Source organism: Megasphaera geminata F0357 (assembly GCF_000239275.1).
Taxonomy (GTDB): domain Bacteria; phylum Bacillota; class Negativicutes; order Veillonellales; family Megasphaeraceae; genus Megasphaera; species Megasphaera geminata.
Genome location: NZ_JH417569.1, coordinates 1 through 47,015, shown reverse-complemented (window position 1 = coordinate 47,015; position 47,015 = coordinate 1). Strand labels below are relative to the sequence as shown.

Here is a 47,015-nt window from a genome sequence, read left to right as displayed (position 1 = left end):
AAGTGTAACATATGTTTGACAAACCTACAAAAACATGAATCTGTCAAGCACTATTTCTCCGCTCTTTCACGCATGTATTTTTTCTCGCGCTCGCGTACGTCGAGTCTTCTACGCCGAGGTAGTCCACATTTCTCCACTTTTGCAAGCGTGTATTTTTTCTTGCCCCGGCGGATGATGACATATCGGCCGTCCGAGTTCTTGTGAGGCGTAACGACGGCGTTCAGTTCCGTCACCTTTATGCCGTTTACTGAAACCGCTCCGTTCTGCACATCTTCACGGGCCTGCCGTTTCGACCGGTAAATCGTCGCGTCGACGAGCCAGTCGATGATGTTCTTTGCTTCCGCACCGACCGTAACGGTGGGCATCTTGCCGAAAGCCTGTTCCAGCTCGCGTTTGCTCAGGTCGGCGATGTCGCCGTGATAAAGGGCTTCCGTAATATTTTCCGCTTCTTTCAATGCCGTATCGCCGTGTACGAATGCCGTGACCTCTTCGGCAAGACGGCGTTGAGCCAGGCGCTTTTCCGGTTCTTCCCGTACGGCTTCGGCAAGTGCGGCAATTTCGTCCTGATTGAGGAAGGTAAAGTATTTAAGGTACCGGACGACATCGGCATCTTCCTGATTGAGCCAGAATTGATAGAATTCAAAAGGCGATGTCTTTTCCGGATCGAGCCAGATCGCACCGCCGGCGGTCTTGCCGAACTTCGTGCCGTCCGCTTTAAGCATGAGCGGGATGGTCAGTCCGTACGCTTCCTGTTCGGCGCCTTCGATCTTATGAATCATATCGATACCCGACGTGATATTGCCCCACTGGTCGGCACCGCCAACCTGAAGCTGTACATCATAGTTCTTCAAAAGATGATGATAATCGATAGACTGAAGAATCTGATAGGAAAATTCCGTAAAGGAGATGCCCCCTTCCAGACGGCTGGAAACAACATCTTTAGCAAGCATGACATTGACACTGAAAAGTTTGCCGTAATCGCGGAGAAAGTCGAGAAGGTCTATCCGGGACAGCCAGTCATAGTTATTGACAATCGTAATATTCGTATCTTCGCCAAAAAGGCGGATAAACTGTTTCTTCAATTTTTCCGCGTTGGCATGAATCTGTTCCACCGTCTGGAGCTGCCGTTCCGTTTTACGGCCGCTCGGATCCCCGATAACGCCCGTACCGCCGCCGATGATAATATACGGATGATGTCCTGCCAGCTGAAAGCGCTTTAACATCATAAAGGGGATCAAGTGTCCGATATGCATGCTGTCACCGGTCGGATCAACGCCGCAATACAGGGATACGCTCTTTTTCTCCGTCAGCCTGCGTAATCCGGCTTCGTCAGTTATTTGGTTGATCGCGTCGCGCCAAGACAATTCATCAATAATATTCATGGCTCTCTCTCCTTTTTATATATGTAAATTTATTATATAAAGAAGCCTTCTCATCGTCAAATCGGATTTACCTTACCAGGTCCCGCAACACGTTCAGCGCCGTCGCGGCCATTATCTCATAGCCGCGGCGATTCGGATGCACACCGTCCGTATAATAGAGCCGATGATCCTGCATCGCCGCAAAAGACTCATAAAAATCAATGAACGACACAGTATTCACTCCGGCAAAAGCTGCCAGTTCCGTCCGATATGCACATAACGCCGTATCATGCCGTGCCGCTGCAGCGGCACTCTGCCAGCCGCAGGCGATGCTGTCCGGTGTAAGCGGCAGCGGCGATGCCGCAACAAAGAGTTTTCCCGCCGTGCCGACAGCCTCCCGGGCAGCCCGTACATTGCCCGTTATTTCATCCGGGGCAAGATCACGGAGAATATCGTTAGTACCGCCACAGAAAACATATATATCCGCTTTTTCACAGGATAATGCCCGATAGAGACGGGCAAGGATGTCCGCGCTTGTTTGGCCGCATATACCTTCATTAACCGCGGCAATCCCCAATTTTTCTCCGGCCTCTTTCACCCAGCTTGCGGTCGGCCCGTAAGGATAGCCGTACGTAAGACTGTCACCGAAGCAGGCGATAGATAACGCAGTCATGGTACTTAAATGCATCGCTCCTTTTTATATACAAGACAGTATTATAAACCAACGGACAAGACATGCCCCTTACCGGCATTGAAACTGCCGTAAATCTTTAACCGCCGCCTCGGCGGACAACCATGTGTGCGGCGGACGGAACCCGGCTTTTTCAAAATCAAGCTGACATGCGAATACCTGCGGTACTGCGCTCTTGCAAACGTCGTTATCATACATATAACGAAGTGTTGTTTCCAAATCTCCGTCACAAAGAATCCGGCCGCGTTCCAAAAGAACCAGACGGTTGGCATAAGGGATTACCGCCTCCAGGGAATGTTCAATAACGATAATCGTATGCCCGTGTTTAACGTTAAGGTCATGAACGAGTTCATAGAATTCATGGGTTCCTTCCGGGTCAAGCGCCGACGTGGGTTCATCAAAGACAAGAATTTCCGGATCGGTCGCCAGGACGCCCGCAATGACGAGACGCTGGCGCTGACCGCCGGAAAGATCGGAAATCCGGTGCGTCCGGTACGCGGAAAGGCCGACTTTTTTCAGCGACGTTTCGACAGCCGCTTCAATCTCATCGGCTGCCGTCCCCATGTTTTCCAGGCTGAAGGCAATTTCCTCTTCCACCGTCACGGCAACGAGCTGGCTGTCATAATCATCAAGCATCGTACCGACGCGGCTTGCCAAATCGGCAATAGTCGTCTGCGTCGTCGCCACGCCTTTAACAAAGACCATGCCCTTCATGACGCCGCCGAAATAATGGGGCACGGCGCCGGTCACGGACAGGCAGAGAGTGCTCTTGCCGCTGCCGCTCTCGCCGGTGACGACGAGAAAGTCACCCTTATGCACTGTCAGGTTGACATCCTGCAAAACGGGCGTTTTTTGTTTATTGTATATGTAGGAAAGATGTTCTACGGAAATAAGCGCATCCGATGCCGGGTTCAACTCATAATCACGGTGATCCGAAATATATTCTTTTTCTTCAGCGGAATCAAGAAAACCGCGCGAAGCAAAAAGACGGTATGCCGGAAAATACATGACCGGCGTAATGACACCGTTCAGCAGTCCGATAATGCCGACGAGAGGAAGCATCCCGGCAAAGTACACTTCATTCGGCAGATTTAAAACAAACTTCAAAATGGTAACGAAAGCGCCGCCGCTTATACAGGTGGCCAGAAACCCGCTCAATGCCGGCAAAAGAGAATAATCCCTGATTTTCAGGAACGACAGGTTGTTGACGATACAGGCACATGTAAGGGCGCCCAAGGGCTCGCTCACAAGATTACCGTAAGGAAATCCCGACTTCGACGTGAGCACATTGACAAGAGCCGCGACCAGACCGATGCCGAGCGCTTGCCGGTACGACGGCCCGGTCAGGCAAATGGCCACGCAATATGTGGCAATCGTCCAGTTCGGCGTAACGCCGGCAACGCTCGGTGAAACAAGGTGCAAAATAGTCCCGACGGCAAGAAGCAGGGTGGATACGGTAACCCAACGGAACTGCCCTCCCTGGCGATGATGAAATTCCAATTCACCGATATGTTCGACCGTTTTCATGACAATTCCCCTTTCTTAACCGGCAATGGACGAAATGAACGAGTAATCGGTCATCCGCCCGTATACTAAAGCAATGCTGACAGCAATCATCAGCAAAATAAGCGCATAGTCTTTTGCGCGAGGCGCCACATTACTCATAAAACTGTGTTCATTACTGCCGAACGCCCGCAATTCCAGGCTGAGAGCCATCGTTTCAGACCGGCCGAGAGACTTGAGCAGAAGCGGCTGAATAACGGTCATGTAGTTTTTCATCTTTTTGAAAATATTCCCCGACACGGAAAGACCGCGGCATCGGATGCGCTTCCTGCACGGCTTTGCTTTCGGCAATAAAATCAGGCACAAAACGCAGTGCCGCCGTAAACATAAAAGCATATTCATAAGGGATTTTAATCTGTTTGACGAGAGCTGCCGTTAAATCCTGAAGACGTGTCGTCGTTAAAAGAATAATAAAGACCACCGTCATGGCAAGCATACGCAACCCCGTCACATAAGCGGATTCGAGGGAGCCGCCGCCGAGAAGCTGAATAATGCCGAGAAACACGGCAAAAACGCAGAGACTGGCAAGAGCCTTGACGTTGCGGCGGAAGCTGCCGCACGCCGCCAGGATGACGACTTCCGCAACGACCAGGCCGATAAGCGTTCCGGGCGTGTTGAAGACGAGAGCCCAAAACGAGAAAGCTATCGTACCGATTAATTTAGTAACAGGAACGAGATTTTTTAACATATCTTATTACCTCCCGCATGACTTAACAAAGCCTCCCGAAAAGCGGCCATAGTCGGGCAGTACGGCAAGCCGGGTACAGCCATGGACAAGGTAACCGAAACGGGGCGACTGAGTCCGAGTTCATACAAATCGTCACGTTTTGTAAAAAGTTCTTCCGGCCCTCCGTCGAAGGCTTTCGTGCGATTGCCGATAACGATAACGCGACTGCAATATTCGGCAAGAATATCCATATCGTGAGTAATGAGCAGGATTGTGATCCCCTGCTTATTAAGAGCTTTAAGGAGTTCCATAAGCATTTTTTTATCCGCATTGTCCTGACCGCTTGTCGGCTCATCCAAAATAATATATCGCGTTTTCATCGCCAAGGCCGAAGCAATGGCAACGCGCTGTTTTTCACTGCGATTCAAATTGGGCGGGTACGCGTCGGCAAGCCCGGCAAGTCCCGTCGCAGCCATGGCCGTTTCCACCGCGATCTTTACGTCTGCCGCGGCATGACCTGCCTGCTCCGGTCCGTAAGCGATTTCTTTCGCTACAGTCGGCCGAAACATCTGCCGTTCCGGCCGCTGGAACACGTACCCGATCGATTTGCTCCGCCGGGCCGCTTTTTCTTCAGTTACGTCACGGCCGTCTATATAAACAAAACCGCCTGTCGGTTTTTCCAGGCCCATAAAAAGGCGTGTAACCGTCGTCTTACCCGAACCGTTACGGCCGCCGAGGCCGATAAATTCACCTTCCCGCACTTGTATATTCAAGTTTTCCAATACGGGAACGGCGTTATTGTAAGCAAAGCTTACATCTCTTAACTCAAGCATCTTTTCCCTCCACATAAATAAAAACCTTTCATCCCTATTATAACTATAGGGACGAAAGGTCATTACTCTTCCGCGGTACCACCCTTATTGGCTAGAAGCCCGGCTCCACATGTACGGCATCTGCGATACAAGTCTCTTTCATAACGGTGGAGATACACCGTCGCACCCTACTCGTCGCCTTTCAGGACGCATCTCGCGAATCCATTCCGCCTGTCGACTGTACCGACCTCTCACCGCCGTCGGCTCGCTGCAACCGTCTTTACAAACGTACTCGTTTCGTTCATCGACCGTTTCTTCAATTATGTATTTACTGTACAGGCTTTTCCCTTACTTGTCAATACGTAATGTCCTGTATTTCCTAAAAGATTTAAGGATACCATGCAGTATAAGTGACATTTAAAGGCAAGGGGGTCATAACGGCCGAGACTATATAAATAGCGATACTACAGCTTACAATAACGCCGACCGCCGGCCACGGCTTCGTATTGCCTTCAGGAGCTTTCATACACAGTGTGCCCGCCGGTTCAAAGGCAATAATACGGCCAACAACAGCTCTGCTTTCATATTTCTCCGGGGCAGTCCCGCCGCTCTTCTATAACGAGAGCCGCCTCATTCAGATGTAAATTATACATATCCGCCAAAGCGTTCAGATCGGCGGCGGTCACACTTTGACGCTTGCCGCCCATGGCAATAATCTCTCCGCAAATCTGAGCGGATTTTTCAAGGACATCCATGAGTCCGAACGTGTCGTCAAAATCATCACCGCAGACAAAGGTACCGTGATGGGCCCAGACAACAGCCCTGTAGCGCTTCATTTTTTCCAGCGTCGCCGCCGCGGCAGCCTCGCTGCCGGGGATTACCCACGGGACAATACCTATCCCTTCCGGGAAAACAAGCGGGTTTTCTATATCCATTTCCCACAGCTCACGGGTAAACCGGGCGTCATCTATGGGGAGAATAAACGTCAGCGCGATAAGATGCGCCGGATGGGCATGATAAATAACGCGATTTTTTTCGGCATCCTCCGTCTTCTTCAAAGCCGCCACAGCCAGGTGCGTCGGCAATTCACTTGTAGGCCGGCTTTTAATAAGTCCCCAGACGATCCGGTATGCGTCCCCGCGTCCGTTAAGCTCTATAATACCGACAGTATCGGTCGGTGCCGCTGCGATATTACGCATGCATTTACCGCTGCCGGTAAGAAGGATACAGTCGCCTGCCAACAGGGGAACCGCCGTTTTTACGGGAATCCACGGTGCGGCCGTATCAAACTGTGCCGAACACGCATTAATATCGGCGCCTGTCATTCTATAGCTTAAATTACCGCCGTTCCTTTCATGCCAGCCGCGCCGATCTCCGTCGGTCGCCAGCCGTATAAACGCCTTTACGAAAGACAGCTCTTCTATTCTCACGGAATTATTCCTCCTTTATTTTTCCCATAGAATACCACAGGGAGACCGGAACCGTCCATAAAAACCCTTCTCATATCTTGACAGAACCGCTTTCTATTCGCTACAATAGCACCAAGATAATTTCATATGCGTTTATCCAGAGCGGCGGAGGGACTGGCCCTATGAAACCCGGCAACCGTTAACACGGTGCTAATTCCTGCGGATTTTCCGAGAGATAATACACGGTCCCCTTCTCTTTCGGAAGGGGATTTTTTTACGGATATATCGCATAATCTTATTCTGATTTATATTTCTTAAAGGAGGACTTACCCATGCATTCATTCAAGAAACTCACAGGACTCACGGCAGCCGCGCTTCTCTTTGCGGCCGCACTCTTATCCGGCTGCGGCAGTTCCGCACCTGCCGGCGGTACGGAAGCAACGAAAAATACGGTTGTAACAGTTGCCGCCACGCCGGTCCCGCACAGTGAGATCTTAAACGAAATTAAACCGCTTCTCGCAAAAGAAGGAATCGACCTGAAGATTATCGAATTTACGGACTATGTAAAGCCGAATCTCGCCTTGACTGACAAAGAGGTGGACGCCACCTTCCATCAGCACATTCCGTTCCTTGAAAAATTCAATGCCGAACACGGCACAAAACTCATCTCGGCCGGCAAGATTCATGTCGAGCCGATGGGCGTATATTCGCATAAAATCAAAGAATTAAGCGAGTTGCCAAATAATGCCAAAGTTGCTATTCCCAACGATCCGTCCAATGGCGGCAGAGCGCTTCTTATCCTGCAATCCGCCGGACTTATTGAATTGAAAGACGGCGGCAATGTATCAAGTACGGTCCAGGATATCGTCAAAAATCCGAAGAACTTGCAATTCCTCGAACTGGAAGCGGCACAGATTCCCCGTTCCCTCGACGATACGGATATAGCCGTCATCAACACGAACTTCGCCCTGGAAGCGGGACTTAACCCGTTGAAGGACGCCCTCTTCTTAGAAGCGAAAGATTCGCCTTATGCCAATATTCTCGCCATTCGCAAGGGAGACGAAAACCGTCCGGAAATTCAAAAGCTCTTAAAAGCACTTCAATCTCCGGAAGTAAAGCAATTTATTGAAGACCACTATAAAGGGGCAATTCTGCCGTCATTTTAAATAATGTAAAAAACGGTGTACCGCATTTTTCAACGGTCTTTTCTCATACCTGAGAAGGCAGTGGATATCCACTGATATCCACTGCCTTCTCAGGTATATTTCTTTATTTGTTAGCCTCTTCCAAGTCTTTTTTCACTGCTTCAATGAACTGATGATAGTTAATGGTCGCACCGGAGATAGCGTCAACTTGAGCCAGTTTCTGTTTCTGCAAAAGCTGGTCCGCATACTTCTGCTGCGCTTCGAATGCAATTTTAGCTTTTTTCGCATTCGTCGGGTCTTTATCCTTCCCGTAGTCGGACGTTTTAGGCGTACCGTCCTTATCAATACCTTGATAATTAACGGCCGTAATCGTATGATCCTTAATCGTCAGGGAAATAACGGACTTACCGTGTACCTTATCTGCAGAACTTTCTGCCGTATACGTCCCGTCCTTAGTCTTTGACAAATCACAGTATGCCGCCGTCTCGCCCGGTTGCTGCGCTTGGCCTGCGGTATCAGTTTCATCATTGCCGCAACCGGTCATCAGTTGCAGCGCCGCAAACGCCGCTGCCGCAAAAATCGCATATTTACGTTTCGCCATGTCCCTCTCCTTACTCCGTTACCATATGGCCGTGTTCGATAACGATGCAGCGCTGCGCTTCCGCACCGACTTCAGGCGAATGAGTGACGGTAATAATCGTGTGCCCTTCATCATGAAGTTCACGGAAAATTTTCATAACCAATTTTTGGTTTGCTTCATCCAGGTTGCCGGTCGGTTCATCGGCCAACAGGACAACCGGGTAGTTGATCAGGGCTCTGGCAATGCACACACGCTGTTGTTCACCGCCCGAAAGCTGGCTCGGCAAATGATTGGCGCGATCCTTCAGACCGACGCGTTCCATCATTTCCATAGCTTCTTTTTTGTCCGGCATACTGTGATAATACTGGGCTACCATAACATTTTCAACAGCCGTCAAATACGGAATGAGGTGGAACTGCTGGAAAACCATGCCGATTTTACTGCGGCGCATTTCCGTCAGCTCCGCATCCGTACTGTTACGCAAGTCAATGCCGTCAAGAACAACCGAGCCGCCTGTAGCATGATCCATACAACCGATAATATTCATCAATGTCGTCTTCCCGGAACCGGAAGGACCCATGATGGCCACCCATTCTCCTTTTTCTACAGACATGGTGATATGCTGTAAGGCCATAACTTTGCCGTTATAAGCCATGGATACATCTTTCAATTCCAATAAACTCATGAAAATCCTCCCTTATTCACCGCGCAAAACGATTGCCGGATCGACACTCGTCGCTATCCGTACAGGAATAAGACTGGCCAGACCCGTAACTAAAACAGACAAGACAATAGATAAGACGACAACGGACGGTGAAAATTCGATAGCTCTGTTAAATACGTTCATGCTGACACTTTGGGCAAACACATACCCGCAAGCGCTGCCGAGAATGCCGCCGATAGCGCCGAGAACGCAACCTTCACCGAAAAATTCGACGACAATATTCTGATTGCTTGCGCCGAGAGCCTTTTTCAGGCCTATTTCCTTACGGCGCTCCGTAACAACGGCCATCATCGTCGTCGTCACACAAATCATCGTCAATAAGAGGACGACAATGGTAACAAGGAAAACGAGAACCTGCAATTTGCCGAGGACATTTTCTTCAGAACGGGCAATCTGCTGTACCGGCTGCGGTTGAATAGCGGGAGCGCCGGCTTTCAATTTCTGGATCAGGCCGTCAAGCTTATCCCCGTCGGCAACGATACTGATTTGAGCCAGGCTGACCTGATTCGGCTTTTCATCAATATCCTGCATCTCTTTCAAATTGATGAACGCAAACTGTTCTTCTTTACTGCCCGTAGCCACGATACCGGAGACTTTGAAATTGCGCATCGCCTTACCTTCGCCGGCGCTGATGCTGACATTTTGTCCTATGAGCTTGTCGGGATCACGGGAAATTTTTTTCGCCAGTTCCGCGCCGATGAGGACTTCCCGCTCCCCTTCCTGAGGCCATTGGCCCCGGACCTGCCAATACGAGCTGACCGCCCGGAGGGATTTAAAGTCCGTACCGCCCGTCATGACGGGCTGTTTGTTCACTTCCAATGTATCGTAAAGATACGGCGTGATACCGACGACTTCATTTCCCGCCAGAAGCGTCCGGACCTTTTCCACTTCACTTTCATCATACATCGCCTCATCACCGCTCGGCAAAATGAGAAGATTGGCCCCGTAAGCACGGAATTCGCGCCCCATTTGCCGCGGTACTTCACGATAAACCGTAACCATACCGGAAATAATTGTCGCACCGACGGCTACGGCCAGGAGAGCGACGAGCATACGCGTGTGTCTGCGCAGCAGGGCGTGTATAACCATTGTAAAAAACATTTTATATTTTTTTATCATACAAATCACCTGCCATGAAGAACACTTGCCGGCTGCAACGAAAGCAACATACGGATTGCGGGCAGACTGCCAAGCAAGAGAACAACCGTCATAAGGATCCCGACGACGGGAATAACAATAAGATTATTGGCAATGGCCGAGCCGAAAACGGTGACCCCGATGATCTGGGCAAAACCCATACCCACAAAGTAACCGATAATACCGCCGATGGCACCGGCAATAAGGGTTTCCGTTAAAATCATGACGATAACTTCATAATTTTTGGCCCCTAAGGCCTTCATCAAGCCGATCTCCCGACTTCGTTCCATCACGTTGGCACTGATCAAGTTGGAAACGCCGAGGGCCGCACTGAGAAGGCTCAACACGGTGATTAAAAGCATCAGCATCTGCGTCTTATCAAGAATTTTCCCTTCCGATTCGGCGATTTGCCGTACCGGGTGGGCGCTGGAGTTTTCTATGACTTCTTCAATCTGGAAAGCAATGGAGCTGACATAAGCCGTGCAATACCAGATTTCCCGCTCCGCCTGGGAAAGTCGTTCCGGATTGGCGGCAGCCTTACGGGCCAGTTCATTTTCCGGCGTCGTAATGGCGCTGACTTCAATTTCACTGACCTTACCGGGTAAATTCAAAGCTTGCTGAGCGACGGACAGGCTTGCCAGAACGGCATCATCCTCCGCACCGCCGCCGGAAACAATACCGGTAACGGTAAAGTTCCCCTGTGTGCCGTCGGCTTTTTGATAACTTACGGTGTCGCCGACCTTAACCTGCAGCGATTCGGCAAGCTTCTGCCCCACCAGGACCTGATCCGTTCCGTCGTTCGGCCAGCTGCCGTCGATCTGCCACCAGGACTTCATTTCTTCCACGCCTGTATCAAACGCTTCGCCCGTAGGCAATTGCATATGATAATTGAACCAGGTGCCGACAAGATTGACTGTCTTGCCGTTCACCGAAACGGTCCCGTCCAGCATAGGGGCGAAAGCGACGATATTATTCGTCCAGAAAATTGTTTTAATCTTCCCTAAATCGGATTCTTTCAAATATTCTTTATGTCCGCTCTCACTGCCGACGCCGTAAACATCGCTGAGAAGCGAAGCATTTTTCGGTGCCACCGTAATGTTGGCGCCGAAGGCTTTTAATTCCTGATTAACCTTGTCACCGACATCAAACATAACGTTCAGCATGGCCGATGCCAGAGACACGCCGAGGGCAACGGTCAGGGCTATCAGGAAGAACCGGCCGCGCTGACGTATGAGGGCACCTTTAACCATCAACCAAAACATAGGTTCACTCCTTTCTAGCGGAATACTTTGCGGTTAGCTTCCAGATCTTCAGCATTGACAATGAGCTTACCGCCTTCAATCGTATATTTGACGGGAATCGGGTTGCAGCCGCCTTTGCTGCCGATAGTCGCCTTATTCATAACGACATCGCACAACTTGCAGACGACTTGCCCGTCTTTTTCATAATAACCGGTAGGCCCGCAGATTTCGCAGGCATCGAGGCCGACACCGTATGCGGAGCCGCCTTTTAAGATAACGATAAAGCGAACGCCTTCACCGCCGGAAGCCCTGTACACGTACCGATGTAAATGCCCGTCCGCGAACTGCCCCAGATCAATTGAAACTTTACCGTTCACGGCACTCACCTGTACGGCAGGCACGATCTCTTCCTTATGCGTTGCATAAGACCAGCCGAAAGTGGAAAAGCAAGCCATGCAGCAAAGGCAGATCACCGTACCGACTCCCCAACGGCGTTTGGCCTTGGCGCCGGACACAATACGACGGTACTCCGCCGGATTGGTGCCTTCCGGCCGTTCCGGTTTCGGTTGTGAGAAAAGAGTGAGCGGCACAAAAAGAAGCGCCCCGTAAATAACAAAGACCAGCATGTCCTGATTGTTAATAATCGGCGCCATGATCTTGATGAGCGATCCGCTCGGCAAGAATTGGCGCGCCATAGCAACGCGGAGAATATAAATAATCTGTTCAATAAAAAGCGCCAGAATCTGAATGGCAAATACAAAAAGAAGCCGCTTATAACGGAGAGCCGCTGCCGCTTTATACGTGATGACGGCGCCGAGAAGCGCAAAAAGGAGGCCTGTAATAAAGCCGAGATTCACAATGAAAAAGTTTAAAGTAAAATACTTGCCGGACGCCCCGATAAATGACGTATACGGCATAAGCCACAGCTCCATACCGTGAAAAAGGATATTCATGACAGCCAAAATAAAGGCACTCGTCGCAACGACTTTATTCACCTTTTCCGACAAATTCTTACCGAAGAAAAGCATAATCAAAAGGATAATTTCGGCCACAACGGCAATCGTTATGGTCAGCGCCTCGAACCCTTCACGCGTAATGGCGTTCTTCGTGCCGACTTTGACGGCGACAAAGAAAAGGGAGAGCCAAAACCCCCAATAGATGGCCCGTTTTAATGTGTTTTTGTATTCCGGCAACTCAAGGCGCAAAAAGATAGCCAATAAAATCCCCAGCGGAACGGCAAGGGTCACGCCCTGCACCATGGCTGGAATGAACTGCAAAAGAAATGCCTGTAACATGTCGTACTCCTTTATATAGGAAAGAAAGTCCTGCAAACCGGTCGTAATAATGCCTCATTACGGTCCGGCCGGCAGGACTTTTTCCTTACGTTAGCTGATTGAGCGCTTACCAGTTACGAGGAACGTAGTTAAATGTCCAGTGGAGGACAACCGGTTCCTTCCAGAAGCGGCCTTCAACACCCGTTTCTTTATCTACGTGTAAGCCGTAATTCATGCGGTACGGGCTGTCGATCGTGAATTCACAATCATACGTACCGGCGCCGAGCATCTTGAGATTGGCACCGTAGTGCGGGCCGTCATCGGCATTCATCGGCATGAATACGCCTTCCATTGTTTCACCGGTTTCCTGCTTGGTGAATTTGTAATGAACTGTCAGGTAGGGAATCCATTCGCCTACACCGAAACCGGTATCATTGCCTTCGGTCGCATGAATATCCGTTTCCATGTGGAGGTCGGCTTTGTCCGGGCTGAGCATTACGCCTTCCGGTTCCATCTGTATCGGTTGGAAGTAAACTAAAGCAACATTGAAGTGCTGATCCTTCACTTCCTGTTCTTCGCCGATCGGGTATTCCTCAAATGCATACGTAGACTGACCGCCGAATGCAGCGAAAGAACCTGCCAACGCGCATACTGCCAATGCAACTTTCAACTTCTTAACTTTAGAACCAAACATAACAACATCTCCTTTTATGAATTTTGAGCAGACACATCAACATTTCGATTTTTTCTGCTTCTATAATAAACCATACCGACCGCCAACAAGATCATGAAACCTTGAGCACCGAGCGTTTCTACAGTCGGGTAAATGCCAAGGTAATCGATGGTCGGAATAATCGAACTTTCAATTACAGTCTGGCCGACTACACCCGCTTCCTGTAGTTCCGCAATGCCGCCGCCGGCAAAGCTTACCGCCAAAACATACATCAAGACGCTTGTAAAGATAAAGAAAGGCCGCAGGGGGATACGAAAAATTCCCCGCTGCATAAGGAAGAAAAAGACGGCCAGAGCAACACACCCTGCGCCGAAACCGGCCCAAATCAAATGTGTATCGCCGGACGAGTTATTAAACAATGCCTGATAAAAAAGAATTACTTCGGCTCCTTCACGGTATACGGCCAAAAAGGCAGCCATGCCGAGAGCTTTGGCATGTCCTGTCGTCATGGTCGTATGAATCATACTTTCAATATACTCTTTCCAGGCATTTTTATCGGATTTGGCGCCGAGCCACGCACTGGTGAAAAAGAGGACAACAACGGCAATAAGCGCCGTTACGCCTTCAATCAATTCACGGCTCGCGCCGATACCCGCTTCTTCATTCATAAGTGTACTGAACAGATATGCCGTAATGAAGCTGGCCACGATAGCCGCCAGGGAATAATTATAAACCGTTTTAAGATATTTCTCGTTGCTCGATTTGCGAAGATATGCAATAATCGCCAGAAGGACGAGCATCGCTTCGATGCCTTCACGTAAAAGGATAAGAAAAGCCGGGCCGAATGTCGCCCAACCGCCGCCGGCCGAACCCTTGTCTTCCAGTTTTTTCACATCTTCCATAACCATTTGGTTCAGTTTGTCCGCTTCGGCACGGACCTGATCCCCGTTATTCGGCTCACTCATTACCTTTTTGAGCTTACTGAACTGATATTCCGTGAGAGCCGCATCCTTAGCGGCCACACTGGAGCGGATAGCCGGTTCGAGGCCGTCTTTTTCATAAATACCGTAGTATGCATTATTAACGGCGGTCTTCGCGCCGTTCGAATCGCCGGAATTGTAAATATTCACGGCTTCGTTAATGGACTGTACCACGCGATTGCCGACTTGTTCCCAGCGCGGCGCAGCCTGAGAGCCGGGCACGGCGGCAAAAAACAGCACCGCTGCTGTAACCGCAACCAGCCACTTGCGTAATTTCATGAACAGGTCACTCCTTTAAGTGATGATAAATACCGTATTATTCTTTTTCCACTTTGGGCGGGGCATTGAAAGGTATGCTGATATTTTTGTACGCCGGAATGGGATTATCGTTTTCATCCGTAGCCGGCTTGAACAGCCATTTCATGGCATACTCTTCCGCCAACTTGTTAACCTTGGCCGATTCGGGATTCTTCCTGTCCCGAACGGGCGTCATCAATTTAACCTTCGTTACCTTGCCGTTCGTACCGACAAGAGACTGTACTGTAATATACCCCTTAAACTTAACGATGCCTTTGGGCGGATAAAAAGTTTTTTCCGTAATCGGCGGATTCCCCTTTTTCTGTCCTTTACCGCCGCCTTTTTTGCCGCTGTCCCGGCCGTTGCCCGACTTCGGTTCAGCCGTCTCCCCTTCGCTTGTCTTCTTGGCAATGGCATTATACGGGTCGCTTGCCGTTACAGGGCTTGTAATCGTTTCGGGAACGGGCGTTACAGGAGAAGGTTCGGGTGTAACCGGCTGTTGTTCTTCCGGTTTTTCTTCCTCTTTCTGTTCGTCCTGATCCTGCTGTTCCGGATCACCGCCGCCGCCGTCACCGTCCGTACCGTCTCCGGAAGCAAACTCTACCGTCGGTTCGGGGGCTTTGTCGGCCGCCTGTCCGTCAATCCAGGGAACGAGGAATCCGAAAATACCGATAAAGACAATGTGCAGTGCTACGGCAATTATTAATGCCTGTTTCCACTTTGATCTGAATCTCGTCGTTTCGCCTTCTTCACTACTTATCTACGGAAATGGAAATATGCTGGACCCCGGCGGCCTTCAGGGCATCCAACGCATAGGCAATATTTTCATACGGAGCTTTGCGATCGCCGCGCACGACAAATACGGCGTCGGGATCACCGGCAACCTTTGCTTTTATTTTTTCATCGAAGTCTTTTGTCGGCTTCGTATCCTGCTCATAAAGGATATCTCCGCTCGATGTGATGGTAATCATAACCGTATGGGGCTTCATATCATTTTCCGCCGATTGGCCGGCCGGCAGATTAACGCGAATGGCGTTGGCCTGAATCATGGAAATGCTGCTGATCATGAAGAATACCAATAAAAAAAGCATGATATCAATCATCGGTATAATAATGACAGCCGGCTGAGCAGTTATTCTGTGTTCCCGTCTCATCGTCTTTCACCGTTTTTGCCGCATTCGGCGAGAACCGCGGAAGACGCCTTGTCGAGAACCGAGAGTATTTCATCCAGACGTTGTGCCAGAAATGTATGAATAATAAGAGCCATAATGGCAACACAAAGGCCGGTCGCCGTCGCGATTAACGCTTCGCCTATGCCGCCCGTAATGGCCAGCGGTTCCCCCGCCTGCATACTGAACACGTTAAACGACGAGATCATGCCCGAAATCGTACCGAGCAGGCCCAGCAGCGGGGACAAGGTAACAATCATGCCCAGGTAATTAAGATGAGCGCGCAGATGCCCGGCCACTTCATTATAGGCCGTATCGAGCGCAAGCGTGACGTCGCCGCCGCGGAGAGCTTCCTTGATCCCGGCGGCGGCCAAAAAGGCGACAGCATTATCCGACTCTTCACAATCCTCCAGGGTCGACTCCCAGCCGTTGTTGCGCAACGCTATAGGAAGACGCGCCGAGAACTGTTCCATCCCCCTGCTCAGCCGACGATAAAAATTCAATCGCTCCGCCGCAATAGTCACGACACCGAGTGAGCACAGGACCAGCACATACATGATAAAGCCGCCCTTTTCAAATAATTCCAAGCCGTTCAAGGTATCACTCCTCTTGCTATGCCAAAAAGTAAAAGCGCGGGCACGTTCAGTACGCTTTACGTATATTGATGAAACTGATTTTTGTTATCGTATTGCTAGTTAAGTATAGCAAAGCCTATTTTAACTTGTCAAATAATGTCACAATTATAAATACCATATAAAACGCGAATGAATTTGTTACACATATCGCATACTACTTCTACGAAGGTACGCCGTGAGCAAGACAATACTGACTATGACTGAAGAATACAAGTATAAGACTATTTAACCGTACGGATTATGACCGCTTATCCCCTAAAGCCCCTGCCTGCCAATAACCGGGAATTTCCTTACGACCCGGCTGTTCGGCCGAAGCGGGCTTCCCCCCCCAAAGTTGATCATCAACCGCTTGAAAAACTAAATCACCGTACATTCCGGCTATGCGCTGTCCGCAGAAACACGATACGTTTTCCGTTCTTGAAACCAACACAGCGGAACGACTCTATTCTTTTGGTGATGTATGCTGCACGGCCCATGCATACAAGAATGGACTTTAGCTTCTAAAAAGCGCTTATATTTGCTGTTTTTTTTGTGACATTTTTATTTACGCTTGACACAGGTAAATACATATTAATAAATACCATTGACAAAAAAGGATATTGTCCTGCCCGTCCAATACTGCGGTAAAGCCTTCTTATCTTTTTTACGGGCATTCACGCCAATTCTCCGAAACGTTCCTCCGTTACATTATTCCTGAATACTTCTTCTATATCATGCATAAAAGGAAGGAATACCGCCTGTAAACCGGCTGTATTCCTCGTATTTTCGTTACCTTACGGTTCAGTTTTTATTGTCGCCGCATGAAATATACTGGCGGATAGTACAGGTTTCCTTATAGCCGTCAGCCAATACGATAACTTGCAAATCAAGGCCTTCCAATTCATCCAAAAGCGCCTCGGTCATGCGGTGCTGGACAGCATTATAACCGCTGCAGAAGAGGACTCTGCATGCCGACGCGCCGCGAAAGAGCCCGCGGGGGTGACTCAACAGTTTCGCCAGGAGAGCCGGTGTAACTACGGCGTCCATAGGACGATTCATAATAAGAGCCGCCTGTTCGGCTCCCTCGACCCGTTCTTCCGTAATGGATGAACCCAGCATTTGCAGGTTGACCACACCGATAACGGTATCACAATGCTGCGGCAGCGGCACGTCTTCAGCCAGAGGGGCTTTCAGCCATTTATGGTGAGCCATGTCCGCTTCGGCAATAATATACCAGGCAGGATGCCGTTCCCGTACGTAGTCGAGCATGTCCGGCTCCAGGCCTTCATAATTACCGTCCCCATCAACTGAACGGAACCAGCCGGGGGCGCGCCCTGCCGCTATTTTTTCTACACAGAAGGCTTCTCCCTTTTCTCTGTTTTCCGTGCAGATAATGTCGATTTGCCCGACATTGCCCAGCCACTCTGTATCGGCCGGAACGGTGGAACTCACCATAATCGGCAAATTCGCCCCCTGCCCGTATGTCACCAGCCGTTCGAGAACCGTCGTTTTACCGCCGGCTCCGACAATGGCCGTAATTCCCGGCTGCAAGAGCCGCAGCCAGCGCTTATCTTCCGCCATTTTCCGCCTCCTTATATCGCAGTATATCCCAACTTACCGAACTCTTCATAGACAAGCGGAAGCAATCGCTTCAACATGGCAACCGTCATTTCTTTTCGTTCCGTTTCCGATGCCGCTCCGAAATCGGCAAAATCCAACTCATCCCGTACCATGATCGCCACGTTATCCTTCGCTTTAATCCCTTTCTCATTCAATTCAGCCACTGCATTATGAGCAATTGCCGCTATTCCCGGCCGCCCGCCGACCACAATATTCCAGCCCCGGGAACTGAGTGAAACGGCTGCCACGAGAACGGGCTCATCAGACGGCAGCGGGCGCAGCACTTCATAGGATACGTGTATTTTTTCTTTTAAAATCCGTATTTCGCAAATGAGATCACGGACAGGCGGACAAAGCAAATAATTTTCCAGGCTCATTCTGCCGCGTCCTGCCAAAACGACGTCAACCGTCAATGTAAGCAGTACGGGCAGCAGGATTGAAAAAGGATATTTACCGCTCACAACACCGCCTGCCGTAGCTCTTTTCTTTACCGATTTGTCATAAATATCATGAAAACAGCAGTGCAGGCCTTTACACATTGATTCCACCGCCGCCGACTGTTCCAACGCCGCTAAAGCGGTCGTCGCCCCGATAACCAGTTCTTCCTCCTCGTCGCGTATATAATCAAGGCCCAGTTCAGACAAGGCGATAATACGACGTCCGGACGCGTCTTTTTTCCTTAACCCGCCGCCACCGGCGGCAAACACAGTATTTTCATCTTCCTTATACAGCGTTAACGCTTCTTCCGGCGTCGTCGGATACAGCACATCAAGTATTTTCGTCAACAGTCTCCCTTCTTCCTTCGGTCTGAGGTGCCGCGGCCGCATTGGGCCGTTCGGGGTTCACCAAAAAAGAACCGCCGTTACACCGTAAAATACGTTCTGTCAACTCATCGGGACCGACCGTCCCGTACAACTCTTTTTCTTCCGCATAGAGAGGCATGGGCATATATAATTGAATTATATTGCCGTCGGCCGTTTTTATTTCTCCGAGTTCGCCGTCAAATTGAATGATGACGGCACCGGAAAATTCTCCGGCATCGGAAAAGGTTTCACGGCTTTCTTCGGCCGGCAACATAAAACCGTAGGAAAGCCACATTTTATTCAAGTGGGAAAACCGGCCCAAATCGGTCAGAAGCCGCACGGGCCAAGGCTTCTTCTCCGTGCTGAAAAGGGCCGCCGAAGCCGGCAGGCACCAATCTTCCGAAAGCATCATATAGAGTTCGGCCAGAGCCGTATCGCCTTCTTTACCGCCTAAATAATCGGCCATGGAAAGAGAACTCATCCCGATCGTATACAGTAAGTAAAAAGGTTCGTCCGCCGTCGGATGAAGGACGGCTACATCCACGGCGACCGGTAATAACGTCCGGTCCTTATAAATTGTACGTTTGCGGCCGGGAAAAAGAGTTTCGAAATACGCAGTCATTTCACTGCCGTAATCATGTCGTTTTCCTTCCGCTTCGCCGCTACCCGTTCGGGGCAGGACGGACAGCATATAATCGCTCATAGCGGGTCTCCTCTGATTTTATTTATTATAACACAGTCCGGACGCCTGTTGTTATGAGATTTCATAATTATGATTTTTAACGAACGTATACAAAAAGCGCCTTACCGTAACGGGTAAGACGCTTTTTCGCATTTCCGATCAGACTTCGACGACTTCCGTTTCTTCCGCGTCACGGTTAACCGCGCCGGGGCCGCGTCTGCGGTCGGATCGGTTTTTCCAGACAACCCACAACGAGGTATCGACACAAATGGACGAATAGGCCCCGCTGACAAACCCGATGAGCATGACAAGCGAGAAGTTTTTCGTCGATTCGCCGCCGAAGAAATGGAGGGAACCGCAAGCAAGAAGCACCGTTGTCAAGGTATATATACTTCTGTGGATACTTTGGGAAATACTGTCTTCCGCCAATTGTTCGTATGTATCGGTTCTCCTGTGAGTTCGCGTATTTTCGCGAACACGGTCAAAAATAACTACCGCTTCATTCATGGAATACCCGACAACCGTGAGAATTGCCGCCAGGAAAGACGAGTCTATTTCCAACCGGAAAAAGGAAAATACGCCCAAAACCATAATAAGGTCGTGAAGAATGGAAACAATAGCGGAAATCGCTATTTTATATTCAAAACGGAAAGAGATGTATGCTGCCAGGGCCAGAAAAGCCACAGCCAGGCTCATGACCGCATTTTTCGTCACCTCCGCGCCGATAACGGCGCCGACCGATTCAGTACGCTTAATTTCCGCCCCGCCGAGCCGGGTATGGAGCTTATCGGCCAGCGACCCGCTTTCATCGCTGGAAAGATTGCGCATGCGAAGCATAACGTCCTGAGACGCCTCCTGATCCGTAACGCCGGAGAGCTGAATAACGCTGCTTTCCAAATTCATCCCCGTGCCGTCGACAACCTGACGGACTTCGGCAACCGTCACGGGACGGTTGAACCGCATATCCAATATGGTACCGCCCGTATAGTCGATACCGAAATTGAATCCATGGGTAAAAATGGAGAGTAAACTCGCGATGACAAGGATCGCGGACAGAGTGAACCACCATTTACGATGCTTTACAATGCTGAATTTCATGCCTGTCCCTCCTTTCCGCCATCTTTCTGTCCAACAGTTCTGTTTAACCCGTAGAAGCGGGGATTGACAAGGATCCCCGTGTTAATGAACCACGTAAGCAGGGAGCGGCTGACAAGAATGGCAGTGAACATGCTGACAACAATACCGAGCGCCAGGTTAACGGCAAAGCCGCGTACCGTGCCGGATCCCATGACGATGAGTACGACCGCCGCAATCATAACGGACACATTGGCATCGAGGATCGTACTGAAGGCGCGCTTAAACCCGGCCTGCATGGATGTACGCAGGCTCTTGCCGACAAGAACTTCTTCTTTAAAGCGTTCAAAAATAAGAATATTCGCATCGACGGCAAAACCCATGGAGAGGATAATCCCCGCAATACCGGGAAGTGTTAACGTTGCATCCAGATACTTGAGAATAGCAAGCAGGATCAGAACATAGACGAGGAGCGCCACATTGGCGACAATGCCGGACATGCGATAGACGACGACAAGGAAAATCATGATCAGAACAATGCCGATAGCAAAAGCACGTTCACTTTTTTCCTTCGAATCCTGTCCGAGGCTGGGGCCGATTGTCCGCACTTCGAGAACTTTGAGTTTAACCGGAAGAGCGCCGGAACGGAGCAAGATCGCGAGATTTTTCGCTTCTTCCAGGGACTGGCTGCCGGTGATCACCGCTTTGCCGCCTGTAATGGCTTCGTTGACGACAGGCGCCGTCAATACTTCCCCGTCCAGTGTGATGGAAATCTTATGGCCTACGTTGGCCGCCGTAAGATCGGCAAATTTCTGCGCTCCTTCGTCCGTAAATTCAATAGCGACAACATTTTTCTTACCGTTATCGATTTGTTCCTTTGCCGTTTTCAAGTCGCTGCCGGTCATCCGCGTAGTACCGGTTTCGTCTTTAAACTCCATAACGGCCGTTTTGCCGATGGTTTCGATAGCCTTTTCGGGATTTTTTTCGCCCGGCAGCTCGACGATAATGCGGCGCGAGCCTTCCTTTTGGACGATAGGTTCGGTCAGGCCCATTTCGTTAATGCGGCGTTCAACGATAGTAACGGCGCGGTTAACGGAATCATCCGTAACTGGCGAGTCCGGCGTATCCTGTGCTTCCAGGACGATATGCGTGCCGCCCTGCAGGTCAAGCCCCTGCTTTATCGATTCGGCCAGGGGCCGGATACATGTGGCAAAGACGCCGATAATGATGGCAACGGCGCCAAAAAATTTGATCATGTTTTTGAGACGCAACTACGCTCCCCCTCTCTGGGAATGTAACTTATTTATATGGTACTGATATATTCTTTTTCCGTCACAATGACGGAAACGGACACGTCATGCGCTTCGACAGGCACGCTATCTATGAGCTGAAAACCGTGTGCCACGGCCCAGACGATGTCCCCGCGGATGTTCTCCGCAAAGCGATCGTAAAATCCCGCCCCTCTGCCGAGGCGATGCCCCTGCCGGTCAAAGGCAAGCCCTGATACAATGAGCCAATCGAGCTGCCGCCTGTCACACACAGGCGCACCGCCGGCGGCGGTGCGGATACCGTAACGGCCGGATACAGCCGCGGCAAGCGAATATAGGCGAACCCCTTCCATCCGCCCTTCATCCAGACAGCGGGGAACATAGATTTCCTTGCCGTCCTTTACGGCCCGGTCAATAAAGGCATCCAGCGATACTTCTCCGGCCATATGGAGAAAGGCCATAATCCGTTTTGCCGTCTTATATTTTTCCGACTGCCACAGGGACCGGCAAATAACGGAGCTGCCTGCCGCGCATACGTCGGCAGGCAGAGAATGCAAAAGGCTGTTCATTTGTTTGCGAAGCACCTTTTTTTCTTCCATCACATAACTCCGGTTTACTGATTTTCTTCATTCTTGCTCAAGACCTGATTGATAGCCTGACGGGTAACTTTGATTTCCGTCTTTTCGGCAATCCGTACTGTCGCATGGTCCTCGTGCAACGAAACGATTGTACCGAAAATACCGCCGACTGTAATGATTTTTGCACCGGGCTTCAGACTTTCAAGCATTTCCTGACGGCGTTTTTGTTGCTTTTTCTGCGGCCGCCACAACATGAAATAAAAAATAACTACCATGAGAATAATCGGCCAGAACGCTTGCATCTGCTCCATAATGTCCACCTGTCTCACCTCCCGAAGGTAATGTCGTGTCCGTACCGGGTCAGCTGTCTCGATATCGGCTCCAAAAATTTTCGCGAAATGCGGCAAACGTTCCGTTTAATACGGATTCACGCATACGACGCATAAAATTTAGCAGGAAATACAAATTGTGAATACTTACAAGACGATATGCCAGGAGTTCTTCCGCTTTGAAAAGATGACGTATATAAGCACGCGTATAATTGCGGCACGTATAACAACCGCACGACTCTTCAAGGGGACCGAAATCCCGGGCATATCCGGCGTTACGCACATTAACCCTACCCGTACCCGTCATGGCCATGCCGTTACGGGCAACACGCGTCGGAAAAACGCAGTCAAACATATCTATGCCGCGGGCAACGCCTTCGATCAAACAGTCGGGCGTGCCGACACCCATGAGATACCGCGCCTTTTCACGGGGCAGGTACGGCACGGTTCCGTCTAATATATCATACATGATATCCTTTGATTCGCCAACACTCAATCCGCCGATTCCATACCCTTCAAAATTCATGGCTACCAGATCGGCGGCGCTTTTTTTGCGCAAGTCCTTATACATACCGCCCTGAACGATACCGAAAAGCCCCTGTGTGTCACTGCGGTGGCTGTCCAGGCAACGTCGTGCCCAGCGGCTCGTCCGTTCCGTAGAAAGGCGGGTGTATTCATAGTCCGACGGGTAGGGGATGCATTCGTCAAAAGTCATGGCAATATCCGCATTTAAAGCCATCTGAACGGTCATGGACACTTCCGGTGAAAGGAATTTTTCCGAACCGTCAATATGTGAACGGAAGGTAACTCCCTCCTCCGTAATCCTGCGCATCCGTCCCAGGCTGAATACCTGGAAACCGCCGCTATCCGTCAAAACGGCCCGTTTCCAATTCATAAAGCGATGTAAGCCGCCCGCTTCTCTGACCAGGTCCTCACCGGGCCGCAGGAAGAGATGATACGTATTACTCAAGATAACCTGCGCACCCATATCGTACAATTCCTCAGGCGTCAGGGTTTTGACCGTCGCCTGTGTGCCGACGGGCATAAACATGGGGGTCTTGAAAGTGCCGTGCGGTGTCCGCAAAAGCCCGGCCCTGGCACCGCCGCACTCGGCCTGTAACTCATACTCAATAACCACAGGTACCTCCTAGTGTATAAACATGGCGTCGCCGAAGCTGAAAAAACGATACTTTTCACGAACGGCCGTTTCATAAGCGCGCAGAATTTTTTCCCGTTTCGACATGGCGCTGACTAACATGAGCAGGGTTGATTCGGGAAGGTGAAAATTCGTTACAAGCGCGTCTACAACGCGAAACGTGTATCCGGGATAAATAAAGATGTCGGTCCGTCCTGCTCCGGCTTCGACACGGCCGTTTGAACCGGCGCTTTCCAGTGTTCGAATCGACGTCGTCCCGACCGCGATAACACGTCGCCCTTCATCTTTTGCCCTGTTCACTTTCGCCGCGGCTGCCGGCATAATGCTGTAAAATTCGCTGTGCATGACATGGTCTTCAATGTTTCTCCAACCGGCCGGAATGTACCGAGCCCTACATGCAAGGTGACAAATACCGTTTCCACACCTTTGGCGCGAATCCTGTCGAGCAGTGCCTCGGTAAAATGCAGGCCTGCCGTCGGCGCCGCGGCGGATCCCTTTTCGCGGGCATATACAGTCTGATAATCATCCGGGTTTTCAAGTTTTTCATGAATATACGGCGGCAACGGCATTTCACCGATACGTCCGATTATGTCGTCAAAAACGCCGGTGTATTTAAATTGCACTATGCGGCCGCCGAAATCGGTTCGTTTAAGGACGGTCCCCGTCAGGTCGTCGCCAAAAGAAATGACGGTTCCCGGCAAGGCTTTTTTACCCGGCTTAACAAGAACTTCCCACATATCTTCGCCGACAGGGGCCAGCAATAATACTTCCACCTTACCGCCTGTAGGCACCCGCGTCCCGTACAGGCGCGCCGGTATAACCCGGGAATCGTTAAAAACAAGCACATCGCCGGACTTAAGCGCATCGACGAGATCATAAAAACGAGCGTGTTCCACTTCCCCGCTTACGCGGTCATACAGCATGAGCCGAGCCGCATCACGCGGTTCGACAGGATGTTGGGCAATCAGTTCCTGCGGCAGTTCATATGAAAAGTCCGACAATTTCAAAATCAATCTACTCCTTAATACAACTTTGACAGACTCGTCCCCGTATAATAATGGGAGAGTATCTTTCTGTAAAACGCGGCGTCCTCACCGTGCTCCCTGGCCATCTGGTAGGCGCCGTACTGGCTCATACCGAGGCCATGGCCCCAGCCGAAACCGTAGATGGTAAGAGGAGTTCCCGCTTTTACGGGGAATACGTTGCTGCGGGCGGCCTTTGCCTTATCCGGATCGGGCGGATTGCCGTTGCCCTGATAGAAATCAAAAAGTGTACTCTTAGACCATGTCATGGACTGGAAAGAATTTCCCGTTATTTTCGCCTGACCGGCCGAACCGCTTACGGTCAGGGAGAGGACCCTGCCGGAAACACCGCGATCCGGCACGGCCATCGGCCGTTTTGCCAACGGTGTCAGTGTAATGGACTTAATCGCACCGACATTTTTACCCGCCGCTGCCAGAGCGGCGGCCAACCGTTCCGGCGTCACCGTAACGGACCATCTGTATTCGGGCATTTTATCGGCGCTGTCGGAAACGCCGCGTAGATAAGGTATTTTATTTCCCCAGACATTTTGGTGTGTTCCGTCCAGCCGCCGGCATTGGCACTGAAAAATGCCTCAATAGGCTTGCCGCCGTACGTAAGTATCTCGCCCCGCGTCGCTTTAACGGCTTTTAACACGGACGGCGCTTCACCGTTGACGCCGGCATAAGTTTGGCTGTTCGTGTCATCGGTCATATCAAAGCCGCGGCTCTTAAAATACCCTTTATGAGAAATCGCATAGGTCCGGGCCGCCACAGCCTGCGCCTTCAATGCTTCCATGCTCCATGACGGGGACATTTCCTTGCCCACAACGCCATAGAGATATTTTTCGACAGGAACGACATTGACGACGGTAAGTCCTTGCTTTTGCGGTGTTTTGATGACTTCCAAATCACCGCGATAGGAATATCCGTTGCTGATTTTCAAAGCGCCCCGCGCGTCCAAGGAGCGCAGAAGGACACTGCCGCCGGCTGCGGCACCGTCCACGGTTATTCCTTTATCGCCGTATGTTATATTGATATTTTTACGTGCCGGATATTTCTTCCATAAAGAGCCGTTTCTGTACACGCCCACACCAAAAGGGCCGGCAACGGCAACGGAAGTCTGGCCTTCACGAATGCCGATACGGACGACGGTATCAGGGGCCCCCGCGAGGACGCTTGCCGCCGGGCTCAGCAGGAAAAAGGCTGCCGCCCCCGCAGCGAGGATTTGTTTATACCGCTTCATTATTATTCCCTCCTCCCTTATCGCCGCAAAAAGACGGCGGCAACAAGTGATGCGACAATACTGATAACAACAGACGTGGCAACGGGAAAATAGAAGGTCGTATTTCCCCGTGTTATGCGTATATCGCCCGGAAGACTACCGAGGAAACGGCTTATACCCGTATGATCCGCCACATGGTATATAACGCCGGCGGCAATGCAAATCAATCCGATAAAAATCAACAGTTTTGCCATAAGCGCTCCTAAAAAAGGGCCTGCCCCTTACCGTCATCGCCGTTCATGGGCGCAGGCATACCGAGATGTTTATATGCCGCCGCGGTGACTACGCGCCCGCGAGGAGTCCTGTTTAAAAACCCGAGCTGCATGAGAAAGGGTTCATACACGTCTTCCACCGCGTCAACAGATTCACTGATAGCCGCGGCAATCGTATCCAGCCCGACGGGGCCGCCGTTTAAATTTTTCAATGATAGCTTGTAATACCCGCCGATCCGTTCTATCCAGACCGCAGCTGTCCACTTCCAGACGATGTAACGCTTCTCCCGCCAATTCCCTCGTAATCGTGCCGGCCTCGGCAACTTGAGCAAAATCTCGGACGCGTTTCAGGAGTCTGTTGGCAATACGCGGCGTGCCCCTGGAACGGCCGGCAATTTCCAAAGCGCCGGTATCGTCAAGCTGTACGTTCAATATATCGGCCGTACGTTTAATGATCAGCACAAGTTCTCCGGGCCGGTAAAAGTCCAGCCGGCTGATAACGCCGAAACGATCGCGCAACGGCGAAGCCAGGCGTCCTACCTGTGTCGTCGCCCCGACGAGAGTAAAGGGAGGCAGGTCGATGCGCACGGATCGGGCGCTCGGTCCTTTGCCGATAACGATATCCAGGGCATAGTCCTCCATGGCTGCATAGAGAACTTCCTCAACGCTGTGCGACAGGCGGTGTATTTCATCGATAAAAAGAACATCCCGTTCCTGGAGATTCGTTAATAGCGCCGCCAGATCTCCGGCCCGTTCAATAGCGGGACCGGACGTGATGCGGAAGCCTACGCCCAGTTCATTGGCAATAATACCGGCAAGCGTCGTTTTGCCGAGGCCCGGCGGGCCGTACAGAAGTACGTGATCCAATGCCTCACGGCGCATTTTAGCGGCTGCAATAAAGACTTCCAGATTTTTTTTCGCCTTTTCCTGACCGATATATTCATTTAAATAGTGGGGCCGCAAACTGTACTGCCACGAATCGCCGGGCAAATCGTCCATTTCAACAATACGCTGTTCTTCCACTTTTACCTCCCCGTGCCTAAGGCACGCAAGCAAGCCCTGAGCAAGTCTTCGACAGTTTCATAATCGGGAGCCAGCCGTTCTACGACAGGACCCGCTTCCTGTACCGAATAGCCCAGGCCCGTAAGGGCAGCGGTCACTTCATCTCCGATACCGGATACTGCAGGTTCGGCAGACGCGGCAGTACCTGCAGCACCGTCGCCCGTGCCGATCTTATCCTGCAATTCCAAAACTATGCGCTCAGCCGTTTTTTTACCGATACCGGGCATTTTCGTGAGCACGCCGATTTCCTTATTGGCGACGGCAAGACGCAGCCTGTCCGTACGATCCGCGCTTAAAATTCCGTTAGCCACTTTCGGCCCCACACCGTTTACTCCGATGAGGAGCATAAAGAGGTCATATTCATCCTGCGTTAAAAATCCGTAAAGAACGACGGCATCTTCACGCACATTCATATACGTGAACAAAAGGGCTTCCTCCCCCACGGCAAGCCGTGACAACGTCGAGACGGGAGCATGCACACGATAGCCTACGCCGTGCACATTGACAAAAGCGGAACTCAAAAAGATGTGCGTAACGATGCCTTTTACATATCCGATCATAATTGCACCTTTCTGTTCAGCTGCCGGGAATGGCTGGAGTAAACGGCATAAATTGCCATAGCCAAACCGTCGGCAGCATCATCAGGTTTTATTTTTTTCCGGATACCCAAAAGCCGCATCGTCATATCTATGACCTGTTCTTTAGTCGCCCTGCCGTAACCTGTAACTCCCTGTTTCACCTGTAACGGGCTAAATTCCATAACGGGAATGCCTGCCTGTTTCGCCGTAAGCAGGATAATGCCCCGCGCCTGTCCGACAGTAATAGCCGTCGTAACATTTCGATTGAAGAAGAGCTGTTCCACACCGATAATATCGGGACTGTACTTTTCATAGAGCTTATGGAGACTGTTATAAATCGTTACCAGTCTGTCCGCGTCACTGCGGTCCGGCGTGGTCTGTACCGTTCCGTACGTAACGGGGGTCAAGCGGCTTCCGTCAGAATCGACAATGCCGAAACCGCAAATCGCCGTCCCCGGATCTATTCCCATTGCTCTCATAAAAAACCTCCTCTCCGTAACTTAGTTATTATACCACAGAACAGGCATTGGGGGCTATGGGAAGACCCGGTTTACTGCCCGTTCCGGGGAAAATCCGAACAACTGCGTTATCAACCTCTATGATTCATTTTCTTTTATCAAAATCCGCCGTATTCCCGCACAGAATCAAACCGTCTTAGTTTCCCGGCATTTCTCTTTATCATGCCTCTTTCGGAAAAATAAACGGGAATACGTTTCCGGCTGCTATGCTATATAATAATAATCCGGCTTTATATCGCTATAAACGATACGTCCGTATCTTACCGTTTCTCATTAAAGTATAATATAATCAGTAAACGGATCCGGAAACGTAAAAGTACTGGAGGCGTTACATGGAAAATGGACAAGAAAATTCTGATAATAGAAGGCAACAAGCATATTGCAACCTGCATCCGTGATAATTTAGCCCGTGAAAACTACGTTTGCACCGTTGATACGCTCGGGTTCTCCGCCTTGAATCACCTGGCCGAAGAGCGGTTTGATCTGATTATTCTCGACATTTTACTGCTTGATATAAACGGGCTTCTCTTATGCAAAGAAATCCGCAATATATCGTCTATCCCCATTATAATCCTCTCCGAGCTGGACGATATAAAAACAAAGGTTACCGCTTTTCGATTACGGCGCCAATGATTATCTGACAAAGCCCTTTAACTGCCAGGAATTAGCTGTCCGCTTACGCGCGCTGCTCTATAACGGCCGGCCCGTGTGCAACAACTTTCATCATACCCTGACTCTAAAGGATCTCCTCATTGACTTGGACAGCCGCGATGTATATCTGGAAGATGAGCGGATTTCCCTGACAAACAGGGAGTTCAATCTCCTCGCTTTTCTTATCCGCAATAAAAACACTGTACTCTCACGAGACCAGATATTGGAGCAGGTCTGGGGTTACGACTTCCTCGGAACGACCAATGTCGTCGACGTATATATCCGCTATATACGCAGCAAATTACGGCAAACCAAAGATAATGCCTATGTCGCCACCATCCGCGGCATCGGCTATATGGCCAGAGAGTAACAAAGAGTTGATGCGCCTGTCCGGTGCATCAACTCTTTTTGTCATTTGTAAACGGGTATTGCATATCCGTCGCCCTGCATACCAGGTATTCATACCGGACGGCACTTATAAAGGCGGCATTAACATTAAAAAAGAGCATGCCCAAGGCACACTCTTTCACTTCTTATTCGGCAGACATGTTGTTTACAACTTGCTTTCCTTTGTAGAACCCGCAAGTGGGGCACACATGATGAGGCATAACTGCTTCATGACATTGCGGACATTCCACGAATCCTGGAGCCGTCAATTTCCAGTTAGCGCGGCGCCGTTTTTGGCGTGTTTGGGATAGTCTGTTCTTCGGTACTGCCATTATCTGCACCTCCTTAAAAGCTTGGTACGAATTTAGTGTTCTCGGTTTAATAAGTCGCCTAAAATCGCTAATCTCGGGTCTGTTCCGTCAATACGGCAACTGCAGGCACCTTCATTCAGGTTTACCCCGCATTCAGGACAAAGGCCTGCGCAATCAGACCGGCACAAGACTTTCATAGGCTCACTTAGGATCAGGAGTTCTCTAACAGTTTCTGTCAAATCGATGTATTCCCCGTTATAAGGAGATACATCGTCAGGAAGCTCGGCTTCCGTACCATAGACTTCCGACAGTGCTTCTTTTCGCTCTATCTCAACCGGCGTCAGGCAACGACCGCATGTATAGACACCTGTCGTTCCGACCGTACCCTCCACACGGAGATGAACACCGTCGAACCAATAGCTGCCCGAAACGGCAATGCCGCTGTCGTGCCAAGGCATGTCTTCCACATTGCCCAGTTGAGACGCAGGCTGTACAAAAGAAAAGGGGAATTGCGTTCCTTCCTCTTTACGCGCATTTTCGACTTGAATCCTCATCTTTTCTACCTCGACTATATTATTATAGCCACGCGGCCTTTCTTTGTCAAATCATTATTCACTCCTCCCGTCCGACTGTGCGCCGATGAATTCGCGCAGAATCGAGTTACGCGGCACCAAATTACTCTCTACCGGCCTGAAGGAACCAAGGACATGGAGAAGACGCTTCACTTCCGCATAATACGGGCTTTGAGCCTTCACTGTCGTCAGTAACGGCTCGGCATACGATTTCATGGCGGACAGTTCGTAAGGCAAGGCCGTGTTGAAGAGAATATCCGCATCTTCCTGATAGGGATATATGTTAATTTCTTCGCCCTGCCGCACTGCGTGCCATATGTCCAAAGTCCGTTCAGGTCCGCAGTTGCGAAATCTGTAATCACGAATCATACGCCTGATAATACGAGTATCTGCGGTAGGTATGCGATTATGGTCGAAAATGCGGATTTGAGTCAACACGCCGAGAGAAATTTTAAATTTCTCATCACGCGGCAACATATACGTCAGCGAGTCATTGAGCGCATGCAGTCCTTCCACCATGATCAGTCCGCCTGCCGGCATTAGCGTCGCATCTTTATCATAACAGCGTTTACCCGTCATGAAATCAAAGCGTGCCAGATGCACGGGCACCCCCTGATGAAGTTCATGGATCTGCTTATTGAAGAGTTCAATATCAACCGCCCTAAGTGATTCAAAATCATACGAACCGTCCGGGTTCCTCGGCGTGTCTTCACGATTAAAAAAATAGTCATCCAAAGAAAGGGCAAGCGGTTTTAATCCGGCTGCCCTAAGGTACGCCTGTAACCGCTTACAGAAGGTTGTCTTGCCCGATGATGAAGGGCCCGCAATGAGAACCACCTTGAACGACGGCCGCCGGAAAAACACGGTATCGGCGACCGCCCTGATTTTTTCTGTTTGTAAAGCTTCGGACATGTCAATTACCGTATGAACTGTTCCCTCGGCGATGTGCCGGTTCAAGTCGGCTGCATATTCGCAGTGAACGATACGTCCCCACTCTTCCGCCTCCAAAAACAATTGCGCCATTTTGGGAATATCTTTGTATACAGGAAGTGTTTGCGGATTTTCAGGTTCGGGAGTCTCCAGAATCACCCCGGAACCGTAAAGGCGCAAGTTAAAACGCGTAATATAGCCCATATCCGGTAAAAGCGGTCCCATATAACAATCGGTTACATCACCGCAGCGGTATACGGCAATATTCCCGGCAACAACATGTCCGGCCTGTTCGGCGTCCTGCTCACCGTATAATTTGTCGGCACGTTTCACTCACCGTCTTTTCAACGGAACCGATCAGCTCAATCGGTTCTTTATCCTCAACAAGTTCGTTCATGCGGGCTTTGATACGAACGACATCCGCCCCGGTCAGCGTACGTCCCGTATTGAGTTCACAATACAGAGCCTTGCGGAGAGCGTGCCGCACCTTGACGGTCCCGCCGGGAAACACATCCGCTACGGCACATACCAGCAAAAGGATACAGCTCCTGACAAGGGCCTGATTCCCTGCAAGTGAATTGAGAGGCACCCAGCGAACGGCGCCTCCCGCACCGACTTTTTCCTGAAGGCCGACAAATTCGTCATGATAATAGGCGCCTGCAACAGGCCATGCAGTTTCTCCCGATACCGAAGGACAGACCGATGCTAAAGTCTGTTCCTCCTGCGCTTCTATTTCTCTGTCATTTGTCAAATCGTGAATTATTACCATGCATATATCCTCCGTCTCCGGCACAAAGTTCATTTGACTACATTTGACTAAACGTATATAAACCACAAACGGTACCTTCTGTGTTATAATGTAATTTGTTATGCAGCATGTATAAATAATCTTTATTTAACAGAAAGAAGGTTTTCGGGGTGACAAAGCCGAGCACAAGTCTTGTCGACGCGCGTACAATCAGTTCTGTCCTGGTGATTGTGCTGTGCCTTGCTTTTGCGGTGCTTTCCCGTCATGAGCTATACGAAAAGACGCCGGACTATGCGCTAGGCCGTGTCATCACATCGTTTGACAACGGTGACGAGGCCGGATTTTTCGAGCTTGTACACGACAGGAAAATCGCCCGCGACCTCTTCGATGACTTGGTAAAGCGCCAGCAAGGCGACGCGTTTGCGACTATATTGAAACTCACGGGAATGCCGGCTCGATCCGCTTTTGAAATCGATCTTCATGCGCTTTTGGCGGACGGTCTGAACAATTCCTCCGAATACGATCCGGACGGAACTAAAGCAAACGCCGCAAGCGACATCCTGCACAGCTTCGGTTTTTCCGTTCCCCTGAAAGGATGGCATTACAGTTCCCGCGGCATGAGTAAAGAGACGGCACCCGGCAAAGCGAAAATAACCGTTTATTTATACAACGACCTTATCAGATCAACCATCCCCTGTACAATTCTATTAGAAAAGAGCAACGCTTCATGGCATATAACCGGCCTTGCCGACAGTATCGCCTTTCTGACAGCCGTAAACAAAGCGTATGAAAAAGCCCTTGATACATATAATGAAGATACAGTCCGCAGAATGAACTGCTACGTGAGCATAGAGGCTGTCAATTCTTCTCTTCAGAAGGATCCGGGCGACGGAAAAACCTTCCTGCGTCTTCAATATGCACCTGTTTACCCGCAGGGAAACGGCGACATCGACGACGTTCTTTGTCGGTATACATTACGCCGCAACAGCGACGGCGCACTTCTCTACACGGCGGACCTGCATATCAGCATTTATAAGAGCAGTTCCCCCATAACCTCACAATTTCTCTTAAACCCGCTCATCCCGTCCCAACAGGCGCTTATTGAAAGAGGCACGCTGACGGATACGGCGGGCGCGCTTGAAATTTTATCATTGCGTCTGAAAAACGGAACGATCGTGAAACGTTCCGAAAGGTTGCCGCAATAAAGGAGATTTTCCCGCTATGACCGCATTTATCACAGCATTCATTATGGTATTTCTCGCCGAGTTGGGTGATAAAACGCAGCTTCTCGTCATGACCTTTGCGGCAAAATACAGATGGCAGACCGTTATGTTCGCCGTGCTCTTCTCTACAATCCTGAACCATCTCGTTGCCATTCTCATCGGTATATACTTGAATTCGGCCATTAACATGGCGTATATTCATATCGCCGCTGCCGCCGCATTTCTTGCCTTCGGCGCAAGCACGCTGTTCAGCAACAAAAGAGAAGAAAAATTCAAAGAAAAGAAGACCTTTATCAACCCCTTCTGGACGGTAGCCATTGCCTTTTTTCTCGCTGAAACGGGGGATAAAACACAACTTGCCGCCATCACTATTGCGGCCCGCTTCGGGGCGTGGGGCCCCCTTATTATCGGTACGACTCTCGGTATGGTTGCGGCCGACAGTCTCGGAGTTCTCGCGGGTACATTTATTAACAATCATATTTCATCCGAACGGATTCAATTTTTTTCGGCTCTCTTTTTCATCCTCTGCGGCTGTATTGAATTGGCGTATACCTTCGGTTTCATCGGTTAACCGCTATAAAAAAGCCTTGTCTTTCAGGCCTTTCCTGAAAAACAAGGCTTTTTACGTATCAGGCTGTAATAATCTCAATAATTTTCGGTTTCGATTTTTCATTTTTTGATAATGAGCGGTCAAAATACTTGACGCCGCCCAAACCGATAAGGAAAGCAATAACGGCGCCGATAACCTCACTTTGTACTTGTTCCGTACCTGCCGAAACGCTGACCAAGTAACCGATAACCGCGCCGGCTGCCGCCAGAAGAAGAGGCATAACGAAACAGATAAAGGCTCCGACAACAATATTGGTGTCGTGGAACTCAAATTTCACATGCTGTCCTTCCTGCGCATTCACAGGATTCAAAGCCGTAACGACAATATCATTTGCGCCTTCACATGCACCGCAGGCAATACAGTCCGAATGACGGCCTACTTTTACTTCTGCCGATCCGTCTGCAAAAACGGATACGATCGTACCTTCTTCAACTTTCATCGCAATCACTCCTTCAGAAGACCCCTGTCCTCTTACACGCAGTATAGCACAGGAATGCGTTACAATCAACACTCTTTCAGTGTTGATTCCCGAAAGGAAAAACTGTAACAGACGGGACACCTGCCACAGTTCACAGATTACTCAAAATCCTTTGCCGTAACTTTAATTTCCCACTGTTTCTGCACCTGCTTGTACGTAATAGTCGCGATAAACGAGTGAAGATCGCGAACCCATGTATAATTACGATAGTCAATATGATTATTATCCGTTTCTCTGGATAAAGAGAAAATAAACGCGTCACGGGGCGAGACGGCATATCCGAACAGAATACCGGCTTGATGCGGATAGCCGATGGAGTCGAAACCGTAGGGTGTTGCCCCTGAAATATGGTGCTGCTTATACCAGATGCTTGTCCAAAACCGGTCTGAAATCTGCTGTTTCAATACAGCGCCCCAATAAGGGTCTTTGCGGATATTATGGCCGATTTCATACCAATCTTTTCGATACCCCGCATACAGATGGAGAGCCGCTCCCTTCCACAGACGGATCGGATCATGAGATATGCTGACGGATATTCCTTTGTGCGTACCTTTGCCGACACCGCTCTCCTCCCACTTGCCGTAGCTCGCGGAGCCGTTCATCGTCAGGCCCGTACTGCCGAGCCTGAACGACGGGGTATTATATGTCAGTTCGGGCCATTTGGTAACCCAGATATAATCATCGTTATCAGTCACACTGCTGACGCTTTTACTATATCCGAAAGAAAATCTGCCGACAGGAGAATATTTAACCACCGTAAGAGTAGGTTTAAAACCGCGTTTTGTAGAAATCCTGTATTCGGCGTTAAGTTGTACCGATTTATCCGCTGACAGCGGAAACTGAGCATCACCTTTTACGCCAAAGCCGTCTTTACTGTTAAAGGACGGTCTGGGCAGGAGTGAAAAAAACCAGGGGTGTGTACTTTCTTCTTTATCCAGAGTCCCTTCATAATGCCCGTACGTCAGTATGAGGATATGTTTAAACCATAATTTCGTGTTTTCGGCAGTGTATTTTTCCCCGGGATAAATATGAATATCATCAGCCGTTATATAATAATCCGGTGTTTTCGCAACGGCATGGGGAGTTGTTATCAGCCCGTGCTTCATATATACGGAGCCGTCGGCAAGCTTTGCCCCTTCGCCGCGAAAATACAGGGCCGAATTGACATTCAGCGCATAACCGTCCACTTTGTCAACCGATGCGGTACCGTGAGCGGCATCATAAATAGCACCGTCAGCCGTAACAACCTGGTCATCGCTTATATAAATGGTGGGCCCTTTTGTTTCATAAACCTGCGTTTTGGAATTGCCCGTAATAAACCCCGTATGTATTTCATCGGTGCCACGCGTAACATCAACATTGCCGCGCCCCTGCATATATCCGTCCGGATTACGGACATACAGGGTATCGGCCTCGACCTTCGTTGCCGGCTGAGGCATTGTATTTTCCTTCGCACTGACAGCATCCAGATCTACGGGAAAAACAGCCGTCGCAGTGCCGTTTTTTCCGACAGGCGTATTTTTTATGTGTGATTGATCCGTCCCCGTCCGGTCAGCAGCATTGGCTGAAAACGTCAAGGGTACGGCTAAAGCCATGACCAGCGCGGTCAGTCGTTTGTTCATCTGAACCACCTGTATACCTACTGCTTAGTCGGGGTAATAGTAATGATTGTTTCGTCATCGGAATCATCTAAATCAACGGGCCGGATACCGTCGGAGCCGTTTTCCGCAACGGCAGGTTCCGTCTGAGAAACATGAGATTCTTCCGTTTCAGCCGTCTTTTCCGCTTTCGGTTCCGGTACAGCGGTCACGGGCACGATCATATCTTCCATTTCATCGGCAGAAGAAACAACGACGCCGCGCGCAGCCATATCGGCCGTTTCCATATTTTCCGTTTTTCCTTCTATTTTGAAGCCGACGACATCCGTATCGGGATCCGTTTCAGCATACATGGTTGAGCCTGCCGGAATATTCACGTCATGTCCTTTGACAAAAAGACCGCCTACAAGACCGGACGGGGCCAAGGATAATCGCTCCGGCCGCCGACGCTCCGACCGCACCGGCAGTGCGTTTATACTGTTCTTTCGTCTTTTCCCCTACGACAAGAGCGACAGGCGAACCGTCTGCGGCATGGACGGAATCGTATGTGATTTCAATTTTTCCGTCGCGACCGAAACGGCCCGCTTTACGAGCTTTGCTTACAGTACCGTCCGCTTGCATCCCGCGGGGAATAGCGACAACATCACCGATCATAATATCCTCGGCAACGGAAAAGGTAAGGCGATCTCCTTCCGTAAGCGTCTTCGATTCAATAGGATCTTCGTTGATCAGTTCCACAACCGTCCCTGCCGGAACGGTGACAACTTGAGACACAAATTTCTTATTCCCCAGCATAACGGAACGAAGTGAAGCCACACGGCCGCGCAAAGAACCGGTACCCGCCTTGCCGTTAATACCCTCTTCAAGTTCACCCACACGCGTCACAAGAGAATCGTTCGTAACGGATCCCGAATACTGGCGCTGCATCATGTTAACAGCCGCCATCATAGACAGGTCGGAGCCTGTATTGCCGTAAACCTCTTTGTATAATTCATCGGTCTTCGCATCAATGCTGCCGGACACGGAATCAGACCCGTTCAACAGTTTATCAAGTGCAGCGATACGGCTGTTCAACGAACCGGATTGAGTTGTCCCGTAAACGCTGGTTTCCACTTTTTCCGTTTTTTCTAAAATTGTATAATCGGCAGCGCCGGCAACAGCGCCGCATACAGAAAAAACTGTCAAGAGCGCGGCTACTTTTCTTTTCCACATACTCGTCATTCCTCCTGTTTTTCTATTGCCGTAGGCAATGACATCTTACTTCGATAATCAGTTATTATTATATAAAACCGGAGATTAAAAAGCAACTGAACGGCTTATTTGCGTACTCACGGATATCTTACTATAATGTAGTCAGATGATGATAGCGAGGTGTTTTTATGCTTACAGAAAAAGAGCTGCGAACGCAAGCTGCGGCTGCCGTGACGGCAGTACACGAAACGACGCCTTTAGCCGGTTCGATTACAAATTTTGTTACTATTGATTTTGTCGCCAATGCGCAGCTCGCCGTCGGCGGTTCCGCCGCCATGGTCTATTTACCCGATGAGGGTACGGCATTAGCCATTGCCGGCCAATCCATGTACATTAATGTCGGCACTCTCTTACCGGTTCATGAACGGACCGTCCCTGCCGCGATGGTACAATTACATCGCTCGGCCAAGCCGTGGGTCCTCGATCCGGTCGCCGTCGGTCTCGGCGAGCTGCGGACAAAACTCCTGTCAACAGCCAGAAACTGCCCGCCTGCAATCATTCGCGGCAATGCATCGGAAATTATCGCCCTGGCGGGCCTCTGGGGCCTGAACGGCGGTTCCGCCATGTCCCAGGTGCGCGGTGTCGATTCAACGGACACGGTCCGCACAGCCCTGGACGCGGCCGTTTCTCTGGCACGTTTTACGGGCGGTGCCGTTGCCGTATCGGGCGCGGAAGATCTGATCACGGACGGTACTTGCGCGCTTTATTGTAACGGCGGTTCTCCCATGATGGAACGCATCACCGGCTGCGGTTGTTCACTCGGCGGCGTCATTGCCGTATATGCCGCCGTTGTTTCGCCGCTCATCGCGGCTTTCTGCGGCACGCAGCTTATAATTTAGCCGGTACGGCAGCGGCAAAAACGGCTCACGGCCCGGCGTCATTTAAAGAACATTTTATTGATAATTTATACTATGTGACGGCCGACGACATGGCCGCATCGGAATTTACCATGGAGGTGCTCGCATGAACACATTAATCGCCCTTTGCATCGCCCCTTGCGGTACGGGAGACGAATACGCCCCGTATGTAGCGGAAATCGTCAAAATCATTCGCGCTTCAGGTCTTAAAAACCGTACCAATTCAATGTTTACGGAAGTCGAGGGAGAGTGGGACGACGTTATGGCGGTCGTCAAAAAATGTACGTTCCACCTTGCCGGACAGGGCATCCGCACGGAAGTTATCATGAAAGCCGACGTACGTCCCGGACATACGGGCATGATGGAGAAAAAAGTACAGGCGGTAGAACATTTATTAACGTAATTATCAGGTAACTTCGCAGCATAAGTTTCAATAATCCCGGATCCCGCCCTGCGAAAGGTTAAGCCCCCTGCCCCGCCGTATTGTCTTGACAATAAAATGATTGCCAGTGTATACTGTTTAAGTCAGCACTCGTGGAGTGGTACTCAAGAGGCTGAAGAGGACGGTTTGCTAAATCGTTAGGGGTCGTAAGGCTTGCGAGAGTTCGAATCTCTCCCACTCCGCCAAGCAGAACCGGGGACATCACAAAAATGATGTCCCCGGTTATTTTATTTCACTTTTCAGTTATCTTCCGTTCCATCCAGGAAGTCATCTACCGTTTTCACGTATTCGGCATAGTTTGTCTCCACGCCGACGGCATGGGCGGAATTACGGAATAAATAAATATATTTCCGTGGGCTCCCGCACATTGCATAAAGCTGTTCCGCAGTCTTTGACGGTACGAGGCCGTCGTCTTCTCCATGTAGGAAAAGAACGGGTACAGTCAGCGCTTTTACGGCCTGTGACGGTTCGATCCGGGCAACCGTCTTGCGCGTATGCCGAAACATGGCCGCCTGAAAGAAGGGCAGCAATATATTATACCCGACAACCAGGTCACGACCGCCCTGCCGGGCGGCAATTTTCTCACGGCCCAAATCAATAATATTACCGTATGAACTGTCTGCTATAACAAAGGCCGTATCCTTTCCTTTTTCACTGCCGGCATATAAAAGAGCCATGGCCGCCCCGAGAGAAACGCCGTGCAGACCGATCCGTTCCTGTTTTTTCCGCTGCTTAAGCCACCGTACCCAGCCGTCCATATCATCAGTTTCACGGATTCCCCAAGTCGTACCTTCACCCTGACTTTCACCATGGCCCCTCTGATCAACAATAAGGACATTATAGCCCCGTGTATGATACATGTCGACGAAGGGAATACACATAGAACGGTTTTGGTAAAGTCCGTGCAGAAGAATAACCGCCTTTTCGCTTGCCTGCGCGGCGGCAATATATGTGCCCCGAAGAATAAGCCCGTCGTCACTGTTTATCTGTACGGCTTCCCATCCGTCGTTTTTTTCTTTCTCCCGCACGGCGGTAACGGCTCCCTTATGGTTTTTAATACCCAGCACCTGATCCCACGGGGCTTCCATAAATTCGTTATATGCTATATCTCCCGCATAAAGGCCGGCGGCTCCGGCCAATATGATCAGAACAATCAGTACATTACGCAATGCTTTCATACTTCTCCTTATAAAGGCAAAAGAAGCACTCCTTTACGGGCGTACTTCTTCACATAAAACAACCTGATTTTGTTCATCCGTTTCCGTAAGCTGTACCGAAACGATCTCACGCAGCGAGGTGGGTACATTCTTCCCGACATAATCGGCCCGAATGGGCAGTTCTCTATGACCGCGATCAATAAGAACGGCTAATTCAATAAACTTGGGACGGCCCAGCTCCATGACGGCATTTAAAGCCGAACGGACCGTGCGGCCCGTAAAGAGGACATCATCGACAAGGACAATCGTCTTGCCGTCTGCGGCAAAACGGGACCGGGCTTTGCCGACACGGCGTATATCCGATTTTTTTTGATCATCGCGGTACGCCGATACATCGAGATCATAAACCGGCACGAGTATACCTTCAATAGCGGCCAGTTCTTTTGCCAACCGCTGTGCCAACGGCACACCGCGCGTATGAATACCGACAAGAAGCGTATCATCAAGCCCCTTATTCCGCTCGATTATTTCGTGTGCAATGCGTCGAACGGCTCTGTCGATGGCTTTTTCATCCAATAAGAGAGTTTTATACTGTAACATCTCAGCCTCACGGTTCAGCACGGGCAACAGCTCCCGCAAAGTCGTCAGGAACAGGCGCTTCAAAATGCAGCGGGACCCCTGTCACAGGGTGCGCCAAATCCAATGTGCATGAATGCAGTACCTGCCCGATTATGGGAAAATTATCCCGCGTGTGCCCGTAAAGCGGATCATTAACGACGGGATGTCCGATATAAGCCATGTGAACGCGTATCTGGTGAGTCCGGCCCGTTTCCAGCCGGCATTCGATAAGGGTATAATCACCGTACCGCTCAAGTACCGTAAAATGTGTAACCGCTTCCCTGCCGTCTTTAAGATTGACGGCCATTTTAATGCGATCTTTCGGGTGTCTGCCGATTGGGGCTTCGATACGCCCCTTTGCTTCAACGATATTACCGTGCACAAGCGCCTTATACGTACGTCGCGCCGAGTGCGCTTTTATTTGTTCGGCCAACGCTTTATGGGCCATATCCGTCTTCGCCGCCACCATAATCCCGGACGTATCTTTGTCCAGCCGATGCACGATACCGGGACGAATAACCCCGTTTATGCCGGACAATTCTTTCCCGCAGTGGTAGAGAAGCGCATTGACAAGAGTACCGTCCGGATTGCCCGCCGCCGGATGAACGACCATGCCGCGGGCCTTATTGATAACAATGATATGTCGGTCTTCATAAACGATATCCAAAGGAATATTCTCGGGTTCAACGGAAAAAGCCGTCGCCGCTTCCACTACGACCGCAAATTTATCTCCCGCGGCAACTTTATAATTCGCCTTTACAGCCTTATCACCGACAGTCACCTTACCGCCTTTGATGAGGCTGCCGCCGTAAGAGCGCGATATGTCCAATGCCCTGCTTATATATACATCCGCACGCAAGCCTTGATCCGTTTCCGTAGCAGTCAATATCTTTGTTTCCATCCTCTACCGCCTTAATCCGAACCGTGAGTCCAACAATACACTAACAAAAGAAATACGCCGACAACAATACCTATATCGGCAACATTAAAGACGGGCCAAATACGAAAATCAAAAAAATCCGTTACGGCGCCAAAGAAAAATCGCTCCACCGCATTACCCAGAGCCCCTCCCAGGAGAAAACCCACGCCCGTATACACAAGATTGCTTTGCGGCAAATATCGGCGGAAAATAACACAGAGAACAAAAAGACATGCCGCTACAGCCACAAAAAGCCACCGTTTATTCTCCAAGAAGCCGAAAGCGGCCCCTTTATTTAAAATGTAAGTTATATGAAAAAATCCCGGTATAACCGGAATTGACTCGTGTAACATCATATGCTGTACAACAGCATATTTACTGGCCTGGTCCGCCAATAAAACGATAATGGCGATAATAAAAACTGCCACAGAATTTCCTCCTCCGGACAAAATCTTACGTCACTGTCAGAACGATTTTATCCTATCACAGAACGGGGGAAAATACAATCGGACACACAAAAACCGCCGTGTTATAACACGGCGGTCCATGTATATATTGCTATTATCCAGCTGTGATAGCTCCTGTAGGACATACGGATTCACAAGCTCCGCAATCGATGCAAGCATCGCCTACAACGTACTTCGTTTCGCCTTCAGTAATAGCGCCTGTCGGGCAAGTGCCGGCACAAGCACCGCATTTTACGCATTCATCGGAAACTACATGCATGATTTTCACCTCCGTAATAGTATTCACTCGAAGGGCTTGACGACCTTTCGTTGACATAATTATTACACGGCGCCGCCTGTTTGTCAATCATTGCCGGGCCGTTATAAACAGCATAGTTATCCCATTTATATATGATAACTTATATCAAAAATCATTCAAAGAAACGGATAAAAAATACAAGCTGGTACAATGTTCATGCAATACGGCCTGTCTCTGCCCGGATAGTGTTAATCCCCTTACATGGATACTTTCCATATATTGTATGCTTTCGTCGAATGCGAGGACAACTGTTCTCATTATAAAGAGTGACACCCTTCTTTTTTTTGACAGTTGCATGCATTTTTTTTATAAAAAGCCTCCTACTATTCGTCTTGGTTATTTTTAACAACAAGTGTATGGTTTTTGCCGGTGTGAAACACTATATTTTACGTATGCGGCCGGAGATATCCGCACGGTTCCGTAACAACTGATGAAAGCGGTCATCGCCCCGATAAGTATCGAATACACGGACAATTTTTATGCCCGCGGCCGTGCGGACTGCCGGAACTGCGCCAATACGCCGGGGCAGGACAGACGGCGTATTGTGCATGTTGAATCTGCACAATGAGCAAAATACGGGAAGATATATAAATGCCGGTTTCTCCGGTATGTTTAAAATCTTTTCATCGTTACCGTGCACACCCTTACAGCTGTCAGATTTTCAAATTAAACAACCTGATCGCATTATCATGTAAAATCATATGCTTATAGGGGCTGAGAGCCGGCTCATTTTCAAGATACTCCTCAAGTGTTCGGAGATTATCAAGAACCGTTTCCTTCGGTGTGAACGGATAATCCGTTCCATACAGGATATGGCTCGGATCCGCTATATTAAGCAGAAATTTCAGTAAAACCGGGACGGGATTGCCGGAAGTATCATAGTAGAACATGGAAAAGCTTTTCTCCACATCAAACGGATCCATGAGTCCTTGTGATATAAGGAGCCCCGCCACGCCTTTCAGCCGATCATATATGTTGGGCAAAAAAGATCCGTTATGCGGTACGATTACTTTTATATGCGGATATCGTTCAATGACTCCGTGGGCTGCCATATTCAAAACGGCACGTGTAGTATCGCAGAGAAACTCAAATACAGGTACCGGTCCGGCTGTAAAAATCCCTTCTTTTTGCGGTTCCGGCCGATGCGGGTGAATATTCACAACAGCATGCCTTTTATCCAAGTTCTCAAAAAGCGGTTCCAAAGCGGGATCTCCCAAATACTGCCCCCTTGCATTGCTGCCCAGTTTGATACTGTCGGCACCGAGGATATCCAACGCGTAGACAGCTTCTTCTATGGCAGCATCTACGTCAGGCAACGGTAAACAGGCGCCGAAGCCAATCCGGTCCGGATACTTTCTTTTTGCTTCAGCCAGTTTCTCATTGATTTGACGGCATATTCGGATACTTTCTTTCTTGTTGCCGAAATATGGATGCGGCGATGAAAGAGAGAGCATCGACCAGGAAATATTCCCCTCATCCATAAGTTCCAATTGTTTTTCAATGGACCAGTCTTTCGGCAGTGGAAATCCGTCTTCAAGCAGAGCTTTGTATTTTGCCAGTAAATCAATATATTCCGGAAATATACAATGACTGTGGGCATCTATGATATTCATGATCAGGCAGTCTCCTTTTCAAAAATTCCCTTCCCCATCTTTTCTATTTTACCACACACCTTTCCCTGCTTTAGTCGGAATTCCTGATACCCGTATCAGGACACGCAAAAGGAGGGGCTGTGACATAACAGCTCCTTTATACAAAAAAGAAGAGCCGGTTTTAAGCCGCTTCGCAAAACAAGCTAATCACACGACTTGTATCAACTAAGCGGATACAGCGGAATCATTCCATCAAAGTCTATACTTATACAGACAACATCGACGACCGCTTAATCGACAAACATGAGATCGCGCAAAATGCGTATATGGAAAGTTCACGTCGGCAGGGCGAAAGACGCTCATGCACCCATTAAAAGCACCATGGATCCGAAGGTCATACGTAGTTCGGGTAAAAAACACTTTTCCCGATAAAATTTATTGACAGGTTACTCATTCGATGTTAGAATGAGCCTCAACTAATTGAATATAGTTTCATCAAGAGCAATCGAGGGATATGGCCCGATGACATTGCGGCAACCCCCGTCAACGGGAAGGTGCCAACTCCAACGGCGTATGCCGGCAGATGAATGAGCACAGTATAAAAAGCCGTCATCTGTATGACGGCTTTTTTTCGGCCGCGTACACTATATTATGAAAGGGATGTTGTATCTATGAAATTGTATTGGAAAAAAGGTCTTGCCTTACTCCTCATCGCGGCCGCTGCCGCATTTGCGGCAGGCTGCGGCAACTCGGACGGCGGTTCGGCGGACAGGCAAGAAATTAAAATCGGCGTAACTGCCGGCCCTCATGCGGAAGTCATGGAAGAAGTGGCCAAAGAAGCGGCTAAACAAGGCATCACGTTAAAAGTTGTTGAATTCAACGACTATGTGCAGCCCAACACGGCACTTTCTCAGAAGGATTTGGATATGAATTCCTTCCAGCATCAGCCGTACCTCGACAACGTCGTAAAAAAACAAGGGCTTACCTTAACATCTATCGGCAAAACAATTATTCTGCCCATGGGCATTTTCTCCCATAAATACAAGAGCCTCGACGAAACAGCCGACGGTGCCAAAACGGCGATACCGAACGATCCGACAAACGGCGCTCGTGCTCTTCTTCTTTTGCAGCAGGCAAAGCTCATTAAACTGAAAGACGGCAAAACTGTTGACGCGACGGTTCAGGACATCGTCGAAAATCCGAAGCATCTCCAAATCGTAGAACTCGACGCGGCACAAATCGCCCGGTCCCTCGACGACATGGATCTTGCCTGCGTAAACACGAACTATGCAATTCCCGCCGGACTCAACCCGCAAAGCGATGCGCTCATCGTTGAGGATAAGAACTCCCCGTACGCAAATGTCATCGCAGTTCGCACCGAAGATGCGGACAATGCCGCATACAGGAAAATCGTTGAAATCTATCAGTCCGACGCGGTTAAAAAATTCATTGAAGAACATTTCCGCGGTTCCGTATTACCGGCGTTCTAATCCGAACGACGGATATACGAGAACGGGCGCGGCAACATAAAGAGATATTCTCTTACTTTAATCCGCAGCCTTTTCCGCACAAAAAACCGGGATTTCTCTTGGCATTCAACCGCAGAGATATCCCGGCTCTTTTATTTACAGAAAACACATTCAGGAGCCTTGTAAATCCGGCTCGCTTCGGTTCGGGCAGTATTTCGTTATACCGCCGTTAAACATAATAAGACAAATACGCTTACCGATACCGTACACGCAGTTACCGGTTCAGCATGTCCACTTTACTCTGCGCCATCTGCCGTTCATAATTCCACGGATCGCGTTTGATAAAGCCGTCGGAAAAGGGAATGAAAACGGACACAACCGCGGAAATTGCCAAAAGATAGAGGAACCATGTATACGGCAATACGTCGAGAGGAGAGATAAGACCTGCCGTAAATCCCGTAACAATGAGCATCTGCGCCCCGTAAGGGATAAGGCCCTGGAAGATGGACGAAAACGTGCTCAAAAGGGCCGCACTGCGGCGAGGATCGACTTTGTATCTGTAACAAAGGCGTTTTGCCATTTCACCGTTAATAATAATAGATACCGTTTATTTGCCAAAGCCATATCCGTAACGGACACGAGCGCGGAAATACCGAGCTGAGCCGATTTGGTGCCGGTAATAAATTTTTCGACCGAATGCAGGAGATAGGCGATACCGCCCGCTTTATTAACCATGGCTGCCAGGCCTCCGGTCAGCAGGGAGAGAAGGAAAATATCAAACATGCTGCTGAAGCCCTTGTAAATCGCCTGCATAAAACCGAGGAAGTTCATATCACCGTAAGCCATGCCGATGACACCGCCTAAAACGATGCCGCCGACCAGCACGAGGAACACATTAACACCCATGATGGCCGTAACGAGAACAACGATGTACGGCAGGATTTTGATGATGCTAAAAGGATGCTCACCGGCACTGACTGCCGCTTCGGAACCGCCGAAGACAATAAGAAGGATAAACGTGATAATTGCCGGAAGCAAAGTGAGCCAGAAGTTCAATTTGAACTTATCCTTCATTTCGCACCCCTGCGTGCGGGTCGAGGCGATAGTTGTATCGGAAATGATAGACAAATTATCCCCGAGCATGGCACCGCCGATGAGGCAGCCGAGAACGAGCCCCAAAGGGGTACCCGATTTTTCAGCAATGGCAACGGCAATAGGGCCGACCGCCGCACAACATCCCACAGACGTACCGGTTGCCGTGGAAATGAAAGCGGCAATGAGGAAAACCCCTGCCGCCAGGTACTGCGGCGGAATATAGGTTAACCCGAGATTGACCGTTGAATCGATACCGCCCATAACCTTGCAAACCGTTGCAAAACCGCCGGCCAAAAGGAAGATCATGCACATGATCAAAATATCCGGATCACCGCACCCCTTGACAAAGGTGTTGAATTTATCATCAAATTTACCCTTCAACAGAATAAAGGCAACAATAATACCGATAATCGAAGCAAGCGGTGCCGGAAATTGATAAAACGGCATTTCCACTCCTTGCAGTTGCAAGAATATGCCTGCACCCAAATAAACGGCAACGAATACGACAAACGGAAACAGAGCCGCTCCGTTCGGCTTAATACCCGCACCGGCCTCTCCAAGTTTCTGAGCCGCCGCTTCTTCCACTTTCAAGTCTTCGCGATTTTCACTCATGAATTAATACACACTCCTCTCAAAGATAGGGACATACATAAATCTGTAACGACTTCCGTTTTACTTGTACACTTTATCACACACGCTATATAACGTATAATATGTAAAAGTTTGGTATATCCATAGATATTCTATATATCATTCACATATATAGCCAGGATTCATACCGATCACCTGTAAAAAAGAGAGAAGCGAACGGCCTGCAGGCC

Annotated in this window: 55 protein-coding genes, 1 tRNA gene, 3 pseudogenes, 2 riboswitches and 1 other annotated feature; of the genes and pseudogenes, 10 read left to right on the top strand and 49 right to left on the bottom strand. The window is 49.8% G+C overall.

Annotated elements, in window-relative coordinates; genetic code table 11:
* Positions 1–50: 50 nt before the first annotated feature.
* The 7 genes and pseudogenes from tyrS to rhaD form a co-directional block, all read right to left on the bottom strand.
* Positions 51–1,382 (bottom strand): tyrosine--tRNA ligase, encoded by a 1,332-nt coding sequence (gene tyrS / locus HMPREF0080_RS01605; protein WP_006789377.1) that lies wholly within the window; start codon positions 1,380–1,382, stop codon positions 51–53.
* A gap of 67 nt (positions 1,383–1,449) precedes the next feature.
* A complete protein-coding gene (locus HMPREF0080_RS09005; RefSeq protein ID WP_083817898.1) occupies positions 1,450–2,049 on the bottom strand; it encodes a GDSL-type esterase/lipase family protein in 600 nt (199 codons plus the stop codon).
* Between the two features lie 54 nt (positions 2,050–2,103).
* Positions 2,104–3,579, bottom strand: a complete 1,476-nt coding sequence (locus HMPREF0080_RS01595) for a tryptophan transporter (RefSeq protein ID WP_006789375.1) — start codon at positions 3,577–3,579, stop codon at positions 2,104–2,106.
* 15 nt (positions 3,580–3,594) lie between these two features.
* Positions 3,595–4,303: pseudogene (locus tag HMPREF0080_RS01590) on the bottom strand (energy-coupling factor transporter transmembrane component T family protein).
* A complete protein-coding gene (locus tag HMPREF0080_RS01585; protein WP_040346803.1) occupies positions 4,297–5,115 on the bottom strand; it encodes an energy-coupling factor ABC transporter ATP-binding protein in 819 nt (272 codons plus the stop codon). The pseudogene HMPREF0080_RS01590 and the gene HMPREF0080_RS01585 overlap by 7 nt, the downstream one beginning before the upstream one ends.
* Positions 5,116–5,159: 44 nt before the next feature.
* Positions 5,160–5,408: a binding site (T-box leader), on the bottom strand.
* A gap of 74 nt (positions 5,409–5,482) precedes the next feature.
* Entirely contained in the window at positions 5,483–5,650 is a 168-nt protein-coding gene (locus tag HMPREF0080_RS11610; RefSeq protein WP_425358111.1) for a DMT family transporter, read from the bottom strand.
* Positions 5,651–5,675: 25 nt separating this feature from the next.
* The gene (gene rhaD, locus HMPREF0080_RS01580) at positions 5,676–6,524 is read right to left on the bottom strand and encodes a rhamnulose-1-phosphate aldolase (protein WP_006789370.1); all 849 of its coding nucleotides are present in this window, start codon (positions 6,522–6,524) and stop codon (positions 5,676–5,678) included.
* A gap of 129 nt (positions 6,525–6,653) precedes the next feature.
* Positions 6,654–6,745: riboswitch (SAM riboswitch) on the top strand.
* Between the two features lie 90 nt (positions 6,746–6,835).
* Between rhaD and HMPREF0080_RS01575 the strand changes: the two genes are divergently transcribed.
* Entirely contained in the window at positions 6,836–7,669 is an 834-nt protein-coding gene (locus tag HMPREF0080_RS01575) for a MetQ/NlpA family ABC transporter substrate-binding protein (protein WP_006789369.1), read from the top strand.
* Between the two features lie 103 nt (positions 7,670–7,772).
* Here the strand turns inward: HMPREF0080_RS01575 and HMPREF0080_RS01570 are convergent, their stop codons facing one another.
* From HMPREF0080_RS01570 to HMPREF0080_RS09840, 8 genes are all read right to left on the bottom strand, one after another.
* Positions 7,773–8,249, bottom strand: coding sequence for an FMN-binding protein (locus HMPREF0080_RS01570; protein WP_006789367.1), 477 nt, complete (start codon positions 8,247–8,249; stop codon positions 7,773–7,775).
* Between the two features lie 10 nt (positions 8,250–8,259).
* On the bottom strand, positions 8,260–8,913 hold the full coding sequence (locus HMPREF0080_RS01565) for an ABC transporter ATP-binding protein (RefSeq protein ID WP_006789366.1): 654 nt from the start codon (positions 8,911–8,913) through the stop codon (positions 8,260–8,262).
* 12 nt (positions 8,914–8,925) lie between these two features.
* Positions 8,926–10,071 (bottom strand): ABC transporter permease, encoded by a 1,146-nt coding sequence (locus HMPREF0080_RS01560; RefSeq protein WP_006789365.1) that lies wholly within the window; start codon positions 10,069–10,071, stop codon positions 8,926–8,928.
* Positions 10,072–10,076: 5 nt separating this feature from the next.
* Positions 10,077–11,351 (bottom strand): ABC transporter permease, encoded by a 1,275-nt coding sequence (locus HMPREF0080_RS01555; protein WP_006789364.1) that lies wholly within the window; start codon positions 11,349–11,351, stop codon positions 10,077–10,079.
* A 14-nt stretch (positions 11,352–11,365) separates the two neighbouring features.
* Positions 11,366–12,625, bottom strand: coding sequence for a DUF2318 domain-containing protein (locus HMPREF0080_RS01550; protein WP_040346801.1), 1,260 nt, complete (start codon positions 12,623–12,625; stop codon positions 11,366–11,368).
* Between the two features lie 106 nt (positions 12,626–12,731).
* Entirely contained in the window at positions 12,732–13,298 is a 567-nt protein-coding gene (locus HMPREF0080_RS01545; protein ID WP_006789362.1) for an iron transporter, read from the bottom strand.
* A 14-nt stretch (positions 13,299–13,312) separates the two neighbouring features.
* On the bottom strand, positions 13,313–14,536 hold the full coding sequence (locus tag HMPREF0080_RS01540; RefSeq protein WP_006789361.1) for an FTR1 family iron permease: 1,224 nt from the start codon (positions 14,534–14,536) through the stop codon (positions 13,313–13,315).
* Between the two features lie 37 nt (positions 14,537–14,573).
* Positions 14,574–14,753 (bottom strand): hypothetical protein, encoded by a 180-nt coding sequence (locus tag HMPREF0080_RS09840; RefSeq protein WP_172633464.1) that lies wholly within the window; start codon positions 14,751–14,753, stop codon positions 14,574–14,576.
* Between the two features lie 300 nt (positions 14,754–15,053).
* On the opposite strand from HMPREF0080_RS09840, the gene HMPREF0080_RS01535 reads away from it, so the two are divergent.
* Positions 15,054–15,260 (top strand): hypothetical protein, encoded by a 207-nt coding sequence (locus HMPREF0080_RS01535; RefSeq protein WP_040346798.1) that lies wholly within the window; start codon positions 15,054–15,056, stop codon positions 15,258–15,260.
* 46 nt (positions 15,261–15,306) lie between these two features.
* Here HMPREF0080_RS01535 and HMPREF0080_RS01530 read toward each other — a convergent pair whose 3' ends face one another.
* The 18 genes and pseudogenes from HMPREF0080_RS01530 to ruvC all read right to left on the bottom strand — a co-directional run bounded on the left by HMPREF0080_RS01530 (position 15,307) and on the right by ruvC (position 28,482).
* On the bottom strand, positions 15,307–15,708 hold the full coding sequence (locus tag HMPREF0080_RS01530; RefSeq protein ID WP_006789359.1) for an ExbD/TolR family protein: 402 nt from the start codon (positions 15,706–15,708) through the stop codon (positions 15,307–15,309).
* The gene (locus HMPREF0080_RS01525; protein ID WP_006789358.1) at positions 15,705–16,319 is read right to left on the bottom strand and encodes a MotA/TolQ/ExbB proton channel family protein; all 615 of its coding nucleotides are present in this window, start codon (positions 16,317–16,319) and stop codon (positions 15,705–15,707) included. The genes HMPREF0080_RS01530 and HMPREF0080_RS01525 overlap by 4 nt, the downstream gene beginning before the upstream one ends.
* Positions 16,320–16,596: 277 nt before the next feature.
* Positions 16,597–16,788: a hypothetical protein gene (locus HMPREF0080_RS09835; protein WP_156795274.1), complete on the bottom strand. Its 192-nt coding sequence runs from the start codon at positions 16,786–16,788 to the stop codon at positions 16,597–16,599.
* 350 nt (positions 16,789–17,138) lie between these two features.
* Positions 17,139–17,918, bottom strand: a complete 780-nt coding sequence (gene yqeC, locus HMPREF0080_RS01520) for a selenium cofactor biosynthesis protein YqeC (protein ID WP_006789355.1) — start codon at positions 17,916–17,918, stop codon at positions 17,139–17,141.
* Between the two features lie 11 nt (positions 17,919–17,929).
* Positions 17,930–18,742, bottom strand: coding sequence for an FAD binding domain-containing protein (locus HMPREF0080_RS01515; protein ID WP_006789354.1), 813 nt, complete (start codon positions 18,740–18,742; stop codon positions 17,930–17,932).
* Positions 18,726–19,463, bottom strand: a complete 738-nt coding sequence (locus HMPREF0080_RS01510; RefSeq protein ID WP_006789353.1) for a suppressor of fused domain protein — start codon at positions 19,461–19,463, stop codon at positions 18,726–18,728. Before HMPREF0080_RS01510 ends, HMPREF0080_RS01515 begins: the two co-directional genes overlap by 17 nt.
* 138 nt (positions 19,464–19,601) lie before the next feature.
* Positions 19,602–20,540, bottom strand: coding sequence for a protein translocase subunit SecF (secF, locus tag HMPREF0080_RS01505; protein ID WP_006789352.1), 939 nt, complete (start codon positions 20,538–20,540; stop codon positions 19,602–19,604).
* A complete protein-coding gene (secD, locus tag HMPREF0080_RS01500; RefSeq protein ID WP_245527187.1) occupies positions 20,537–21,787 on the bottom strand; it encodes a protein translocase subunit SecD in 1,251 nt (416 codons plus the stop codon). Before secD ends, secF begins: the two co-directional genes overlap by 4 nt.
* A gap of 32 nt (positions 21,788–21,819) precedes the next feature.
* Positions 21,820–22,383 (bottom strand): 5-formyltetrahydrofolate cyclo-ligase, encoded by a 564-nt coding sequence (locus HMPREF0080_RS01495; protein WP_006789350.1) that lies wholly within the window; start codon positions 22,381–22,383, stop codon positions 21,820–21,822.
* A gap of 14 nt (positions 22,384–22,397) precedes the next feature.
* Entirely contained in the window at positions 22,398–22,673 is a 276-nt protein-coding gene (gene yajC, locus HMPREF0080_RS01490) for a preprotein translocase subunit YajC (protein WP_006789349.1), read from the bottom strand.
* Between the two features lie 49 nt (positions 22,674–22,722).
* Entirely contained in the window at positions 22,723–23,829 is a 1,107-nt protein-coding gene (gene tgt / locus HMPREF0080_RS01485; protein WP_006789348.1) for a tRNA guanosine(34) transglycosylase Tgt, read from the bottom strand.
* A gap of 9 nt (positions 23,830–23,838) precedes the next feature.
* A pseudogene (gene queA, locus HMPREF0080_RS01480) lies at positions 23,839–24,854 on the bottom strand (tRNA preQ1(34) S-adenosylmethionine ribosyltransferase-isomerase QueA).
* Between the two features lie 14 nt (positions 24,855–24,868).
* Complete coding sequence (locus HMPREF0080_RS10435; protein WP_245527186.1) at positions 24,869–25,360, bottom strand: hypothetical protein; 492 nt, start codon at positions 25,358–25,360, stop codon at positions 24,869–24,871.
* Complete coding sequence (locus HMPREF0080_RS10430) at positions 25,330–26,112, bottom strand: SpoIID/LytB domain-containing protein (protein ID WP_006789344.1); 783 nt, start codon at positions 26,110–26,112, stop codon at positions 25,330–25,332. Before HMPREF0080_RS10430 ends, HMPREF0080_RS10435 begins: the two co-directional genes overlap by 31 nt.
* A 17-nt stretch (positions 26,113–26,129) precedes the next feature.
* Positions 26,130–26,345, bottom strand: coding sequence for a DUF2905 domain-containing protein (locus tag HMPREF0080_RS01470; RefSeq protein WP_006789343.1), 216 nt, complete (start codon positions 26,343–26,345; stop codon positions 26,130–26,132).
* A gap of 8 nt (positions 26,346–26,353) precedes the next feature.
* Positions 26,354–27,362: pseudogene (ruvB, locus tag HMPREF0080_RS01465) on the bottom strand (Holliday junction branch migration DNA helicase RuvB).
* A gap of 26 nt (positions 27,363–27,388) precedes the next feature.
* On the bottom strand, positions 27,389–27,985 hold the full coding sequence (gene ruvA, locus HMPREF0080_RS01460; protein WP_006789340.1) for a Holliday junction branch migration protein RuvA: 597 nt from the start codon (positions 27,983–27,985) through the stop codon (positions 27,389–27,391).
* The gene (ruvC, locus tag HMPREF0080_RS01455; RefSeq protein ID WP_006789339.1) at positions 27,982–28,482 is read right to left on the bottom strand and encodes a crossover junction endodeoxyribonuclease RuvC; all 501 of its coding nucleotides are present in this window, start codon (positions 28,480–28,482) and stop codon (positions 27,982–27,984) included. The genes ruvA and ruvC overlap by 4 nt, the downstream gene beginning before the upstream one ends.
* Positions 28,483–28,860: 378 nt before the next feature.
* On the opposite strand from ruvC, the gene HMPREF0080_RS10425 reads away from it, so the two are divergent.
* Both HMPREF0080_RS10425 and HMPREF0080_RS10420 read left to right on the top strand, forming a co-directional pair.
* Positions 28,861–29,154, top strand: a complete 294-nt coding sequence (locus HMPREF0080_RS10425; RefSeq protein ID WP_006789338.1) for a response regulator — start codon at positions 28,861–28,863, stop codon at positions 29,152–29,154.
* 73 nt (positions 29,155–29,227) lie between these two features.
* Positions 29,228–29,542 carry a winged helix-turn-helix domain-containing protein gene (locus HMPREF0080_RS10420; protein ID WP_006789337.1) on the top strand — a complete coding sequence of 105 codons (315 nt, stop codon included), beginning with the start codon at positions 29,228–29,230 and terminating at the stop codon, positions 29,540–29,542.
* A gap of 163 nt (positions 29,543–29,705) precedes the next feature.
* On the opposite strand, the gene rpmF is transcribed toward HMPREF0080_RS10420, so the two are convergent.
* The 4 genes from rpmF to HMPREF0080_RS10415 are packed head-to-tail and all read right to left on the bottom strand — an operon-like array spanning position 29,706 to position 32,141.
* The gene (rpmF, locus tag HMPREF0080_RS09355) at positions 29,706–29,891 is read right to left on the bottom strand and encodes a 50S ribosomal protein L32 (protein ID WP_071777883.1); all 186 of its coding nucleotides are present in this window, start codon (positions 29,889–29,891) and stop codon (positions 29,706–29,708) included.
* A 32-nt stretch (positions 29,892–29,923) separates the two neighbouring features.
* Positions 29,924–30,424 carry a YceD family protein gene (locus tag HMPREF0080_RS01445; RefSeq protein WP_006789335.1) on the bottom strand — a complete coding sequence of 167 codons (501 nt, stop codon included), beginning with the start codon at positions 30,422–30,424 and terminating at the stop codon, positions 29,924–29,926.
* 54 nt (positions 30,425–30,478) lie between these two features.
* Complete coding sequence (locus tag HMPREF0080_RS01440; protein WP_006789334.1) at positions 30,479–31,705, bottom strand: nucleoside kinase; 1,227 nt, start codon at positions 31,703–31,705, stop codon at positions 30,479–30,481.
* On the bottom strand, positions 31,677–32,141 hold the full coding sequence (locus HMPREF0080_RS10415; protein ID WP_245527185.1) for a hypothetical protein: 465 nt from the start codon (positions 32,139–32,141) through the stop codon (positions 31,677–31,679). The genes HMPREF0080_RS01440 and HMPREF0080_RS10415 overlap by 29 nt, the downstream gene beginning before the upstream one ends.
* 149 nt (positions 32,142–32,290) lie before the next feature.
* Here HMPREF0080_RS10415 and HMPREF0080_RS01435 point away from each other — a divergent pair, with 149 nt between their 5' ends.
* Complete coding sequence (locus tag HMPREF0080_RS01435) at positions 32,291–33,325, top strand: hypothetical protein (protein ID WP_006789332.1); 1,035 nt, start codon at positions 32,291–32,293, stop codon at positions 33,323–33,325.
* A gap of 16 nt (positions 33,326–33,341) precedes the next feature.
* Positions 33,342–33,914, top strand: a complete 573-nt coding sequence (locus HMPREF0080_RS01430) for a TMEM165/GDT1 family protein (RefSeq protein ID WP_006789330.1) — start codon at positions 33,342–33,344, stop codon at positions 33,912–33,914.
* Between the two features lie 58 nt (positions 33,915–33,972).
* Here the strand turns inward: HMPREF0080_RS01430 and HMPREF0080_RS01425 are convergent, their stop codons facing one another.
* The 4 genes from HMPREF0080_RS01425 to HMPREF0080_RS01415 all read right to left on the bottom strand — a co-directional run bounded on the left by HMPREF0080_RS01425 (position 33,973) and on the right by HMPREF0080_RS01415 (position 37,241).
* Positions 33,973–34,392, bottom strand: coding sequence for a SoxR reducing system RseC family protein (locus HMPREF0080_RS01425; protein ID WP_006789329.1), 420 nt, complete (start codon positions 34,390–34,392; stop codon positions 33,973–33,975).
* 137 nt (positions 34,393–34,529) lie between these two features.
* Positions 34,530–36,053: an LPS-assembly protein LptD gene (locus tag HMPREF0080_RS01420; RefSeq protein WP_006789328.1), complete on the bottom strand. Its 1,524-nt coding sequence runs from the start codon at positions 36,051–36,053 to the stop codon at positions 34,530–34,532.
* Between the two features lie 17 nt (positions 36,054–36,070).
* Positions 36,071–36,454, bottom strand: coding sequence for a hypothetical protein (locus HMPREF0080_RS10410; RefSeq protein ID WP_245527184.1), 384 nt, complete (start codon positions 36,452–36,454; stop codon positions 36,071–36,073).
* Positions 36,408–37,241: a hypothetical protein gene (locus HMPREF0080_RS01415; protein WP_245527183.1), complete on the bottom strand. Its 834-nt coding sequence runs from the start codon at positions 37,239–37,241 to the stop codon at positions 36,408–36,410. The genes HMPREF0080_RS10410 and HMPREF0080_RS01415 overlap by 47 nt, the downstream gene beginning before the upstream one ends.
* A 167-nt stretch (positions 37,242–37,408) precedes the next feature.
* Between HMPREF0080_RS01415 and HMPREF0080_RS01410 the strand changes: the two genes are divergently transcribed.
* The 3 genes from HMPREF0080_RS01410 (at position 37,409) to HMPREF0080_RS01400 (ending at position 38,764) form a co-directional block, all read left to right on the top strand.
* A complete protein-coding gene (locus HMPREF0080_RS01410) occupies positions 37,409–38,119 on the top strand; it encodes a hydroxyethylthiazole kinase (protein ID WP_006789325.1) in 711 nt (236 codons plus the stop codon).
* 124 nt (positions 38,120–38,243) lie between these two features.
* A complete protein-coding gene (locus HMPREF0080_RS01405; protein WP_006789324.1) occupies positions 38,244–38,540 on the top strand; it encodes an MTH1187 family thiamine-binding protein in 297 nt (98 codons plus the stop codon).
* A 133-nt stretch (positions 38,541–38,673) separates the two neighbouring features.
* Positions 38,674–38,764: transfer RNA gene (locus HMPREF0080_RS01400), tRNA-Ser, on the top strand.
* 54 nt (positions 38,765–38,818) lie between these two features.
* Here the strand turns inward: HMPREF0080_RS01400 and HMPREF0080_RS01395 are convergent.
* The 6 genes from HMPREF0080_RS01395 to HMPREF0080_RS01370 all read right to left on the bottom strand — a co-directional run bounded on the left by HMPREF0080_RS01395 (position 38,819) and on the right by HMPREF0080_RS01370 (position 43,651).
* A complete protein-coding gene (locus HMPREF0080_RS01395; protein ID WP_006789323.1) occupies positions 38,819–39,757 on the bottom strand; it encodes an alpha/beta hydrolase in 939 nt (312 codons plus the stop codon).
* A 33-nt stretch (positions 39,758–39,790) separates the two neighbouring features.
* Complete coding sequence (gene pyrR, locus HMPREF0080_RS01390; protein ID WP_040346807.1) at positions 39,791–40,336, bottom strand: bifunctional pyr operon transcriptional regulator/uracil phosphoribosyltransferase PyrR; 546 nt, start codon at positions 40,334–40,336, stop codon at positions 39,791–39,793.
* Positions 40,337–40,343: 7 nt separating this feature from the next.
* The gene (locus HMPREF0080_RS01385) at positions 40,344–41,255 is read right to left on the bottom strand and encodes an RluA family pseudouridine synthase (protein WP_006789321.1); all 912 of its coding nucleotides are present in this window, start codon (positions 41,253–41,255) and stop codon (positions 40,344–40,346) included.
* 11 nt (positions 41,256–41,266) lie between these two features.
* Positions 41,267–41,701, bottom strand: coding sequence for a signal peptidase II (gene lspA / locus HMPREF0080_RS01380; protein ID WP_006789320.1), 435 nt, complete (start codon positions 41,699–41,701; stop codon positions 41,267–41,269).
* Between the two features lie 133 nt (positions 41,702–41,834).
* Positions 41,835–42,056 (bottom strand): DUF362 domain-containing protein, encoded by a 222-nt coding sequence (locus HMPREF0080_RS01375; RefSeq protein WP_342610072.1) that lies wholly within the window; start codon positions 42,054–42,056, stop codon positions 41,835–41,837.
* A 635-nt stretch (positions 42,057–42,691) separates the two neighbouring features.
* Positions 42,692–43,651 (bottom strand): amidohydrolase family protein, encoded by a 960-nt coding sequence (locus HMPREF0080_RS01370; RefSeq protein ID WP_006789316.1) that lies wholly within the window; start codon positions 43,649–43,651, stop codon positions 42,692–42,694.
* Positions 43,652–44,119: 468 nt separating this feature from the next.
* A riboswitch (SAM riboswitch) is annotated at positions 44,120–44,220 on the top strand.
* Positions 44,221–44,301: 81 nt separating this feature from the next.
* Between HMPREF0080_RS01370 and HMPREF0080_RS01365 the strand changes: the two genes are divergently transcribed.
* Positions 44,302–45,120: a MetQ/NlpA family ABC transporter substrate-binding protein gene (locus HMPREF0080_RS01365; protein ID WP_006789315.1), complete on the top strand. Its 819-nt coding sequence runs from the start codon at positions 44,302–44,304 to the stop codon at positions 45,118–45,120.
* A 253-nt stretch (positions 45,121–45,373) separates the two neighbouring features.
* Here the strand turns inward: HMPREF0080_RS01365 and HMPREF0080_RS10405 are convergent, their stop codons facing one another.
* Both HMPREF0080_RS10405 and HMPREF0080_RS01360 read right to left on the bottom strand, forming a co-directional pair.
* Complete coding sequence (locus tag HMPREF0080_RS10405) at positions 45,374–45,679, bottom strand: hypothetical protein (protein ID WP_245527182.1); 306 nt, start codon at positions 45,677–45,679, stop codon at positions 45,374–45,376.
* Positions 45,619–46,806 carry a Na+/H+ antiporter NhaC family protein gene (locus HMPREF0080_RS01360; protein ID WP_006789313.1) on the bottom strand — a complete coding sequence of 396 codons (1,188 nt, stop codon included), beginning with the start codon at positions 46,804–46,806 and terminating at the stop codon, positions 45,619–45,621. The genes HMPREF0080_RS10405 and HMPREF0080_RS01360 overlap by 61 nt, the downstream gene beginning before the upstream one ends.
* Between the last annotated feature and the right edge of the window lie 209 nt (positions 46,807–47,015).

What these genes read in the sequence shown, in the direction of transcription:
- tyrS (WP_006789377.1), bottom strand. Translation starts at nt 1,382, where the DNA reads ATGAATATTATTGATGAATTGTCTTGGCGCGACGCGATCAACCAAATA.
- HMPREF0080_RS09005 (WP_083817898.1), bottom strand. Translation starts at nt 2,049, where the DNA reads ATGCATTTAAGTACCATGACTGCGTTATCTATCGCCTGCTTCGGTGAC.
- HMPREF0080_RS01595 (WP_006789375.1), bottom strand. Translation starts at nt 3,579, where the DNA reads ATGAAAACGGTCGAACATATCGGTGAATTGGAATTTCATCATCGCCAG.
- HMPREF0080_RS01585 (WP_040346803.1), bottom strand. Translation starts at nt 5,115, where the DNA reads ATGCTTGAGTTAAGAGATGTAAGCTTTGCTTACAATAACGCCGTTCCC.
- HMPREF0080_RS01575 (WP_006789369.1), top strand. Translation starts at nt 6,836, where the DNA reads ATGCATTCATTCAAGAAACTCACAGGACTCACGGCAGCCGCGCTTCTC.
- HMPREF0080_RS01570 (WP_006789367.1), bottom strand. Translation starts at nt 8,249, where the DNA reads ATGGCGAAACGTAAATATGCGATTTTTGCGGCAGCGGCGTTTGCGGCG.
- HMPREF0080_RS01565 (WP_006789366.1), bottom strand. Translation starts at nt 8,913, where the DNA reads ATGAGTTTATTGGAATTGAAAGATGTATCCATGGCTTATAACGGCAAA.
- HMPREF0080_RS01560 (WP_006789365.1), bottom strand. Translation starts at nt 10,071, where the DNA reads ATGATAAAAAAATATAAAATGTTTTTTACAATGGTTATACACGCCCTG.
- HMPREF0080_RS01555 (WP_006789364.1), bottom strand. Translation starts at nt 11,351, where the DNA reads ATGTTTTGGTTGATGGTTAAAGGTGCCCTCATACGTCAGCGCGGCCGG.
- HMPREF0080_RS01550 (WP_040346801.1), bottom strand. Translation starts at nt 12,625, where the DNA reads ATGTTACAGGCATTTCTTTTGCAGTTCATTCCAGCCATGGTGCAGGGC.
- HMPREF0080_RS01545 (WP_006789362.1), bottom strand. Translation starts at nt 13,298, where the DNA reads ATGTTTGGTTCTAAAGTTAAGAAGTTGAAAGTTGCATTGGCAGTATGC.
- HMPREF0080_RS01540 (WP_006789361.1), bottom strand. Translation starts at nt 14,536, where the DNA reads ATGAAATTACGCAAGTGGCTGGTTGCGGTTACAGCAGCGGTGCTGTTT.
- HMPREF0080_RS01530 (WP_006789359.1), bottom strand. Translation starts at nt 15,708, where the DNA reads ATGAGACGGGAACACAGAATAACTGCTCAGCCGGCTGTCATTATTATA.
- yqeC (WP_006789355.1), bottom strand. Translation starts at nt 17,918, where the DNA reads ATGGCGGAAGATAAGCGCTGGCTGCGGCTCTTGCAGCCGGGAATTACG.
- HMPREF0080_RS01510 (WP_006789353.1), bottom strand. Translation starts at nt 19,463, where the DNA reads ATGAGCGATTATATGCTGTCCGTCCTGCCCCGAACGGGTAGCGGCGAA.
- secF (WP_006789352.1), bottom strand. Translation starts at nt 20,540, where the DNA reads ATGAAATTCAGCATTGTAAAGCATCGTAAATGGTGGTTCACTCTGTCC.
- HMPREF0080_RS01495 (WP_006789350.1), bottom strand. Translation starts at nt 22,383, where the DNA reads ATGGAAGAAAAAAAGGTGCTTCGCAAACAAATGAACAGCCTTTTGCAT.
- yajC (WP_006789349.1), bottom strand. Translation starts at nt 22,673, where the DNA reads ATGGAGCAGATGCAAGCGTTCTGGCCGATTATTCTCATGGTAGTTATT.
- HMPREF0080_RS10435 (WP_245527186.1), bottom strand. Translation starts at nt 25,360, where the DNA reads ATGCCCGAATACAGATGGTCCGTTACGGTGACGCCGGAACGGTTGGCC.
- HMPREF0080_RS10430 (WP_006789344.1), bottom strand. Translation starts at nt 26,112, where the DNA reads ATGAAGCGGTATAAACAAATCCTCGCTGCGGGGGCGGCAGCCTTTTTC.
- HMPREF0080_RS01470 (WP_006789343.1), bottom strand. Translation starts at nt 26,345, where the DNA reads ATGGCAAAACTGTTGATTTTTATCGGATTGATTTGCATTGCCGCCGGC.
- ruvA (WP_006789340.1), bottom strand. Translation starts at nt 27,985, where the DNA reads ATGATCGGATATGTAAAAGGCATCGTTACGCACATCTTTTTGAGTTCC.
- ruvC (WP_006789339.1), bottom strand. Translation starts at nt 28,482, where the DNA reads ATGAGAGCAATGGGAATAGATCCGGGGACGGCGATTTGCGGTTTCGGC.
- HMPREF0080_RS10425 (WP_006789338.1), top strand. Translation starts at nt 28,861, where the DNA reads ATGGACAAGAAAATTCTGATAATAGAAGGCAACAAGCATATTGCAACC.
- rpmF (WP_071777883.1), bottom strand. Translation starts at nt 29,891, where the DNA reads ATGGCAGTACCGAAGAACAGACTATCCCAAACACGCCAAAAACGGCGC.
- HMPREF0080_RS01445 (WP_006789335.1), bottom strand. Translation starts at nt 30,424, where the DNA reads ATGAGGATTCAAGTCGAAAATGCGCGTAAAGAGGAAGGAACGCAATTC.
- HMPREF0080_RS10415 (WP_245527185.1), bottom strand. Translation starts at nt 32,141, where the DNA reads ATGGTAATAATTCACGATTTGACAAATGACAGAGAAATAGAAGCGCAG.
- HMPREF0080_RS01430 (WP_006789330.1), top strand. Translation starts at nt 33,342, where the DNA reads ATGACCGCATTTATCACAGCATTCATTATGGTATTTCTCGCCGAGTTG.
- HMPREF0080_RS01425 (WP_006789329.1), bottom strand. Translation starts at nt 34,392, where the DNA reads ATGAAAGTTGAAGAAGGTACGATCGTATCCGTTTTTGCAGACGGATCG.
- HMPREF0080_RS01420 (WP_006789328.1), bottom strand. Translation starts at nt 36,053, where the DNA reads ATGAACAAACGACTGACCGCGCTGGTCATGGCTTTAGCCGTACCCTTG.
- HMPREF0080_RS01415 (WP_245527183.1), bottom strand. Translation starts at nt 37,241, where the DNA reads ATGTGGAAAAGAAAAGTAGCCGCGCTCTTGACAGTTTTTTCTGTATGC.
- HMPREF0080_RS01410 (WP_006789325.1), top strand. Translation starts at nt 37,409, where the DNA reads ATGCTTACAGAAAAAGAGCTGCGAACGCAAGCTGCGGCTGCCGTGACG.
- HMPREF0080_RS01405 (WP_006789324.1), top strand. Translation starts at nt 38,244, where the DNA reads ATGAACACATTAATCGCCCTTTGCATCGCCCCTTGCGGTACGGGAGAC.
- HMPREF0080_RS01395 (WP_006789323.1), bottom strand. Translation starts at nt 39,757, where the DNA reads ATGAAAGCATTGCGTAATGTACTGATTGTTCTGATCATATTGGCCGGA.
- pyrR (WP_040346807.1), bottom strand. Translation starts at nt 40,336, where the DNA reads ATGTTACAGTATAAAACTCTCTTATTGGATGAAAAAGCCATCGACAGA.
- HMPREF0080_RS01385 (WP_006789321.1), bottom strand. Translation starts at nt 41,255, where the DNA reads ATGGAAACAAAGATATTGACTGCTACGGAAACGGATCAAGGCTTGCGT.
- HMPREF0080_RS01375 (WP_342610072.1), bottom strand. Translation starts at nt 42,056, where the DNA reads ATGTCAACGAAAGGTCGTCAAGCCCTTCGAGTGAATACTATTACGGAG.
- HMPREF0080_RS01370 (WP_006789316.1), bottom strand. Translation starts at nt 43,651, where the DNA reads ATGAATATCATAGATGCCCACAGTCATTGTATATTTCCGGAATATATT.
- HMPREF0080_RS01365 (WP_006789315.1), top strand. Translation starts at nt 44,302, where the DNA reads ATGAAATTGTATTGGAAAAAAGGTCTTGCCTTACTCCTCATCGCGGCC.
- HMPREF0080_RS10405 (WP_245527182.1), bottom strand. Translation starts at nt 45,679, where the DNA reads ATGGCAAAACGCCTTTGTTACAGATACAAAGTCGATCCTCGCCGCAGT.
- HMPREF0080_RS01360 (WP_006789313.1), bottom strand. Translation starts at nt 46,806, where the DNA reads ATGAGTGAAAATCGCGAAGACTTGAAAGTGGAAGAAGCGGCGGCTCAG.